Source organism: Rhizobium leguminosarum (genome assembly GCF_019798305.1).
In the GTDB taxonomy this organism is placed as follows: domain Bacteria; phylum Pseudomonadota; class Alphaproteobacteria; order Rhizobiales; family Rhizobiaceae; genus Rhizobium; species Rhizobium leguminosarum_U.
The window spans coordinates 286,241-343,623 of sequence record NZ_JAAXDD010000005.1 but is presented as its reverse complement, the minus strand read 5'-3'; the positions used below and the strand labels follow the sequence as shown (position 1 = coordinate 343,623).

General features: G+C 59.6%; 52 protein-coding genes (2 of these 52 running past the window's edge). 21 read left to right on the top strand and 31 right to left on the bottom strand.

Annotated elements, in window-relative coordinates; genetic code table 11:
• Together HFO99_RS11700 and HFO99_RS11695 are read right to left on the bottom strand one after the other, a co-directional pair.
• On the bottom strand, positions 1–1,354 hold the 5' portion of the coding sequence (locus tag HFO99_RS11700) for an AAA family ATPase (RefSeq protein WP_222361310.1). Its footprint begins 4,187 nt before the window's first position; 1,354 of the gene's 5,541 nt are visible here — the first part of the coding sequence; it begins with the start codon at positions 1,352–1,354; its stop codon lies off the left edge, out of view.
• Positions 1,355–2,189: 835 nt separating this feature from the next.
• Positions 2,190–2,828: a response regulator transcription factor gene (locus HFO99_RS11695; protein WP_222331099.1), complete on the bottom strand. Its 639-nt coding sequence runs from the start codon at positions 2,826–2,828 to the stop codon at positions 2,190–2,192.
• A gap of 416 nt (positions 2,829–3,244) precedes the next feature.
• Between HFO99_RS11695 and HFO99_RS11690 the strand changes: the two genes are divergently transcribed.
• The 4 genes from HFO99_RS11690 to HFO99_RS11675 all read left to right on the top strand — a co-directional run bounded on the left by HFO99_RS11690 (position 3,245) and on the right by HFO99_RS11675 (position 6,579).
• Positions 3,245–3,640 carry a response regulator transcription factor gene (locus HFO99_RS11690; protein WP_222331100.1) on the top strand — a complete coding sequence of 132 codons (396 nt, stop codon included), beginning with the start codon at positions 3,245–3,247 and terminating at the stop codon, positions 3,638–3,640.
• An 875-nt stretch (positions 3,641–4,515) separates the two neighbouring features.
• A complete protein-coding gene (gene nuoH / locus HFO99_RS11685; protein WP_222331101.1) occupies positions 4,516–5,517 on the top strand; it encodes an NADH-quinone oxidoreductase subunit NuoH in 1,002 nt (333 codons plus the stop codon).
• A 10-nt stretch (positions 5,518–5,527) separates the two neighbouring features.
• Positions 5,528–6,094, top strand: coding sequence for an NADH-quinone oxidoreductase subunit I (locus HFO99_RS11680; protein ID WP_017961924.1), 567 nt, complete (start codon positions 5,528–5,530; stop codon positions 6,092–6,094).
• 44 nt (positions 6,095–6,138) lie between these two features.
• Entirely contained in the window at positions 6,139–6,579 is a 441-nt protein-coding gene (locus tag HFO99_RS11675; RefSeq protein WP_018243737.1) for a CBS domain-containing protein, read from the top strand.
• A 70-nt stretch (positions 6,580–6,649) separates the two neighbouring features.
• Here the strand turns inward: HFO99_RS11675 and nuoG are convergent, their stop codons facing one another.
• The 14 genes from nuoG to HFO99_RS11605 form a co-directional block, all read right to left on the bottom strand.
• Entirely contained in the window at positions 6,650–9,229 is a 2,580-nt protein-coding gene (nuoG, locus tag HFO99_RS11670) for an NADH-quinone oxidoreductase subunit NuoG (RefSeq protein WP_222361355.1), read from the bottom strand.
• A gap of 33 nt (positions 9,230–9,262) precedes the next feature.
• On the bottom strand, positions 9,263–10,528 hold the full coding sequence (nuoF, locus tag HFO99_RS11665; protein WP_222361308.1) for an NADH-quinone oxidoreductase subunit NuoF: 1,266 nt from the start codon (positions 10,526–10,528) through the stop codon (positions 9,263–9,265).
• A 4-nt stretch (positions 10,529–10,532) separates the two neighbouring features.
• On the bottom strand, positions 10,533–11,042 hold the full coding sequence (gene nuoE, locus HFO99_RS11660; protein ID WP_222308911.1) for an NADH-quinone oxidoreductase subunit NuoE: 510 nt from the start codon (positions 11,040–11,042) through the stop codon (positions 10,533–10,535).
• Positions 11,043–11,058: 16 nt separating this feature from the next.
• Positions 11,059–12,273, bottom strand: coding sequence for an NADH dehydrogenase (quinone) subunit D (gene nuoD, locus HFO99_RS11655; protein ID WP_222361306.1), 1,215 nt, complete (start codon positions 12,271–12,273; stop codon positions 11,059–11,061).
• Between the two features lie 29 nt (positions 12,274–12,302).
• Positions 12,303–12,839, bottom strand: a complete 537-nt coding sequence (locus HFO99_RS11650) for an NADH-quinone oxidoreductase subunit C (protein ID WP_222331104.1) — start codon at positions 12,837–12,839, stop codon at positions 12,303–12,305.
• Positions 12,836–13,339: a NuoB/complex I 20 kDa subunit family protein gene (locus HFO99_RS11645; RefSeq protein WP_168273329.1), complete on the bottom strand. Its 504-nt coding sequence runs from the start codon at positions 13,337–13,339 to the stop codon at positions 12,836–12,838. Before HFO99_RS11645 ends, HFO99_RS11650 begins: the two co-directional genes overlap by 4 nt.
• Complete coding sequence (locus HFO99_RS11640; protein WP_017965944.1) at positions 13,327–13,692, bottom strand: NADH-quinone oxidoreductase subunit A; 366 nt, start codon at positions 13,690–13,692, stop codon at positions 13,327–13,329. Before HFO99_RS11640 ends, HFO99_RS11645 begins: the two co-directional genes overlap by 13 nt.
• A gap of 153 nt (positions 13,693–13,845) precedes the next feature.
• Positions 13,846–15,288, bottom strand: coding sequence for an NADH-quinone oxidoreductase subunit N (locus HFO99_RS11635; RefSeq protein WP_222361304.1), 1,443 nt, complete (start codon positions 15,286–15,288; stop codon positions 13,846–13,848).
• Positions 15,285–16,760: an NADH-quinone oxidoreductase subunit M gene (locus HFO99_RS11630; protein WP_222361302.1), complete on the bottom strand. Its 1,476-nt coding sequence runs from the start codon at positions 16,758–16,760 to the stop codon at positions 15,285–15,287. The genes HFO99_RS11635 and HFO99_RS11630 overlap by 4 nt, the downstream gene beginning before the upstream one ends.
• An 8-nt stretch (positions 16,761–16,768) precedes the next feature.
• Positions 16,769–18,529 carry a Na(+)/H(+) antiporter subunit D gene (locus tag HFO99_RS11625; protein WP_222361300.1) on the bottom strand — a complete coding sequence of 587 codons (1,761 nt, stop codon included), beginning with the start codon at positions 18,527–18,529 and terminating at the stop codon, positions 16,769–16,771.
• Complete coding sequence (locus HFO99_RS11620; protein WP_222361298.1) at positions 18,522–18,776, bottom strand: hypothetical protein; 255 nt, start codon at positions 18,774–18,776, stop codon at positions 18,522–18,524. Before HFO99_RS11620 ends, HFO99_RS11625 begins: the two co-directional genes overlap by 8 nt.
• Positions 18,773–20,236, bottom strand: a complete 1,464-nt coding sequence (locus tag HFO99_RS11615; RefSeq protein ID WP_222361296.1) for a monovalent cation/H+ antiporter subunit D family protein — start codon at positions 20,234–20,236, stop codon at positions 18,773–18,775. Before HFO99_RS11615 ends, HFO99_RS11620 begins: the two co-directional genes overlap by 4 nt.
• Before the next feature lie 5 nt (positions 20,237–20,241).
• Complete coding sequence (nuoK, locus tag HFO99_RS11610) at positions 20,242–20,544, bottom strand: NADH-quinone oxidoreductase subunit NuoK (protein ID WP_222361353.1); 303 nt, start codon at positions 20,542–20,544, stop codon at positions 20,242–20,244.
• Positions 20,544–21,044: an NADH-quinone oxidoreductase subunit J gene (locus HFO99_RS11605; protein WP_222361294.1), complete on the bottom strand. Its 501-nt coding sequence runs from the start codon at positions 21,042–21,044 to the stop codon at positions 20,544–20,546. Before HFO99_RS11605 ends, nuoK begins: the two co-directional genes overlap by 1 nt.
• 797 nt (positions 21,045–21,841) lie before the next feature.
• Between HFO99_RS11605 and HFO99_RS11600 the strand changes: the two genes are divergently transcribed.
• Together HFO99_RS11600 and HFO99_RS11595 are read left to right on the top strand one after the other, a co-directional pair.
• Entirely contained in the window at positions 21,842–22,645 is an 804-nt protein-coding gene (locus tag HFO99_RS11600; RefSeq protein WP_222361292.1) for an SDR family NAD(P)-dependent oxidoreductase, read from the top strand.
• A gap of 19 nt (positions 22,646–22,664) precedes the next feature.
• Positions 22,665–24,059, top strand: a complete 1,395-nt coding sequence (locus tag HFO99_RS11595) for an FAD-dependent oxidoreductase (RefSeq protein ID WP_222361290.1) — start codon at positions 22,665–22,667, stop codon at positions 24,057–24,059.
• Between the two features lie 41 nt (positions 24,060–24,100).
• Here HFO99_RS11595 and HFO99_RS11590 read toward each other — a convergent pair whose 3' ends face one another.
• From HFO99_RS11590 to HFO99_RS11580, 3 genes are read right to left on the bottom strand one after another with little or no spacing between them, the layout of a single operon-like run.
• Positions 24,101–24,436 carry a hypothetical protein gene (locus tag HFO99_RS11590; RefSeq protein ID WP_222361288.1) on the bottom strand — a complete coding sequence of 112 codons (336 nt, stop codon included), beginning with the start codon at positions 24,434–24,436 and terminating at the stop codon, positions 24,101–24,103.
• Positions 24,436–25,302 carry a DUF6772 family protein gene (locus HFO99_RS11585; RefSeq protein WP_026265415.1) on the bottom strand — a complete coding sequence of 289 codons (867 nt, stop codon included), beginning with the start codon at positions 25,300–25,302 and terminating at the stop codon, positions 24,436–24,438. Before HFO99_RS11585 ends, HFO99_RS11590 begins: the two co-directional genes overlap by 1 nt.
• A gap of 58 nt (positions 25,303–25,360) precedes the next feature.
• Positions 25,361–26,506 (bottom strand): mandelate racemase/muconate lactonizing enzyme family protein, encoded by a 1,146-nt coding sequence (locus tag HFO99_RS11580; RefSeq protein ID WP_222361286.1) that lies wholly within the window; start codon positions 26,504–26,506, stop codon positions 25,361–25,363.
• A gap of 160 nt (positions 26,507–26,666) precedes the next feature.
• Here HFO99_RS11580 and HFO99_RS11575 point away from each other — a divergent pair, with 160 nt between their 5' ends.
• The 6 genes from HFO99_RS11575 to HFO99_RS11550 all read left to right on the top strand — a co-directional run bounded on the left by HFO99_RS11575 (position 26,667) and on the right by HFO99_RS11550 (position 32,412).
• Positions 26,667–27,425, top strand: a complete 759-nt coding sequence (locus tag HFO99_RS11575; protein ID WP_077979277.1) for a FadR/GntR family transcriptional regulator — start codon at positions 26,667–26,669, stop codon at positions 27,423–27,425.
• Positions 27,422–28,213, top strand: a complete 792-nt coding sequence (locus HFO99_RS11570) for an SDR family NAD(P)-dependent oxidoreductase (RefSeq protein WP_131642820.1) — start codon at positions 27,422–27,424, stop codon at positions 28,211–28,213. The genes HFO99_RS11575 and HFO99_RS11570 overlap by 4 nt, the downstream gene beginning before the upstream one ends.
• Positions 28,214–28,345: 132 nt before the next feature.
• Entirely contained in the window at positions 28,346–29,593 is a 1,248-nt protein-coding gene (locus tag HFO99_RS11565) for an ABC transporter substrate-binding protein (protein WP_222361284.1), read from the top strand.
• Positions 29,594–29,604: 11 nt separating this feature from the next.
• The gene (locus tag HFO99_RS11560) at positions 29,605–30,528 is read left to right on the top strand and encodes a carbohydrate ABC transporter permease (RefSeq protein WP_017961845.1); all 924 of its coding nucleotides are present in this window, start codon (positions 29,605–29,607) and stop codon (positions 30,526–30,528) included.
• A complete protein-coding gene (locus HFO99_RS11555) occupies positions 30,525–31,367 on the top strand; it encodes a carbohydrate ABC transporter permease (protein WP_222361282.1) in 843 nt (280 codons plus the stop codon). The genes HFO99_RS11560 and HFO99_RS11555 overlap by 4 nt, the downstream gene beginning before the upstream one ends.
• Positions 31,368–31,380: 13 nt before the next feature.
• Positions 31,381–32,412, top strand: coding sequence for an ABC transporter ATP-binding protein (locus tag HFO99_RS11550; RefSeq protein WP_222361280.1), 1,032 nt, complete (start codon positions 31,381–31,383; stop codon positions 32,410–32,412).
• Positions 32,413–32,491: 79 nt separating this feature from the next.
• On the opposite strand, the gene HFO99_RS11545 is transcribed toward HFO99_RS11550, so the two are convergent.
• Both HFO99_RS11545 and HFO99_RS11540 read right to left on the bottom strand, forming a co-directional pair.
• Complete coding sequence (locus HFO99_RS11545) at positions 32,492–33,490, bottom strand: ABC transporter permease (RefSeq protein WP_003542537.1); 999 nt, start codon at positions 33,488–33,490, stop codon at positions 32,492–32,494.
• A gap of 40 nt (positions 33,491–33,530) precedes the next feature.
• Positions 33,531–34,271, bottom strand: coding sequence for an ATP-binding cassette domain-containing protein (locus HFO99_RS11540; RefSeq protein WP_222361278.1), 741 nt, complete (start codon positions 34,269–34,271; stop codon positions 33,531–33,533).
• Positions 34,272–34,531: 260 nt separating this feature from the next.
• Between HFO99_RS11540 and HFO99_RS11535 the strand changes: the two genes are divergently transcribed.
• The 5 genes from HFO99_RS11535 to HFO99_RS11515 all read left to right on the top strand — a co-directional run bounded on the left by HFO99_RS11535 (position 34,532) and on the right by HFO99_RS11515 (position 38,771).
• The gene (locus HFO99_RS11535) at positions 34,532–35,512 is read left to right on the top strand and encodes an NAD-dependent epimerase/dehydratase family protein (RefSeq protein WP_222361276.1); all 981 of its coding nucleotides are present in this window, start codon (positions 34,532–34,534) and stop codon (positions 35,510–35,512) included.
• A 48-nt stretch (positions 35,513–35,560) separates the two neighbouring features.
• Positions 35,561–36,547 carry a substrate-binding domain-containing protein gene (locus tag HFO99_RS11530; RefSeq protein ID WP_064250706.1) on the top strand — a complete coding sequence of 329 codons (987 nt, stop codon included), beginning with the start codon at positions 35,561–35,563 and terminating at the stop codon, positions 36,545–36,547.
• Positions 36,548–36,741: 194 nt separating this feature from the next.
• On the top strand, positions 36,742–37,524 hold the full coding sequence (locus HFO99_RS11525; RefSeq protein WP_222361274.1) for a FadR/GntR family transcriptional regulator: 783 nt from the start codon (positions 36,742–36,744) through the stop codon (positions 37,522–37,524).
• 133 nt (positions 37,525–37,657) lie between these two features.
• Entirely contained in the window at positions 37,658–38,251 is a 594-nt protein-coding gene (locus tag HFO99_RS11520) for an ankyrin repeat domain-containing protein (protein WP_222361272.1), read from the top strand.
• A 13-nt stretch (positions 38,252–38,264) separates the two neighbouring features.
• The gene (locus HFO99_RS11515) at positions 38,265–38,771 is read left to right on the top strand and encodes a YHS domain-containing (seleno)protein (RefSeq protein WP_222361270.1); all 507 of its coding nucleotides are present in this window, start codon (positions 38,265–38,267) and stop codon (positions 38,769–38,771) included.
• A gap of 6 nt (positions 38,772–38,777) precedes the next feature.
• Here the strand turns inward: HFO99_RS11515 and HFO99_RS11510 are convergent, their stop codons facing one another.
• Together HFO99_RS11510 and HFO99_RS11505 are read right to left on the bottom strand one after the other, a co-directional pair.
• A complete protein-coding gene (locus HFO99_RS11510) occupies positions 38,778–40,949 on the bottom strand; it encodes an adenylate/guanylate cyclase domain-containing protein (protein WP_222361351.1) in 2,172 nt (723 codons plus the stop codon).
• A gap of 398 nt (positions 40,950–41,347) precedes the next feature.
• Entirely contained in the window at positions 41,348–43,666 is a 2,319-nt protein-coding gene (locus tag HFO99_RS11505; RefSeq protein ID WP_222361268.1) for a membrane-bound PQQ-dependent dehydrogenase, glucose/quinate/shikimate family, read from the bottom strand.
• Between the two features lie 253 nt (positions 43,667–43,919).
• Here HFO99_RS11505 and HFO99_RS11500 point away from each other — a divergent pair, with 253 nt between their 5' ends.
• Both HFO99_RS11500 and HFO99_RS11495 read left to right on the top strand, forming a co-directional pair.
• Positions 43,920–45,029, top strand: coding sequence for an acyltransferase family protein (locus HFO99_RS11500; RefSeq protein ID WP_261323100.1), 1,110 nt, complete (start codon positions 43,920–43,922; stop codon positions 45,027–45,029).
• Between the two features lie 590 nt (positions 45,030–45,619).
• Entirely contained in the window at positions 45,620–45,916 is a 297-nt protein-coding gene (locus HFO99_RS11495) for a hypothetical protein (protein WP_222361266.1), read from the top strand.
• Positions 45,917–45,983: 67 nt separating this feature from the next.
• Here HFO99_RS11495 and HFO99_RS11490 read toward each other — a convergent pair whose 3' ends face one another.
• Positions 45,984–46,640, bottom strand: a complete 657-nt coding sequence (locus HFO99_RS11490; RefSeq protein ID WP_222361264.1) for a sugar transferase — start codon at positions 46,638–46,640, stop codon at positions 45,984–45,986.
• Between the two features lie 453 nt (positions 46,641–47,093).
• Here HFO99_RS11490 and HFO99_RS11485 point away from each other — a divergent pair, with 453 nt between their 5' ends.
• Positions 47,094–47,846 carry a Crp/Fnr family transcriptional regulator gene (locus tag HFO99_RS11485; protein WP_222361262.1) on the top strand — a complete coding sequence of 251 codons (753 nt, stop codon included), beginning with the start codon at positions 47,094–47,096 and terminating at the stop codon, positions 47,844–47,846.
• 181 nt (positions 47,847–48,027) lie between these two features.
• Here the strand turns inward: HFO99_RS11485 and HFO99_RS11480 are convergent, their stop codons facing one another.
• Together HFO99_RS11480 and HFO99_RS11475 are read right to left on the bottom strand one after the other, a co-directional pair.
• Positions 48,028–49,050, bottom strand: a complete 1,023-nt coding sequence (locus HFO99_RS11480; protein WP_222361260.1) for a glycosyltransferase family 2 protein — start codon at positions 49,048–49,050, stop codon at positions 48,028–48,030.
• A gap of 132 nt (positions 49,051–49,182) precedes the next feature.
• The gene (locus HFO99_RS11475; RefSeq protein ID WP_222361258.1) at positions 49,183–50,094 is read right to left on the bottom strand and encodes a glycosyltransferase family 8 protein; all 912 of its coding nucleotides are present in this window, start codon (positions 50,092–50,094) and stop codon (positions 49,183–49,185) included.
• A gap of 307 nt (positions 50,095–50,401) precedes the next feature.
• Here HFO99_RS11475 and HFO99_RS11470 point away from each other — a divergent pair, with 307 nt between their 5' ends.
• The gene (locus HFO99_RS11470; protein ID WP_064247357.1) at positions 50,402–50,701 is read left to right on the top strand and encodes a hypothetical protein; all 300 of its coding nucleotides are present in this window, start codon (positions 50,402–50,404) and stop codon (positions 50,699–50,701) included.
• 188 nt (positions 50,702–50,889) lie between these two features.
• Here the strand turns inward: HFO99_RS11470 and HFO99_RS11465 are convergent, their stop codons facing one another.
• The 5 genes from HFO99_RS11465 to HFO99_RS11445 form a co-directional block, all read right to left on the bottom strand.
• Positions 50,890–52,359: a hypothetical protein gene (locus HFO99_RS11465; RefSeq protein ID WP_222331128.1), complete on the bottom strand. Its 1,470-nt coding sequence runs from the start codon at positions 52,357–52,359 to the stop codon at positions 50,890–50,892.
• Positions 52,360–52,484: 125 nt separating this feature from the next.
• Positions 52,485–53,867: a polysaccharide biosynthesis/export family protein gene (locus tag HFO99_RS11460; protein ID WP_222361256.1), complete on the bottom strand. Its 1,383-nt coding sequence runs from the start codon at positions 53,865–53,867 to the stop codon at positions 52,485–52,487.
• A 5-nt stretch (positions 53,868–53,872) separates the two neighbouring features.
• Complete coding sequence (locus tag HFO99_RS11455; protein ID WP_222361254.1) at positions 53,873–54,895, bottom strand: glycosyltransferase family 2 protein; 1,023 nt, start codon at positions 54,893–54,895, stop codon at positions 53,873–53,875.
• Positions 54,892–56,658, bottom strand: a complete 1,767-nt coding sequence (locus HFO99_RS11450; protein WP_222361252.1) for a GumC family protein — start codon at positions 56,656–56,658, stop codon at positions 54,892–54,894. The genes HFO99_RS11455 and HFO99_RS11450 overlap by 4 nt, the downstream gene beginning before the upstream one ends.
• Positions 56,659–56,774: 116 nt before the next feature.
• Positions 56,775–57,383 carry the 3' portion of a sugar transferase gene (locus HFO99_RS11445; protein WP_222331132.1) on the bottom strand. The gene runs 93 nt beyond the window's last position, so 609 of the gene's 702 nt are visible here — the last part of the coding sequence; its start codon lies off the right edge, out of view; the stop codon is at positions 56,775–56,777.

Genomic DNA, 57,383 nt, shown 5'->3' with positions numbered 1-57,383 from the left:
CGAGGAACAGCGCCAGCGGATGCCCCGGCTGGGCGAAGACACCGATGAACCGCCGGAATACCAGCTCGAATCGCCGTTCCGCATCCTGTGGCGGAAGTTCAGCGACCGGCGGCTGGTCGCCGATGATGAGTTTCAGTTCGGGGACGAGGTCGACCATCAGTCGTCCGTTCGGTCCCAGCGCCTCTATCAGCGTCTCGCGCCAGAGTGCCAAATCGGCGTCGCTCTTCGCGAGAAGCTCCCGGACCAGGCTCTGAAACGCCTGCGCCAGGGTCGCATATGGAATGTCGCGCTTGTACTGATCGAACTTACCGGACGCAAAAAGGCCGCGCGGCGGCACCAAAGCTTTGTGGAGTTCATTGACCACCGTCGACTTGCCGATTCCGGAATAGCCAGAGACCAACACCAACTCCGGCGCCCCGCTCGACACCACGCGGTCGAAGGCAGTGAGCAACGTCTCTACCTCGTGCTCCCGCCCGTATAGCTTCTCGGGAATCAGCAGGCGGTCCGGGATGTCGCGTTCGCCGAGCGGGAATGCGTCAATCCGGCACTGCCTTTCCCACTGGCTGAGACAGCGGCCCAGATCGTGCTCGACGCCGCCTGCCGTCTGGTATCGTTCCTCGGCCGTCTTGGAGAGCAGCTTCATGACGATGGCCGAGACTGCCGGTGAAACATCCGCCACCCGCTCGTCGGGCGGCGTCGGCCGTCTTGCAATGTGGCAATGCACCCATTCCATCGGCTCGGAGGCGGAGAACGGCAGGCTGCCGGTCAGCATTTCGTAGAGCGTCACGCCGAGCGCATAAAGGTCGCTGCGGGAATCGACGGAGCGGTTCATGCGCCCGGTCTGCTCGGGGGCCATATAGGCCAGCGTTCCGGCGACCACTTCGGGCGGCTCGTGCGTCTGCCGCTCGCGGGAGAGACGCGAGGCGATCCCGAAGCCTGTTAGCCGCACCTCGGCGCCCGTGCCCGTTACCAGGATATTGGCCGGTTTGATGTCCTTGTGAACGAAACCGCGCTGGTGGGCTCCACCGAGGGCGGCGGCGATGCCGATCCCGATGCGCAGGAAAAGCTCCGTTTCCATTGCCGCTCCGAGCCGCCCGGCGAGTGGCTCGCTGCCCGGATCTTCAAGCACCAGCATGGTACGGCCGCCTTCGCGCACTAACTCAAGCGGTCGCACCGCCCATGCGCTATCGAGCTCATCCTTCAATCCATATTCATGGTCGAGGCGGCCGAGGCTCGAAGGTGTCGGGTATTCGAGCGCCGAAAGTACGACCAGTACCGGGTTCCACTTGCCGTCGGCACTCCGGCGCCGTTCACGGTGGAACACGCGATCACCGTCCTCCCAAAGAACCTCCAAACTCCTATCTCCACCAACGCCGAAGAAAGAGGATGTGCTTCCGGCACTGCCACTTTCGTTTCGGAGATCCGTCCAGTCAAATTGGACAAAGCGAGCAGATATGACGAACCGCGACCACTTCCCCACCTTTTTACCACATCTCGCCTGTTCGTCCCAACAACGAGCGGCCATCACCCACCCGTTCGATGCGTGGTCCACCTCTACGAAAGACCGCCCAACGGCTGCTGGGCGGTCAGGCGGGTCATGGACCCGCAGAGCTTCGGATGGAGGAGCGCCGAAGCTTGGTGGTAGCAACGGGGGGATTCGCTACCTGCCCGAGGCAACGAGTAGACACTAGCGATGGAAGGGACGACGGGAAATTATACTGTAGTTTGGTCTTGCGATACGTTGGAATACCGACACCGATACCCATCAGCGATCGTCTGCTCAGATCGACATGTCGGCGACGTCGTCCGGGGTCCGACGACGACTGGGGTGACGGTCTCTCCCTTGTCTAATCCAGCAGGCCGGCAGGTGGTACGGCCGCGGTGTCGCCTACGATGAAAGGCCAGCACATGGTCAACATCGGCGTGCTTCGTGCGTGTCGTGCCGTCAGTTGCGATTCGTTGTCGCTGTTGAAGTCGAAAGTGTCTTGCCGGCTCTGAGGCTAAAAAGGAGCCTCCCGCCGGGTGGGGAGGCTCAAGGCGGGCCGATCGGGAGCGATACGGCCTGGGAGGAGGTGGTGGAGGACGCAGGAAACCGCAGCATAGAGGAGGGCTCCCGCCGGGGCTATCGGCCACCAGGAAGGATCGATTACCAATGGGGAGGGGGTGAGCTATACGCGGAGCCAAGACCTTTACGAGTGCGTTTGCGGCTTTCCCGGCGCGAGCATCAGCTTGTCAGCCATACGCGCGAGTTCGGGCAGGGATCTGGTCCCCATCTTCTGCATGACCTGGCTGCGGTGAACCTTCACGGTAATCTCGCTCACGCCCAGATCACTTGCAATTTGCTTGTTGAGTCGTCCGGTCACCACCAAAGCCATCACCTCGCGTTCCCGCGGCGTCAGCCTATCGAAACGCGCGCGGACCGTCGCCAGTGACTTTTCATTTTCAAGCCACGCGCGGTCGCGCGCCAGGCCCACGTGAACGGCGTCGAGTAAATCCTGGTCTCGGAACGGTTTCGTTAGGAACTCGACCGCGCCCCCTTTCATCGCCTTGACTGACATGGGAATGTCGCCGTGCCCAGTGATGAAGACGATCGGTAACTGAATATTTTCTCGCGACAGTTCAAGCTGAAAATCAAGGCCGCTTTGCCCCGGAAGCCGGACATCGAGCACGAGACAGGTCGGTCCGTTGGGTCGCCCAGATCTGAGGAAGTCGCCGACCGAAGCAAGGAGATTGACGGCAAAGCCGACGGAACGCAGCAGACTGCCAAGCGCCTCGCGGATCTCCGGGTCATCATCGATGACAATGATGGTTGCTGGCGCCTCGGTCAATCGTCAGAACTCCCAAGGTGAATCGACGTTTTGGGAATATATACTATCTACCCCATTGCAGCAGCAGCGGGCGAAGCCCAACCAGCATAGCGCCGGTCACGCCATGAGAACCTACTCCTCTCTCCTTCGCTAGTGCCGAAACTGGTCTTCTTTCGCAACAAGAATGCGGGATAATTACCTTGGCCACAATGCTGGATGCGGGCCGCCCCAAAAACGCTTGCGCGTCCAGCAGTCTGCCGTGTCGTGCTGATGCGCTACATTGCCCACGATGCCGCACTGGTCGCGCAAGTCTTAGATCTCTATACGATTGTATAGCTTGCGAAGCCTTTGTCGCCGTTCAATATTATATCCATCAAGTCAAGCGCGCCACAACGCTAATTCGGCCCGATGCCGGTCGGCGAAGTTGGGAGGCGGCAGTGCCAACCAAGAGACCTCTGATTGCGATCATCGACGACGACGAGTCGATGCGGGACGCTATAAAGGGGCTCATTAGGTCGATGGGATTTGACGCCGAGTCCTTTTCATCCGCTGATGATTTCTTGACGTCGCCTCATATCCGCCGCACGGCCTGCCTCGTGACGGACATCAATATGCCTGGAATGAGCGGACTCGATCTGCACCGCCGGCTCGTCGCACTGGGCAAGAGCATTCCGACTATTCTGATCACCGCCTTCCCGGAAAAGAATATGGGCGCGTCAGCATTGGGCGCGGATGTCGTCGGCTGCCTGACAAAACCGTTCAACGGACAGATTTTGCTTGATTGCATCCGTTCTGCGCTGGCTCCCAACGGCAAGGGCGAAAGCGGTTCTTGAGGTCGCAAAGACCTGTTGTCCCATAAATAGGCGTTACGCCTCAGAGATATCCACGAATCTCGACCAATTTTACAAGTCTCTGTGCGATCAGGCCCCCGCAACCAAACCTTATCTTAGATACTCCCAAGCCCATCTCATGCAGAGGCTTTTTGCGTTCCAGAAAAGAGTAATATCGCGGGCGCGAAGACTTCAGCTTCGCTGGCGATGGTAGCTCGTCGTCCTGCGGACCATAACCTGAAGGGTGAGCGGTCGATCGGGCAGCGCCCCATAAAACAGTCCAGTGGACTGTTTGAAGACCCGAACGGGGAAAATCCTGCCCCCGCAACCAAATCCCTCTCTAAAGATCAGCACCCACCTTCTTATCGCTGGCGGAAAAGCTTCGCTTTCCCTGGCGATGGTAGCTCCTCGTTCGCAGAGCTCACCATAACCTGAAGGCCGCAGGTTCAAATCCTGCCCGGCCCCCGGACCAACGATACTTGCAAATTTACCCATGCAAGTCGCTGAAAGAAAGCTCCTCGACATAACCCTTGAGGAGCCTTTTGCGTTCCTGCTGGGTGTCCAGCTCTCCGGACGCCAGCTGGCTTGCCACGGAACTTTCATCCGGCAGCGATGAGAGCCTCGGCGGTTTTTGATACGCAAGATGGCGCGTGCAACCGGCGGAAACGCGAAGCTTTCATCTTGCACAGCGAACCACTCGTCTCAAAACGTCCTGAGCCCGGACACATCATAGCCAGCGATGACATAACTGCGACGGCATTGTATGAGGTGCGTCCCCGTTGTACCATGTAACCTGACAAGTGCACGCAGTGCTCATTGCATAGCCGGAGCCAAAGTCCGGTCATGCGCTTCAACCCGATGAATAAGTAGCCGGGATCATGGAACTTATCGTCGCCCTTGGCCTGATCGTCTTGAAGGTCGCGTTGCTGATTGCGATCCTGCTGTTGCTACCCTTGCCGCTAACCTGGCTGGAACGCAAGATCGCCGGGCACATGCAGCAGCGGATGGGGCCGATGCGCGTGGGATGGCACGGGCTGTTGCAGCCGGTGGCGGACGGAATCAAGCTTCTGACCAAAGAGGATCACATCCCGGCCGAGGCCGACCGGTTCCTGTTCAAATTGGCGCCAATCCTGGCGCTCGCCCCGCCCTTTGTGGTGTTCGTCGCGATCCCCTTCGGCGAAACTGTCTCGGTCCTCGGCCACGAGATCACGCTCTACGTCTCCAACATGAATGTGGCGCTCCTCTTTGTTTTCTCGGTGATCGGGATCGAGGTTTATGGCGTCATCTTCGGCGGCTGGGCCTCCAACAGCAAATACGCTGTTCTGGGCAGCCTCAGGACCTGCGCGCAGATGATCAGCTACGAGATCCCGATGGGGTTCGCGGTCATCGGCGTGGTCATGCTGGCGCAATCCATGAGCCTGCTCGAGATCGTGCGGGCGCAGGCCGATGTCTGGAACATCGTCTACCAGCCGGTCGGATTCTTCGTGTTCTTCGTCGCCGGGCTCGCCGAAGCACAGCGCATTCCCTTCGACCTGGCGGAGGCGGAGGGTGATCTGGGGGCCGGGTTCCATACCGAATACAGCGGTATCCGCTTTGCCTTCTTCATGGTCAGCGAATATGCCATCGTACTGCTTGTGTCGGTCCTGGTGGTGATCCTGTTCTTCGGCGGTTGGAACGGAGTTCTGATTCCCTTGCCACCGCTCCTGTGGTTTGTGCTCAAGATCGCGTTCTTCGTCTATGTGTTTATCTGGTTCCGCTTCACTTTCCCCCGCTACCGCTACGACCAACTGATGGCGATCGGATGGAAAGTCTTGCTTCCTCTTTCAATGGCGAACATAATTATAACCGGTGTACTTTTAGGGGCCGTAGCGGCTCCGTAGCGAGGCGGCGATGTCGCGCGCGCAGGACAGAGTTGGAACATGGATTGGTTGGGCGTTCTTTGCCGATCTGGCGAGCGCCTTGGCTCTGACCTTCGGCTACATGTTCTCCAGATCCGTGACCATGCAGTATCCGGACAAGGAAAAGTGGCTGCCCTACTCCCGCTATCGCGGGCATCACTTCCTGACGCGTGATGAAGAGGGCGAGATCAAGTGCGTGGCCTGCGAGCTCTGCGCGCGGATCTGTCCCTGCGACTGTATTGAAGTCGTCCCCTACGAGGACGAGAAGGGCAAGCGGCACCCGGCCAAATTCGAGATCGACACGGCCCGCTGCCTGTTCTGCGGGCTGTGCGAGGACGCCTGCCCGGCAGACGCGATCGCGCTTGGCCAACAATACGAATTCTCGAGTTTTTCCTCGGCTGACCTGGTGATCGGGCGCGATGATCTGCTCGCCAAGCCGGGTAAGGCGGCAACAGGCGGCGGCGTGGTTGCCGCGCGCCTGAATACGAAGAAGGACGTACTTGTCGAGACGAAAGAGACGCAGGGCTACAACTGGTGGCGGAATATCCGGCGAACATGAACGCGCGCCAGCTGTCAAACGGAAGCGCTCGGAAGGAGGCTCAGATGTTTGTCGGTGAAATCATGAAAAACAAGGGTGTCGGTGTCATCGCAGTTGCTCCCGATCAGACGATGGTGGAGGTACTGCGGCTGTTTCGAGACAACAATATCGGCTTCGTCGTCGTCAGGCGATCGAACGGCAAATACCTCGGTACGCTGTCGGAGCGGGACTGCTGCAATGCGGTGGCGGAATACGGGGCCGAGGCGGCGGCAAAGCGGGTCGCGGACATCATGAACCGCAATGTGGCGACGTGTTCGACACAGGATTTGCTGCCCGTCGCGATGGGGATCATGACCCAGCGGCGTACGCGCCATGTGCTGGTCACGGATGGAGGCGACGTTGTCGGCGTGGTCAGCATCGGCGACGTGGTTAAACACAGGCTCGACGAAGCGCAGCGTACAGAGCAGGATCTGCAGGATTACATATGCGGGACCAGGTATCACTGACGTCGCCAACTCGATGTGAGACGCCGGGGGCGGGCAGCTTGCCGCGGAGCATTGCAGTGCCCCGACCCCTTCAGACCCCACGCCAGATCCGGCCTGGGCGGTCGACCTCAAGAGTGGCATGCGCCTTCTGGACTTCCACCGCGCATGGATATTCGCCCCGCCGCATCAGGCTGTTGAGACGCAAGGCTCTATAGTTTTCCGGAACGAAGACGAGGCCCTTGGGAAACCGCCTGTCGACCTTGAGCTGCGCCGTCAGTTCGCCCTGGCCGGAACGCACGATTACCTGATCGCCATCCGAAAGGCCAAGCTCCGCGGTATCCTGCGCGCTCATCGCGACATAGGGCTCGTTGGCGACCGTGTTCAGGATGTCCGACCGTTCGGAAAGATATCCGTTGTGGAACAGGCAGTCGCCGGTGATCAGCATGAGCCGGTCGGCTGCTGTTGGAACGGGCGGCGGCGCAAGGAACACGCCAGCCGGTAATGTTGGCACCGCCTTGGTGAATGCGCCGTCGGCGCCAAGCCCGTCCTGCGTCAAACCCTGATAGGCCGGAACCAGCCGGGCAATCTCGTCGAAAATTTCGGCTTGCGTCGATGGCCGCAGCGCCTGGTTGCGTAGCGCCGCGACGAAGTCGATAATCGCCAGATTGCCTCGCGCCTCGAAAACGGGCTCACTGAATTTGCGAACAATCTGGATCCGGCCCTCGTTGTTGGTGAACGTTCCGGATTCCTCGCCGTAGCCCGCCGCGGGCAAGACGACCTCGGCCATGCCCGCCGTATCCGTGAGGAACGCGTCCTGCACGATCAGGAGATCGGCGGCGCCAAGCGCCCGCGTCACAAAGTCCCGGTCGGGATAGGCGACCAGGGGGTCGGTTCCGATGATGTAGAGCGCGCCCATCCGCCCACCGACGCAGAGCTCCAGCAAGGCGTCGAGATCCGCGCCGGGTTCAGACGGGATTTCGGCGCCCCAGTTTCGTGCAAGAGTTGCGCGCGCCGCGTCATCAGCGACCGCCCGCAGCCCCGGCAGAGCCGCCGGCAGGAGCCCCATGTCCCAGGCGCCCATCTGGTTGGCACGGTCGAAGAGAAACTGCATCGCCGGACCCTTGCCTAGCAGGCGGAGAACGTGCAGCAGGTTGTTGAGCTGCTGCAGCGTCGCACGCGCTTCGGGTGATCTCAGGAGGTCGACGCTGACAAGCACGGTGACGCTGCGGCCTTCCTTGAGCGCGGCGGCCAGGCGATCCGGCCCGTCACTGCCGGCGCCCGCCGCCGGCCTGCCGATTGCCGCGTCGATCTCCGCAAAAGCGCCGCCCGGCAAGGCCTGAGCAGCTGGCGCCACGAGACCGGCCACGACCGCCGCAAGGCTCGCCGCTTCTCCGCCCGGAGGCACACGAACCACCACCCTGGCATCGGCGTCCAGACGCGATGGCCGCGCCGATAGCATGAGCAATCCGGTCTGCCGCCGCCGCGCGCCGTCCCGCAGCAGGTATTCGGTGACCGGGTTCTCCTCGGTTATATTGCCTCCGACGACGAGCACGCAGTCGTTGCCGATTACGTCGTCCAGCGGCGTGCGGCTGTAGAAAGTTCCCAATAGCGGGCCGAGCGTATCGAAGGGCGCGGCCCAGCGTGACGAACAATCGATGTTGTTGGTCCGGAATACTGTTCGCATCAGCTTCTGGAACTGATAAAGCACCTCGTTGGGCAGGCGAGGCGAGGCCAGCCCGCCGGCATCCTTGCTCTCGACGGCCAACAGTCGCCGGCGCAGATAGTCCCCCGCTTCGTCCCAGGAAACTGGAACCAGGGCGCCATCGTGACGGATCATTGGCTGCTTGATCCGGTCCCGGCTTGCAACGAAATCGAGGCCGAAGCGTCCTCGCACGCAGAGAGTTTCGTGGTTGACACCTTCGTCCCACTTCGAGCGCACCCGCATGAACTCGCCCTTGCGCGTGCCCACCGTCAGCTGACAACCGGTGCCACAATGCGGGCAGACCGTGTCGGTCTCTACGAGATCCCAGGGGCGCGCCTTGTAGCGGTAGGGGAAGCTCATCAGCGCGCCGACCGGGCAGACCTCGACGCAATTGCCGCACTGGTCGCAACTTGCCAGACTGCCCTCGAAGCCGGTGACGGCGGTATCCATGCCTTTTTCGACGGTGCCCAGCGCCACCGCGCCGACGACCTCCTCACACATCCGGACGCAGCGCTGGCACTGGATGCAGCGGTTGACGTTCATGATGATGACCGGACTCAGACGAATGTCCTCGGAGTGGAACACACGTTTGTCATCGCGGAATTGGCTTTCGCGGGGCCCGTAGGCCATTACCATGTCCTGAAGCTCGCATTCGCCGCCCTTGTCGCAGATCGGGCAGTCGAGGGGGTGGTTGGCGAGCAGCATGTCGAGCATGGAAGAGCGCGTTTCCTCGATCAGAGGCGTGTTCGTCCGCACGACCATGCCATCGGTGGCCGCAGTGGCGCAGGACGGCTGCAGCCGGCGCAGGCCCTCAATCTCCACCAGACACATGCGGCAGGAGGCGAGCGGCGGCAGGCGCTTCATATAGCAGAAGGTCGGGATGTCGATGCCCAAACGCAGGGCGGACTGCAACACCGTCGAGCCAGCCTCAACTTCCAGCGTTTGTCCATCGATCGTGACTTTAAGCATGGTTTCCTCACAACCCTGATCCAGCACACTCCTTCAGTGAAACGGGCACCTCCGCTCCTCGACATGGGCGACGAATTCATCTCGGAAATGCGCGAGTGCTGCCCGCAATCCCATCGCTGCACCGTCACCCAAGGCACAAAACGTATTGCCGAAAATGCCCTTGCAGAGCATCTCCAGTTGCTCCAGATCGCCGGGTGCGCCATCCCCGCCTTCAATCCGGCGCAGGACCTTCACGACCCAGTTCAATCCTTCCCGGCAGGGCGTGCACTTGCCGCAGGACTCATGGTGGAAGAACTCGATGATCCTGGTGGCGACCTTGACCATGCAGGTGCTATCGTCGATCACGATAAGGCCAGCCGAACCGAGCATCGAGCCGGCGGCAGCCAGCGAGTCAAAATCCATCCTTACGTCCAGCCCGTGCTCAGGGATGACCGGCGCTGAGACCCCGCCCGGGATCACCGCCTTGATCTTGCGTCCCGGCAAGGCCCCGCCGGCATGGTCCTCGACCAGCTCGCGCAGGGGTATGCCCATCGGCAACTCGTAGAGGCCGGGTTTGCGCACCTGCCCACTGAGGCAGTAGAGCTTGGGGCCGGGGCTCTTGTCCGGGCCGATGCCGCGGAACCAGTCCGCGCCCCGCGCCACGATATGCGGCACGCAGACCAGCGTCTCGACATTGTTGATCACAGTCGGGCTGGCGTAGAGCCCGGCCACGGCCGGAAACGGTGGCTTCAATCGCGGCTGCGCCCGCTTGCCCTCGAGCGACTCGAGCATCGCAGTCTCCTCGCCGCAGATATAGGCGCCGGCGCCGCAGTGGATGTGTGCGGCGAAATTGAAATCCGAGCCCAGAATGCGCTTTCCGAGATAGCCCTTTGCATGGGCTTCGGCGATCGCCTGCTCCAGACGACGGGTCGCCGTCACATATTCTCCGCGAATGTAGACATAGGCTGTTTCGGCCCCGATCGCGTATGCACTGACCGCCAGCCCCTCGATCAGTTGATGCGGGTCGCGTTCCATGATGATCCGGTCCTTGAACGTCCCCGGTTCGCCCTCATCGGCGTTGCAGCACAGATATGTCGGCTTGCCGGTGCGCTTCGGCACGAAACCCCATTTCATGCCCGTTGGGAATCCGGCACCGCCGCGGCCGCGCAGGTTGGACCGTTTGACGAGGTCGACAACCTCGTCAGGCGTGTACGCGTGCAGCGCCTTTTCCAGCGCCTGGTAGCCGCCGCCAGCCTCGTAGGTCGACACCAAATGACTGTCGGCCACATCGACATTTTTGAGAAGAACCGGCTCGAACATGGCGCTACTCCCCCGGCAGCCGCGCAGAGGCGTGCTCGACGCTCGGCGCTCCCACTGTCGCCCGCAGGCTATCCAACAGTGCGTCTATCCGCGCCACATCAAGGTTGGCATGGTAATCGTCGCCGACTTGCATCACCGGAGCCATCTCGCAGGCGCCGAGGCATTCGACGGTCGATAGCGTGAACAGCCCGTCCGGGGTGGTGTCGCCTTTCCTGATCCCCAGCACCGTTTCCAGGTGGTTTAGCAACTCCTCTGATCCGCACAGCATGCAGGAAACATTGTCACAGAGCTGCAGGTGGAACATCCCCACCGGCTCGGTGTGGAAGAGTGTGTAGAAAGTCGCCAACTCGTAGACCCAGATCCGCTCGACTTTGAGAATGTCGGCGACCTCTTCCAACACGGGTCCAGGCAGATGGCCATGTTCTTCCTGCGCGATCAGCAGCGCGGGCATGATCGCAGAGCGCTGGTCGGGATACCGCGCCGCTGCCTCTTTTATCTTTTCGCGCATGGTCATTGCATTCAAATCCCTGCTACTTGTCCACTTCCGCCATCACCGGGTCGAGACTGCCGAGCACGGCGATCATGTCCGCCAGATAGCGGGCGTTGGTCACCCCGAACAGTCCCTGAAGGTTGACGAACGAGGGTGCCCGCACCTTCATGCGGAATGGTTTTGGCGACCCGTCGCTGATGATATAGAAGCCAAGCTCGCCCTTTGGCGCCTCGATCGCCGTATAGACCTCGCCCTTCGGCACCTTGAAGCCATAGGCTGACAGGTCGAAATGTTGGATTAGTGCTTCCATCGAGCAATGCACCTTGTCCTTTTCCACCGGGAAGGCGATTGTTGGCATGTCGATCTGGAACGGCCCCTCGGGCATCTGGTCGAGGCATTGCTCGATGATCCGGACGCTCTCGCGCATTTCCTCGACCCGACATTGCCAGCGCGCATAGCAGTCGCCCTCGTCGCGCGTGATGACGTTGAAGTCGAGCCGGTCATAGATCTCATAGGGCTCGTCGCGACGGATGTCCCAGTCGACGCCCGAAGCGCGCAAGTTCGGGCCGCTCAGGCCAAGATCGATGGCGTCCTCGGCGGAGATCACGCCGATCCCCTGCGTGCGCTTCAGGAATACCCGGCTGTTTTCGAGCAACCGCTCATAGTCGCGGATCCGGTTCGGGAAGATGTCGCAGAACTCCCTGATTTTGGGAAGGAAACTCTCAGGCAGGTCCTCGCGCACTCCGCCGACCCTGCAGAAAGACGTGTGCATGCGCGCACCGCTGATCATTTCCAGGAGGTCCATGATCATTTCACGTTCCCGCATGGCGTAAAGCAAGGCGGTCATGGCACCGAGGTCCATCGGCAGCGCGCCGGTGATCAAGACATGGCCGGAGATCCGCGCCAGCTCGGCCATCATCACGCGGATATATTGTGCGCGAATCGGTGCTTCTATGCCGAGGAGTTTCTCCACCGCCAGCGCGAAGGCGAGGTTGTTCGACGGCGGACAGAGGTAGTCGAGCCGGTCGGTGAGCGGAAAAATCTGGGTGTAGGTGAAGCTCTCCGCCAGTTTTTCGGTGCCGCGATGGAGGTAGCCGATATGTGGATCCACGCGCTTGACGTACTCGCCGTCCAATTCCAGGACGAGCCGAAGAACCCCATGCGTGCTCGGGTGCTGGGGGCCGAGATTGAGAAGCACCTCCTTGGTGTCGAACGCTTCGCCTTGCGGGCTGATCAGTTCGGTGACTTCGGTCATTTTAAGTTCCCGGCGTGGAGCGGCCTCCCTTATGGAATGTTCTTGGTGGCGAGGTCGGGCTGCGTCGGCGGCGTGCCTTCGGCGCCAAACGGGTTCAGCTTGTCCTTGTAGCCACGGAGCGGAAAATCTTTGCGCTGCGGGAAGCCCTCGAACCCTTCCCACATGTAGATCCGGCGCAAATCGGGGTGGCCCTCGAACCTGATCCCGTACATGTCCCAGGCTTCGCGCTCATGCCAATTGGCGGTTCGCCAGACCCCCGTCACCGACGGGATCCGCGGCGGATCGGCGAGGCGGCATTTGATGCGAACACGCCATTTGTTCGGTAGCGAATAGAGGTGGTACACCGTCTCGTAGCGTGGCATCTCAGGATAATGATCGACCCCGCAGATGTCCGAAAGGAAGTTGAACCGCAACGCCGGGTGTTCCTTCAGAAACCGGCAAAGCTCGACGATCGTGTCAGGCGGAGCGGCGAAGGCATGTACACCATGCGCGAAGCCAAGAGCGTCGATTGCCTCGCCGAAACGCTTCGTGATCGTAGTGCGGATGAGGGGCGTCTCCACACTCATGACGCTGCAACCCGATCCAGCGGAGTCCCGGCCAGTGCTCGGGATTTTTTGATCTTCTCCTGAAGTAGCAGGAATCCATGCATCAGAGCCTCGGGCCGCGGAGGGCAGCCGGGCACATGCACGTCCACCGGCACGAAGGTCTCCGCTCCCTGCACCACGGCATAGGTGTTGTAGACCCCGCCCGAGATAGCGCAGGTGCCCATTGCGATAACCCAGCGCGGCTCCGGCATCTGGTCATAAAGCCTGCGCACGACAGGAGCGAATTTCCGCGTCACGGTGCCGGCGATAATCATCACGTCGGACTGGCGCGGCGAAGGCCGGAACACCACGCCGAACCGGTCGAGATCATAGCGGGCGCAACCCGCCGAGATCATCTCGATGGCGCAGCAGGCAATTCCGAAGGTCTCGGGCCACAGCGCCGATTGTCGGCTCCAGTTGATAACGCTCTCGGCCGTGGTGAACAGCACGCTGTCGCGGATCGAATTGTTTACGCTTCCCATTCCAGCGCTCCCTTCAGCCAGGCGTAGGCGAAGCCCACAAGAAGCAGCACTATGAAGACGAACATCTCGACATAACCGACGAGGCCGATGTCTTTCAGGACAACGGCCCAGGGAAAGAGGAACATCGTCTCGACATCGAAAACGACCAACAGTATCGCGAGAATAAAGAACTGCACCCTAAAGCGGCCCCCGGCGGCCTCGCCTGCCGGGTCCATGCCGCATTCATAGGGCATGTTCTTTTCGGGATAGGGATTGGACGGGCGCAGCAGTGAGGAGACAAAAAGCGTCGCCCCTGTCACCAGAACAACTCCGGCGACCATGAAAAGAACCGGCAAGAATTCCATTGCAGCCATGCCGCACTGCACCGGTTACCCACTGAAAGCTTTCCTAAGGCCGCGACCGCCCTGTTCAGGATGGTAATGCGGTCGCCCCGGGAAAGGGCTTGGGTAATCCTTTCTTGAGCTACGAGTTTATTCCGTCGGGCAGATCATTGCAAATTCAATCGGTCAGCCGCCGCCAAACACCGAGTTTTGAGCAAGCCTCAGAAACCACGCGGGAAACAGGCCGATGCCAATGGTGCCCAAGGCGGTGAAGGCGAGCGTGGTGCGTACCGAGGGAGTCAGCGCCGGTTCGAACGTCCTCTCCGGCTCGCGCATGTAGATCACCATGACTATGCGGATGTAAAAATAGGCGGCGACGGCGCTCAGCAGCACCGCGATCACCGCCAGCATGACGAAACCTCCCTCGACCAGCGCGACCAGCACGTAGAATTTGGCGAAGAACCCGGCCGTCGGCGGAATGCCGGCCAGCGAGAACAGATAGAGCAGCATCAGAAGCGCCAGACCGGGATGCGACTTGGCGAAACCCGCGTAATCTTCAATGACCTCGCCTGAGAAATCGCCGTTCCGCATCATGATGACGGCGCCGAAAATACCGAGATTCATGAGGGAGTAGATTAGCAGGTAGAGCATCACGCTGGCGATCCCGTCCGCACCACCGGCCACCACGCCGAAAAGCGCGAACCCGGCATGGGTAATGCTGGAATAGGCCAGAAGGCGCTTGAAATTATCCTGCACCAGCGCGACGAAACTTCCGAGCGCCATCGTCACCACCGCAATGACCGCGACGATGATCCAGACGTCCGAGGCCGCGACCAGCGGGTTGAGGAACACCCGCAGGATCGCCGCAAACCCTGCCGCCTTAGGGCCTACCGACATGAATGCGGTGATCGTCGTCGGCGCGCCTTCGTAGACGTCCGGCACCCACATATGAAACGGCACCGCGCCGATCTTGAAGACCAGCCCCGCGACGATGAAGACCTCTGCCAGGAGCAATCCCGGATCGAGCGGGTCGCCCGTCACCGCCGCAGCCATCCCGTCCAGTTGCGTCGTGCCGGTGAGCCCGTACATCAACGAAACGCCGTAGAGGAAAATCCCGGTCGAGACCGCGCCAAGGATCACGTATTTCAACGCCGCTTCGTTCGACCGCCGCTCTCGCCGCAGGAAGCCGGTCAACACATAGGTGCAGAGCACCATCAGTTCGAGGCCCACATAGATCGAGAGGAGATCGGTCGCCGAGGCCATGATCATCATTCCCGACAGCGAAAAGAGCAGCAGGACATAGTATTCGCTGCTCCCGATCCCCTCGATGTCCGCATATTTTCGCGAAAGGAGGAATGTCAGGATGGTGGCCAGGTAGAACACGAACTTGAAGAAGACCGCGAAGCGATCGGCGATGAACATGCCCGTGTAGGCCGGCCGCACCTCGCTCGAAAGCATGAGTGTCGCCAAGGCGGCAATCAGCACGACCGCGACGGAGGCCCAGACAAGCAAGTGTTCCTGGCCCTTGCGCACAAGCTGTCCCAGGATCAAAAGGATGCAGGCTCCAGTGATCACCACGATCTCGGGCAGGCTTGCGAGAGCCGACTGGAAAAGTGCTGCGGCAGTCATTGGACGCTCCCTTTATCATGCACCTGAGCCAGCAGATGCTTCACCGAGACGTCGATAATGTTGAGAAAGGGTTTCGGATATAGCCCGACCCAAAGCACGAAGACGGCCAGCGGCAGGATCGCGACCATCTCGCGGGCGTTTGCGTCGCGTATCTTGAATCGGACACCGACGCTGGCCGGACCTAGCGCGACCTTCCTGTACATGCCAAGCAGATAGGCCGCGCCCAATAACGCGCCAAAAACGGCGGACGCGCCGACGGCCAGGTTGGCCGCAAAACCGCCCGACAACACCAGCAGCTCGCCCACGAAGGAATTCGTCCCCGGCAGCGCCATTGACGACAGAGTGAACAGCGCCAAAAACGCCGTATAGACCGGCGCCGCCTTCATCAGCCCGCCATAATCTGCAATGCTGCGCGTGTGTGTCCGCTCGTAGATCAGGCCGACGAACAGGAACAACGCGCCGGTCGTTACGCCATGATTGAACATTTGCAGGATGGCGCCCTCGAGCCCGCGGAGGTTCAGCGCAAAAATCCCCAGCGTCACGAAGCCCATGTGGCTGATGCTGGAATAGGCCACCAGCTTCTTCAGGTCGTCCTGCGCCAGCGCAAGCAACCCGCCATAGACGATCGCAAGCGCCGAAAGCGAAAGCATCAGCGTCGAATAATACTCAGACGCCTCCGGCAGCATCGGCAGCGAGAACCGCAGGAACCCGTAGGCGCCCATTTTCAGGAGCACCCCCGCAAGGATAATGCTGCCTGCCGTCGGCGCCTGTACATGGGCGTCCGGCAGCCAGGTATGGACCGGCACCATCGGCACTTTGACGGCGAAGGCGATCAGGAAGGCGAAGAACAGCCAGGACTGGACCGGGAACGGCAAATCCTGCGCGGTCAGCGCGACGATGTCGAAGGTCTCGCCGCCGTTGAAATAGAGCACGATGACACCGATGAGGAACAGGAGGCTGCCGGCCAGCGTGTAGAGGAAGAACTTGAACGCCGCATAGACCCGGCCTTCCCCGCCCCAGACGCCGATGATGAGGTACATCGGGATCAGCATCGCCTCCCAGCAGACGTAGAACAGGAACAGGTCGATCGCGCAGAACACCCCCAGCATCAGCGCCTGCATGGAGAGCAGACTGACCATGAACGCCTTCACCTTGCGGTCGATCGCGACCCACGAGGCGAGCACGCATATCGAGCCCAGCAGAGCGGTCAGGAAAACGAAGAGCGCGCTTATCCCGTCGATGCCAAGCGCACAAGCGATCCCGAGCGCGGGCACCCATAGGCGCCTCTCGGTGAACTGCAACGCGTGGGTCGTGGTGTCAAAGCTCGCCAGCATAGCGATGCAGAGAGCGAGGTCGAGGATGGTGACGGCCAGCGCGGTCCACCGCACCGCATCGTCGCTGCGCAGAAACATCAGAACCGCTGCCCCGGCGACGGGCGTGAATACGATGAGACTGAGTAGCGGCAATCCCATCACGCCCCCTACCGCCACACCACGGCGAAGACGACGGTGGCTGCGATCACACCGGCGATCATCGCCAGCGCGTAATGGGTCACGACGCCGGTCTGGAGGCGCCGCAGCGTCCCGCCACCATTCAGGATCGCCCGGGCGACGCCATTCACGATGGCATCCACACCGGCGAGATCAATCCACAGTCCCGCCCGCGCCGCCCCATGCAGGAAAGGCAGAGCCGCGGTCTCCGACACGTCACTCACCGTCTTCTCGTAGCGCGTCAGCGGTTTTCCGGCGATCCACATGAAGACCCGCGCGCCCTTGCGGTAGAACCAGTCGGTGTCGATGCTGATCGTGTTCTCGGGGTCGAGCGCCCTGAGGAAAATGACAAAACCCAAGGCGGTGAACATCAGCACGCCAAGGCTCTCGGTGACATGGACGCCGGTGTAGGGCTCGAAGTCGACCGGATAGGGTAGAAGTGCGTAAAGCGGCTGCGGGACGACGCCGATCGCGATGCAGAGCACCGCCGCCATGCCCATCGCAACCAGCATGTTGCGGGGCGGCTCCCGCGCCTCCAGCTTCCGGTCCGTGCCGAAGAACATGTAATAGGGGAGCTTGAGACCGGTGTGGAGGAATGTCCCCGCCGACGCCATCGTCAGTGCCAACACCACCAGCGCGCGGTGATCCTGTCCGGCGGCGGCCACCACCATCGACTTGGTGACGAAGCCCGAGAAGAATGGAAATGCCGAAATCGCGAAAGCGCCAACCATGTAGAGCGCCACGGTCACCGGCATGGTCTTGTAGAGCCCACCAAGCTCGGTGAGCTTGCGCCGGCCGGTGACGTAAATCACCGCCCCAGCACCCATGAACAAGAGCGCCTTGTAGAGGATATGTGCGAAGGCATGACTGGTGGCCCCGTTCACCGCCATCTCGGTGCCGATGCCGACGCCCGCCACCATGTAGCCCACCTGGCTAACGATGTGATAGGCCAGTAGCCGACGGCAGTCGTTCTCCAGCACCGCGTAGACGACGCCGTAGAGCGCCATCGCGGTGCCGAGCCAAACGAGAAGTTCAGTTCCCGGAAACGCCCGCGCCAGCACATAGACGGCGGTCTTGGTGGTGAAGGCGCTCATGAACACCGCGCCAGTGACAGTCGCCTCCGGGTAAGCGTCGGTCAGCCAGGCGTTGAGCGGCGGCACAGCGGCGTTGAGCATGAACCCGGCAAGGATCAGGTATGCGCCGACGCCCATCTCGCCTGCGATCGGGCCGAAGAGCAGCGAGCCAGTCGAGAGGCCGTAGAGAATGACGCCGCCAAGTAGGACGACGCCGCCAGTGATATGGACCATGAGATACCGGAACCCGGCGGCGATCGCCTGTCGGCCGCCTTGGGCGAAGACCAGGCAGGCAGAGGCAAACGCCATGCCTTCCCAGAACAGGTAGAGCGTCAGATAGTCGCCGGCGAACACGACGCCAAGAGCGCTGCCGACGTAGACAAATGCAGCGACATGCTGGCCGGGGCGAGGCAGGTGCAGCGCATAGACCGTTCCGATCAACGCCATGATGGTGAAAACGGTGGCGAAGACGATGCTCAGCTTGTCGACCTTGGCGATGAGGATTTCCTGCCCGATGAACTGCGTCGCGCCGTAGCTTCCCGGTTGTATGGTCAGCACGGCGAAGATCGCCAGCGCCGGGATCAGCAGCAGATAGGCCTTACGGATCGATCCGTTCAGGAAAGGGATCGGCAGGGCGCCGAGAATGAACAGCAGGGCGGGATGGACGAAGTCAGTCATAATAGTCCTCGCGCCGCATGAGCCCAGCCCGATGGCCGAGGAGCTTGGAAACGAAAATCAGCAGCACGCAGGATAAGAAGCCGTAGACGGCCGACCAGCCCGGCAGGCGGTCCCAGAGGTATTCGGTGTGTTCGCGGTGGACCAGAAAGTCGGCGATGACGATCAGAATGAGGACCAGATAGAACAGCCGGCGGCGCTGGTTCGCATGTTCCTCGTCACCAAAGAAGTCGACGACACGCTTGATCATCTGACAACTCCTTCCGCCAGGGCGAGGAAATAGCCGGGAAAGATGCCCATCGACACCGACAAGATGGCAGTCGCAACCAGCGGGATCGTCATCATCGGAATTTCACGGACCGTCGCCGGGCTCTCCGGCGCTTCCGTCCCGAAAAAGGCGACATAGCTGACAGGCAGGAAATAAGCTGCGTTCAGGACTGAGCTCGCAAGGAGCACGACCAGGAACGCAATTTCGCCCGCCTCCACCGAGCCCCGCGCCAGATACCACTTGCTGACGAAGCCTGCGGTTGGCGGCACCCCGATCATGCTCAGCGAGGCGACAAAAAAAGCACCCATCGTCCAAGGCAGCCTGCGGCCGATGCCGGCCATGTCGCTGATATTCCGCTTTCCCGACGCGCAAAAGATCGAGCCGGCGCAGAAGAAGAGGGTGATCTTCGAGAACGCATGAGCCGCAATATGGATGATGCCGCCGACCATCGCGACCGGCGACAACAGAACCGCGCCAAGAACGACGTAGGAGAGCTGGCTGACCGTCGAATAGGCGAGCCTCGCCTTCAGGTCGTCCCGCGTCAGGGCATAGACTGACGCCATCAGGATCGTGAAGGAGACCAGATAGGCCGTGGCGATGCCCAGCCCCAGCCCGCCCACCAGTCCCGTGCCGAAAACGTGGAATACCACCCGCAACACGCAGAACACACCCATCTTGACCACGGCCACTGCATGCAGGAGCGCGCTGACCGGTGTCGGCGCCACCATCGCGGCAGGCAGCCAGGCGTGCATCGGCATTACCGCAGCCTTGGCGAAACCGAAGAGGTAGCAGAAATAGACGACCGTCAGCATCGCGGCAGAAGCATTGCTCCCTGCCAGCAGTCCCCCCGACACAAAATCGAACGACCCCGCAATGTGGTAGGTCAGCGCCAGCGCGGCGAGAAGCAGGCTTTTCGACGCGCCCATCAAATAGACGAGGTACTTGCGGCTGCCTGCCCATCCTTGTTCATCCTCGTGGTGGTAAACAAGCGGATAGGTCACGAGGCTAAGCATCTCGTAGAAGATCACCAGCGTGAACAGATTGGCGGAAAAGGCGCCCCCGACGGCCGCCGCGAGGCTGGTGGCGAAGCAGGCGAAGAACCTAGTCTGCGCATGCTCGTTCAAGTGGCGCATGTAGCCGATGGAATAGATCGCCGCCACGATCCACAGGAGCGACGAGACGGTGGCGAATACCATGCCGAGTGCATCCACCCGGAAAGCGAAGTCTATCCCCGGCAAAATCTCGAACAGGCGCAAATCGACCGTCCCGCCCGCCAGCACTGTGGGCGCCATCGAGGCGACAATCGCGAACATGGCGATTGCCGCGAGCGGCGAGACGATATCGCGGAGCTTCTCGCGGTTGTGCAGAAGGAGAACGGCAAGGGCCGCCAGGCCTGCTATGGCGACGGCAAGCAGCGGCCGGATCGATATCACCGGGTCCAAAGCCGCTATCCTTTCATCATGGTCACTTCGTCGACCTTGAGGGTGGATTTGTTCCTCACGAGGGCGACCAGGATACCGAGGGCGACGGCAACTTCCGCCGCGGTGATTGCGATGACGAAGATCGCGAAGATCTGCCCGCGGGAATCGCCGTAGTAACGCCCGAAAGCGATGAAATTGATGTTGACCGAATTGAGCAGCAGCTCCAGCGACATCAGCACGACCAGGATATTGCGCCTGATCAGCACGCCCGCTGCTCCAATCACGAACAGGACCACTCCGAGAACAATGTACCACGAGAGCGGAACCATCATCCCTGCTCCTTCCGCGCCAGCACGATGGCGCCGACCAGGGCGGCCAGAAGGATGACGGACGCAACTTCAAACGGCAGGAGATAGTCGGCGAAAAGTGTCGTGCTGAGTTGCCTGATCTGATCGCCGCCGCCCATGGCAGCGGGCTCCGTGATCGAAAAGCGGTCGCTCCAGAGCACCAGCACAAGCATCTCGATCCCAAGCAGGATGAGCAGCCCCATGGCCGGCAGGTTGCTGCCCGGCAAGAACCGCTGCAACACCGCTTCGCGTACATCGATCATCATGATCACGAACAGGAACAGGACCATGATCGCGCCGACATAGACGAAGATCTGGATGACCGCGAGCAATGGCGCCTCGAGCATAACGAAGATTGCCGAGATGTTGAGGAAACACGCCATCAGCGCCAATGCGCTGTGCACCGGATTCCGGGCCAAGACCACCGTCAGGGCCGTGATCACGGACACCGTAGCGAACAGAAGAAAGAACCCCGGATCCATCGACGCCGACCCTCCGGCGCGAACTGCTATCCGGCGCGAGACCGCCGGATTTAAGATTGCGCCGCAAATTCCGATGCGTTCAAAAATTGTGCCCTAATATCGGATTTTTCACAAGATTATTGTCATTGGCGGAGCAAATCAGGCCGGCCCGGATGTGGCGAAGGTCGCTTGCGAAGCGCGCGCTTTAGCGCCGTACCGATTTTATTGTTCCATAGGCAAATGGCTTGAGCCGATCGGTACCGGTTTGTTACGGCATAGTGGGAAATTTCTTCCAAATCACACCGGCTGTTCCGCTGAAAGTCTCTGTGGCTTCAGGTCCCGCAACCAAAATTCCATAAAAACAATATTCAAAAGCCCGCCTCGTGCGGGCCTTTGAATATCTGGCAACGGGTCGACGAGCTAACGCCTCCTCGGGGGAAGGCTTAGCCGACCCAGCGGGACAGGAAAGTACAAATCCTTAAACCGCAGCCAAACTTCGGCAAAAATAACACACAATTGCCCCAGACCGTGAAGCGGCCGGGCTTTCCTGTTTTGCCAAGTGGCATGTTACGACAAGAGAGATTTGACGTTAGAAATCTCTGCAGCGAGCGCATTGGTTTCGCCATGACGGCATTGATCGCACCGATCAATGCAGCGCGATCAACGAGTTATTCCTCCGTCCTGCGTGTGACCATGCGAAACTCTGTTTCCAGGCAGCGCATCGCGTCCACATTGCGCTTTACAACTATATAACATAGTTGCTACGTTGCTAGCGATGGGAAGGCGAGCCTGGTGACTGGTTGTTTGCGCTGCCCTTAATGAAGGAGGCTGCGACGATGCCTGGGACCTATGCTACTTTTTCCAACGATAGTTTTGCGGGCCGAAGCGTGCTTATCACGGGCGCAGCGAGCGGAATGGGTCTAGAAACTGCAAGGGCCTTTGCCAGCAAGGGCGCGGAAGTGGTCATGGCCGATCGTGATGAGGCGGGGCTGAAGCGCTACGGTGCGGAACTGCGCAATGGCGGCGCGGCTGTTCACACCGTGACGGTGGATGTCAGCGATCAGGAAAGCATCGACAAGGCCTTCGATTATTGTGACGCCAATCTGGCGCGTCTCGATAACGTCGTGACATGTGCAGCGATCATCACAGCCAAACGTATATTCGAGCAGGATCGGGCGCATTGGCATCGCGTGCTCGATGTCAATCTGCTCGGCAGCTTCTTCGTCGTGCAGGCGGCGGTCAAACGCATGCTCGACAACACCGACGGCGGCAACATCGTCTGTATCGCCTCGGATGCCGGCGTGCATGGCGGCGGCGGGCTGATCGCCGATACCGCCTATGCGGCATCGAAAGCCGGGACCTTGTCGATGGTCAAATCGGTGGCGCGGGAACTTGCGGGCAAGAAGATCCGCATCAACGCGCTGAACCCCGGGCCGACGGATTCCCCGATGCACTCCCATATCGACCAGTCGCTGAAGGACCGCATCGCCGGCAATCTGCCGATGCGGCGCATGGGGCGGCCGGAGGACATGGCGGCGGCAATCATGTTCCTCTGCTCGGATGCAGCCAGCTTTACCTACGGCGCCGCGCTCGATGTCGATGGCGGATCGATGTTCCGCTAGACGGGGAGGGGATAGAAGTATGCAGCAGACAGCCCGCCGGTACGCCTATTCGGCTGATATTCCCGAACTCGATAGTGTCGATGTGCTCGTCATCGGGGGCGGGCCATCGGGATTATCGGCCGCGGTCGCGGCGGCACGTCTTGGCGTGCGGGTACGCCTTGTGGAGCGCTACGGCTTCCTCGGCGGTAACCTCACGGCGGGCCTCGTCGGCCCCTGCATGACCTCCTATTCGCTCGACGGCAGCCAGCAACTGATCCGGGGCATCTACGAAGAATTCGTTCAGCGGATGATGGCGCTCGGCGGCGCGCTGCATCCGAGTACCATCCCGGCAGGTTCGGCCTATTGCGGCTTCATCGTCTACGGCCACGACAAGGTGACACCTTTCCAGCCCGAGGCGGCGAAGGTCGCGGCGCAGCGCATGTGCGTCGAGGCGGGAGTGGAATTGTTGCTGCACACCATGGTCGTCGATGCCATTGTCGATGACCATGACGCGGACAATCCCCGGGTGCTCGGGGTCGTTTGCGCCGGCAAAGGCGGGTTGAGGAGCGTTCGTGCCAAGGTCGTCGTCGATTGCTCGGCCGACGGCGATGTCGCCCATTATGCCGGTGTCCATACCCGTCAGGGGCGGGAAAGCGACGGCCTTTCCCAGCCGCAAACATTGTTCTTCCGCGTGCAGAACGTCGATGACCAGGCTGTGGAGGATTACATCCGCGCGCATCCGCAGGATTTTCGGCCTTTCGCCTCGATCGTCGCCAAGGCGACGGCCGAGGGCCGCTTTCCCGCGCCTCGCCGCGGCATCGGCCTTTACAAAACCATGGAACCGGGCGTCTGGCGCATCAATACCGGCCGCGTGTTGCGCCGCAATGGGGCTGACGCCCTTGAGCTCTCGCTTGCCGAGGTCGAAGGCCGGGAGCAGACCGTGGCGCTGCTCGATTTCTTCCGCAACAATCTGCCCGGCTTCGAACAGGTGGAACTGCGGGACACGGCAACCCAGATCGGCGTACGGGAAACCCGACGGATCGATGGAGCCTACGAACTGACGCTGCAAGATTTGCATTCCGGCCGCGCCTTCGACGATGTCGTGGCGTTGTGCGGCTATCCGCTCGATATTCACGACCCCACAGGCTCGGGCGGTGGGACCGGTGGCGAGGGGCTTGATGCGGCGAATATCTACCAGATACCTTACCGGGTCATGCTGCCGCGCGTTCATGAGGGCCTGCTGGTGTCCGGCCGCGCGGTCTCGGCGACGCATGAGGCGCTCAGCGCCATTCGCGTCATGCCGCCCTGTTTTGCGCTCGGCCAGGCGGCCGGTGTTGCCGCGGCACTTTCGGTCGGCAACAGGGCCAGTCCCCGGCATGTCGACTACGCGGACTTGCGCAGGGAACTTCTGGCCCAGGGCGCCTATCTTGGCTGATGGAAGGAGAAAGCGGGGAGCGATACCCGCGTTTTCTCAAGTCAGGCCTTCAGATGAAGGGTCACCAGCACGGTGCATTCAGCGCCATCGGCAAATCGGGTTGCAACGCGCAGCCAATTGCCGAAGGTGTTGAGCCGGGCCACGGCAACGCCGTCCTGTTCGGCCGGCATGGCGAATTCCGTTCCTTCCCGAACCCAGTGCATGCCGTCAGGCGAGATTTCCACCCAGCCCTTGGGTACAATGCCGACGGGAGGCTTCAATGCCCGAATGAAGAACACGGCTTCATGCGCCCAACCGGCCTCATAGGGTTCGCTCGCGGCGTCACCGCTCCAGCGCTCATTGCGGGTTATCACCGCCGTGATGTTTTCGGGAAGCATCAAAAATCCCCTGAAATGCAGATGGAATCGACGTAGAGAAAGGCGCGCTTGGCGACATCCGTCTCGGCGAACAGGCAGAAGTTCAGCATGCACCAGAGGTTTTTCATCGCCGGAATCCGGATCGACTCGAAGCCGGATACATCGAAATTCCTGTCGTTGCATTGCAGGCCGGTCGCCTTCATGGAGGCGAGGTCGAAATCGAAGCGCATATAGCTCCAGTTCACCTTCGTCGGGATCTCGTTGTAGCAGAGCCGTTGTTCACCATCCGGCAAGTCCAGCCAGCCTTCGGGCGCCAGGTGATAGTGGCTTACGGTCTTGTCTTCCCGGCCGATGGCGGTGAAGGGCGTGGTTTCGCGTTTGTACTGCCATTTCTGCAAGTGCTTGCCGTCGAGTGCATTGAGAAAGCGCAGATGCGGCATCACCCGCTCGCCATCTCCGTCCCGATCGCCGCATTGCAGGTCGAACAGGAAGCCGATCGATCGCACGTCGGTTTCCGATAGTTTCAGTTCCGTCGCCTCCGGCTTGAACGTGAAGAAAATCTCGAAGCGGATCGGGCCGCGCTTGCGGAAGGTATGACGCTTGATTGCAACGTTCTGGGCACCCGGTTTTGCCTTTGTGGCGATCTTTAGCGCATAGGACGAATCCATGCCGCCGTGGGACCCCGCATCCCAATGCCCGAGAGTTGAGAGCATGGCGCTCGAGTGCTGGGCAAAGCCCGGCAGCATGACGTCGAGGCTGTCCTCGTAATTGCCGACCAACTGCGACCAGCCGCAATGCCCGCGCGAAAAATCGTCAAACGACAGGATGCGCGGCAGAGGATCGAAACGGCTGAGCGCCGGATCTGCGCGAAGCATGGCGAGCCTCATGGCTTCCATCATGTCGACTGTGGAAGAGGGGGCTGATGTCGTCATTATGGTGTTGACCTCACTGTACGCGGAGCCGTTTGACGGCGTCCCAATCGATTTCGATGCCGAGACCCGGCCGTGTCGGCACGTCGAGCCGGCCATTCTTCTGGCGCAGGCAGCCGGGCGCCAGATCGGCCAGGTCGCGCTTGAAGGGGCTAAGATCGCATTCGCATTCCATCACCCGGAAATTCGGAAGGGCGGCTGCCAGATGCGTGCTGGCCGTCTCGCAGATAATGCCGGACATGCCGATATGCGGGGCGTAGCCTACATCGTGCAGGGCGGCATAGTCTGCCATGCGCCGTGTTTCGGATATGCCGCCGGCACGGGCGACATCCGGCTGCAGGATTGAAAGGGTGCGGTTGGCGACGAGACGCTGCGCCTGATCGGCGGTAAAGTTGCTCTCTCCGGCTGCGAGCGGCACGTCGCAGCGTTTGCGAAGTTCTTCATAGCCTTGCTCGTTTTCCGGCGCCAGCGGCTCCTCGAACCAGAAGTAGCCGTTGGCCGAAAGTGCCCTGCCGACCTCGATCGCCTGGTCCAGATCATAGGCCCAGTTGGCGTCGACACAGAGTTCGATATCGTCGCCGGCGCGCTTGCGCAGCCGTTCGATGCGCCGGCAGGCTTCTCTGACCGGATTGGCCATCTTGACTTTGATGCGCGGGAATCGCTCGCCGATATAGCGCTCCAGTTCCTGATCCGCCTCAGCATCGTCGACCCAGTTTACGGCGGCGGCATAGACCTCGATCGTTTCCCGGCCGATGCCGCCAAGCAGCTTGGCGATCGGCATGCCCGCGGCCTTGCCCATGATGTCCCACAGCGCAATGTCGACGCCTGCGATCGCCTCGATCAGCATGCCTCCGGCGCGGCCTGACAGCGAGCGCCGCATGGATTGCCAGAGCGCGCCGATGTTGCGCGCGTCCTGTCCGATCAGCCGTGGCTTTAACGAGGTTTCGATCAGTTCCGCATAGGCCTTAGGCGAAAACCGGGCCAGAACCTCACCGACGCCGACGATGCCGGCATCTGTGCGCAACTCGACAAGAACCATCGAGACCTTGTGATAGGTGCCCCAGGACGTGACGGTCGGTTTGGGCAGCGTCTGGCTGAGCGGATGGGCGATGACATCTGAAATAATGATCGCCGGTCCGGTCGAAGGTTGCACAGAATCCATCGGCTCTTTCGTTCCCAATGTTTTGCTCGTTGCTCTTGGTTTTGCTCGCTGCTTTGGGGCGTGTCTGTTATTCCTAGCTAGATGTTGGTGACTTGGCAACTGATAAACCTAGTTGCTAAGTTGGAAACTGCGTGTTAGCTTTGTGAATATGAGGATCGAGATGAGTGAAATTCCCGAAAGGAAACCCGTTTTCACCGCCAAGCCGCCCAACCCTTCGCGGTTGGCGGATGGGGTTTCCGATGCGATTGCCGCCGCGCTCTTTGATGGGCGCATCTCGCCTGGCGAGCCGTTGCCGCCCGAAGGGGAGATCGCCAGGGAGTTCGGCGTCTCGAAGCCTATCGCCCGCGAGGCGCTTCGCCAGCTGACGGCAGCCGGGCTGATCTTCACCCAACAAGGCAAGGTTGCCCGGGCCAAGGCGCTGAGCGGCGAATCGATGGACAAAATCTACGGCTACGCGGTCCGCTCCAGTCTCAAGCGGCTGCGCGAAGCCAATGAAATGCGCCGCGTCGTCGAGACGGGAATTGCCCGGCTCGCCGCCGAGCGTCGCGATCCGGAAGGTCTGGATATCATGCGGCAGGGCCTGGCGGGCATGCTGGCTTCCGTCCAGGAGCCCTCCGGCTTTACCGCCGCCGACATCCTGTTTCACCTCGGCCTCGCCGTGACGACGGGTAATTACATGATCCGCGTGCACATGGAGAGCATGCGTTCCGTGCAGCGCGAGGTGTCGGAATTGTTTTCACGTCGCGCCAATCGCAGCGACGCTGACTGGCGGGCAACGATTGGCCGGCATCAGGCGATCTACGACGCAATTGCAGTTGGTGATGCCGACCTCGCCGAGCAAAAAATCCGGGAACATTTCGAAGCTGCCGACATTGCCTCGCTCGAGGTGGCCGACAAGTTGAAAGATGCCGAGCGATGAGCGCCGCGCGCTTCTCACTGAAAGGCCGACGCGTGCTGGTAACCGGTGCCAGTTCCGGCATCGGTCGGGCTGTTGCGCTTGGCCTTGCGGAGCATGGAGCGGAACTGATCCTGCATCATTTCGGCAATGAAACGGGCGCGCGTGAGGTGGCCCGGGCGACCGGAGGGACGGCGCCGGTACTGGAAGCAGACTTCACCGACGGGCGTGCGACGCAGGCTTTTGCCGATGAAGTGCTCAAAACACACGGCCCGATCGATATCCTCATTGCCAATGCCGCCATCGAACGTCGGCGGCCCTGGCAGGAATTGGATGAGGCGCATGTCAACGCCCATGTGGCATCGAATTTCTCGGCGCTGCTGACGCTGACGGCAAAGCTGGTTCCACCGATGGCCGAGCGGGGCTGGGGCAGGGTCGTTGCCACAGGTAGTATCATGGCGGTGCGACCGCGGGCGGAAACGGTTGTTTATGCGTCGCTCAAGGCGGCGCAGTTGACTGCGATCAGGTCGATTGCGCGCGAAATCGGCCATCGCGGCGTCACGCTGAATGTGGTTTCGCCGGGTGCGATCGAGATCGAGGCCAATGCCGCGCGCTACGGCGACCCGGCGTTCCGCAAAGCGGTAGCCGCCAAGATCCCTGTGGGCAGGCCGGGCCAGCCGCAGGACCTGGTTGGGGCGTTTGTTTTTTTGTGCAGCGATGCTGCCAGCTACATTACGGGTGCAAATATCCCGGTCGACGGAGGATGGTCGATCGGAGACGCGCCCGGGAGCCTTCCGCACGCTGCCGGGTGAGCGGCTAGCGGCAAGGTTTTCGAGATCATGCGGCGGAACCATCCGCCGCAGCTTGCAGCCAAATTCCAGGCGAATGCCGTTTGCATTCAATCGGTGAAGGCTGATTGCCGACGACCAAAAAGGGAGGAAACCATGAAGGCCGCATTAGCAGGTATCGCAGCATCCGCGTTGACATTGTGCATATCGACGTCTGCCGTCTTCGCGACGGATCTCCGCATGACGGTCTGGACCGGGAGCGAGGCTCATCTGAAGATGCTGAATGGCATTGCGGAGAGCTTCAAAGCCACACATCCCGACGTCAACGTGAAGTTCGAGACCGTGCCGGTCAACGACTACACCCAGAAACTGACCTTCCAGATCGCCGGCGGCAATGCTCCCGATGTAGCCTGGATGATGGAGGATGCCGCTCCGGCTTTCGAAAACGCCAATCTTCTGATGGATCTCGGCCCGACGCTCAAGGCGGCGGAAGGCTATGATTTCGATGATTTCTCAAAGCCGGCCATGGGCCTCTGGCAGAAGGACGAAACGGTCTACGGCATTCCGTTCTCCACCTCGCCTTTCATGATCTACTACAACAAGGACATGTTCGACAAAGCCGGGCTCGAAGATCCGCTGACGCTCGCCGCCAAGGGCGAATGGAACATGGACATGTTCCAGGAAGTCTCCAAGAAGCTCGCGGCAGCCAATCCCGGCAAATGGGGCTTCGAGTTCAAGGATGGCGAAGGCTATGCCTCTCGCATGACCCATGCCCTTCTGCCGCCAATCCGCGCCTATGGCGGCGACATCTGGTCGAACAAGGAATGCGGCTTCGACAAGCCAGAAGCCGTCAAGGCGGTCAAGCAGCTGCATGACATGGTCTTCAAGGACAAGTCCATCGTTCCGCCGGGCGAACAGGGTGATTACTTCTCCGGCAATTCGGCGATGACGGTCAACCAGATTTCCCGTGCTTCGAAGATGGCGGAAGCCGGCTTCAAGTGGGGCATCGCACCGTTGCCCGCCGGCCCAGGTGGTGAGTCACCCGTTATTGGCCAGGCCGGTCTTGTTGTGTTCGCCCAAGGCAAGAATACGGAAATCGCCGCGGAATTCGTAGCGCATATGACCAACAAGGAAAATGTCGCCACAATGGCGCAGTTCTTCCCGCCGGCCCGCAAGAGCGTTCTGCAGGCCGATGCATTCATCAACGGCAACAAGCTCGTGCCGCCCGAGATGATGAAGAATGTGGCTGCCGCGATAGAAAAGGGCCGGGTGGTCTCGGCTAACGAAAAAGCGCCCCAGATCCTTGCCGCCATGGCGCCTCGCGTCGATGCCCTGTGGAAGCCGGATGCCGATGTCGATGCCGCCATCAAGGGCATCTGCGCGGCAATCCAGCCCCTGCTTTGATCAGAACGAAGATGGCCGATACCGTTCATAACTCCATTCGAACCGGCCAAAAGACCTGGCTGACGTTGAAGATGAGAGAGATGATGGAGGCGTGGCTGTTTGTCAGCCCCACCTTCATCGGCTTCCTCATCTTCTTCCTCGGTCCGCTCTGCGCAGTGGTCTATTATTCAATGACCGAATGGAACCTGCTCAGCCAGCAGGCCACCTTCGTAGGCCTTGCCAATTTTCAGAATGCGCTCCTCGAAAACCCTGACTTTTGGCTTGTGGTACGCAATTCGGTTGTTTTCGCGATCGGTCTCGTGCCGCTCAATATGGCGCTCGCGCTCGCCTTGGCACTCGCCCTTTCCCGGCCGTTCTTCGGGGTCGTGTTCTTTCGCACGGTGTTTTTCGCTCCCGTCATCACCTCGGCCATCGCCTGGGCGATCGTCTGGAAGTTTCTGCTGCAGGGAGAAGGCGGTTTCATCAACCAGGTACTGGCGCTGGTCGGGATCACCGGTCCAAACTGGCTGCGTGAACCGAACTGGGCCATGGCGGCGGTCATCGTCACCCGCGTCATCAAGATGGTCGGCCTCAACATGATCCTCTACATTGCGGCGCTGCAGGCGATCCCGCGGGACTATGAAGAGGCGGCGCGCCTGGAGGGCGCCTCACGCCGGCAGATCTTCAGCATGATTACTTGGCCGTTGCTGGCGCCGACCACGCTCGTCATCATGGTCATCACGACGATCGGCTCTTTCAAGGTCTTCGATCACATATACCAGATGACCGGTGGCGGCCCGGAAAACGGCACACTGGTGCTTGCCTTCTACATCTACCAGCAGGGCTTCAAGTTCTTCAACGTCGGCTATGCCTCGGCGCTCGCGATGATCATGTTCGTGATGATCATGGCGCTGACACTGGTGCAGGTGATGCTGCGGAGAAAGGGATCGGAGTGACCCAGCGCCAAATCCAGATCCTCTACCGCACCTGCTGGACGATCGCACTGCTGATCGCCGCCATTCCTTTTGTTTTCCCATTCGTTTGGATGGTGTCTGCCGGCTTCAAGAGCGTGACCGAGATATTCGGCGCGCCGACGCTTATTCCTCGCGTCTGGCGCTGGCAGAATTTCATCGAAGTGTTCACATACCAGCCGTTCGCGCGGCAGTATTTCAACTCGCTTTACATCGCGATCGTGGTGACGGCGCTCACCCTCGCCATCTCGTCCCTGGCCGGCTATGCGCTGGCGCGTATGCGGTTTGCCGGTGCCGGGCTGCTGATGCTTTTTCTGATCTCGGCGCTCATGGTGCCGGAGGAAGTGACGATCATTCCGAACTTCTTCCTGATGCGTTGGTTTGGTTTGGTGGATACTCACTGGCCGCTGATCCTGCTGCCCACCTTCGGCCCTCATGGGGTGATGGCAACGTTCCTGATGCGCCAGTACTTCCTGGCCCTGCCCAAGGAACTGGAAGAGGCCGGCAAGATGGACGGCCTCTCACGCTTCGGCGTTTGGTGGAAGATAGCGTTGCCGATGGCGCGTCCGGCCCTGGCTGCGGTTTCCATCATCACCTTTCTGTTCTCGTGGAACCTGTTCCTGGAGCCGCTGATCTTTCTGAGCTCGCTCAACATGTTCACGCTGCCTTTGGCCTTGTCGAACTTCAACGACAGCTACGGCTTACCGCTGTGGAACCTGCAGCTTGCCGCTACTAGCCTTGCCGTGGTGCCGATCCTGATCGTCTATCTGATCGCCCAGCGGCAGATCATCGAAAGTTTTGCGCTATCAGGCGTGAAGGGATGAGGAATTTTCGTTCATGAGCAGTGTATCGCTTAAAGGCATCGAAAAACGCTTCGGCGCCGTCGAGGTCATCCGCGGCGTCGATCTCAGGATCGATCCGGGCGAGTTCGTCGTATTTGTCGGTCCATCAGGCTGCGGCAAGTCCACCTTGCTGCGGCTGATTTCGGGGCTGGAATATCTCAGCGGCGGTGAACTTGCGATTGGCGGCCGGGTGGTCAACGAAGTGCCGGCTTCGAAACGCGGCGTCGCCATGGTCTTCCAATCCTATGCCCTCTATCCGCATCTGACCGTCCGGGACAATATGGGTTTCGGGCTCAAGGTCCGCAAAGTTCCGGCGCAGGAGCGTCAGAAGCGCGTCGACGAGGCGAGCGCCACGCTGAAGATCGAAGCATTGCTCGATCGCTACCCCCGCGAGCTTTCCGGCGGTCAGCGGCAGCGCGTCGCGATCGGCCGCGCCATCGTCGGAAATCCTGATGTCTTCCTGTTCGACGAACCGCTGTCGAACCTCGATGCAGAGTTGCGCGTGCACATGCGCTCTGAAATCGCCGCTCTACACAAGCGGCTCTCCACGACGATGATCTATGTAACGCACGACCAGATCGAAGCGATGACGCTCGCCGACAAGATCGTGGTTCTGCGCGACGGCCGCGTCGAGCAGGTCGGCTCCCCTCGGGACCTATACGAGCGGCCGGCAAATACCTTCGTGGCGCAGTTCATCGGAAGCCCAAAAATGAATCTTCTCCCGGCAGATATCGCGCCTTTGCTGACAGGCGCAGCGGCAGCGGATGCTACCGCCGAGACCATCGGGATAAGGCCGGAGCATCTGACGGTCGTGGAGCCTCGAGACGGGACGCTGCGCGGAACCGTCGGGCTTTGTGAATATACCGGGGCGGTAACGCTGCTCCACGTCAAGTTGCCGGACGGGCACGATTGCCTCGTCCTGCACGACGGTCATGACATGAAGGCGGGAATCCAAATAGGACTCGCCGCCGATGTCTCGAAGGTGCACTTTTTCAAGGGCAACGGGCAGACAACAAAGCGGGGCTGAACAAGGTCAGACTGCTTGAACGTACGGCCGCTCTTGGGGCGGGCGCGAACCGTAGAAGTCTCTCAAGGACCGGATTCGCCTACTCGCCCTGTCGTAAGTTGCGAAGTCGGTCGAAAAGGACGGCGAGCACGATTGCCCCGCCGATAAAGCAACCCTGCCAGAATGCGTTGATGCCGAGCAGGCCAAGACTGTTACGAATGACCTCGATGAGTGCGGCGCCGACCAACGCTCCAAAGGCAGTGCCGACGCCGCCGGCCAGATTGGCGCCGCCGATAACCGCGGCGGCAATGACCTGAAGTTCCATCCCGGCGCCGATGTTTGTGGTGACGGCGCCGAGCCAGCCGGTTTGAATGATGCCGGCAACCCCCGCCGACAGGGCGGAAATCATATAGACGATGACCTTGATCCTCGGCACCGGAACACCCGTCAGCGTCGCGGCGTGTTCATTGCCGCCGATGGCAAAGACATAGCGGCCGAACTTGGTCCAGCGCAGCACGAAACCGGTAATGAGTGCCAGCACGACCATATAAAGCACTGGATTGGCAATGCCGAAAACCCAGGCGCCGCCACCCAGGGCCAGGAGCTTGTCGTGATCAGGTCCAAACTCAAAAACCACAGTATTGTTGGATGCAACCATCGCAAGGCTGCGCGCAATCGACAACATGCCGAGCGTGACGACGAAAGGGGGGAAGCCGAGATAGGCAATCAAGACGCCGTTGAACGCTCCGACCAACAGAGCCGTACCGATTGAGGCGGCGATGCCGACTTCAATGCTGTATCCCGCATGCATGACGACCGCCAGCACCATGCTGCACAGACAAAGCACGGAGCCGACGGACAAATCGATGCCGCCGGTGATGATGACCAGCGTCATGCCCAGCGCGATAATGGCGACGAAGGTGACATTGCGGGTGATGTTGTAGATGTTCTTCGCCGTCGCAAAGGAGTCCGTTGCCATCGACAGAAAAATGCAGGCGAGAATGACTGCAATCAGCACCCAGAATGTCTGGCCGCTCATGATCGTCGCAAGCCAGCTCCGTTGCTTCTGTCCGATCGTTTGGTCAAGTGTAATCGCCATCGTCGACCTTCTTCCTTCCTGTTGCAACGGATAGCATCGATCACACCTGTTCGATGGCGCCGGTAATCAGTCCCGTCACTTCTTCCGGCGAACTTGCCGCAATCTGCTTGTCGGCTACTTTTCTGCCTCGCCGCATCACGATCACGCGGTCGGCGACCGAAAAGACGTCGGGCATGCGGTGGCTGATCAGGACAACGACAATGCCCCGGTCCCGCAATTGGCGGATCAGATTCAGAACCTCAGCCACCTGGCGCACGGAAATGGCTGCTGTCGGCTCGTCCATCAATACGATTTTCGCTTCAGACAGCATCGTGCGGCCGATCGCTACCGCTTGCCGCTGGCCACCTGACATTTGCTTGACGAGGTCGCGCGCCCGCGTCTCGGATTTGAGCTCGCGAAATATCTCGCCGGCGCGCTTGTACATGCTCTTGTGGTCGAGGATGCGAAGAGGCCATACGCCGCGCCGCAGTTCTCGTCCAAGAAACACGTTCGCTGCCGCCGTCAGATTGTTGCAGAGCGCCAAATCCTGGTGAACGATCTCAATGCCATGCTGGCGCGCTTCCTTCGGCCGATGAAGCACGAGATCAGCGCCGTCGAGCTGCATGGTTCCATGGCTCGGTCGAAAGTTGCCGGCAATCATCTTCACCAGTGTGGACTTGCCAGCCCCGTTGTCGCCCATGAGGCCGACAACCTGCCCCGCTTCGAGCGAAAACGAAACATCGTTGACTGCCTGGATGGCGCCGAAATGTTTGGAAATATTGCTGAGTTCAAGAACCGCCACCAAGCCTCCTCGCCTCCCAAAACCTGCGGGCTATCCATCGCACCGGAGCCAGCTTGTCTTCGAGGCAAGGCTCCGGCGAGTTCGCTTTTCCAGTATCCTCCCAGGAAAAGCGATTGGGAGCATTTACGCAAAACCCCGCGACAGCGTCAACTCATTGTCCCGGCCGTTGACCTTATTGTCGCAAAAATCTGTTTTGTCAGACAAATATCATTTGACGAGAGTGGTGCCCGGATATTAGCTGCTAATGGGGGAGAATGAGCATGCTGATCCTTGTTACCGGTGCGACGGGCAAGGTCGGGCGGCGCTTCATTGCTGGGCTGCTTGACGATCCGAGATTTTCCAAAGCCCGTATTCGTGCGCTTTGTCATAACCGTTTGTACGAGGCGACCGACCGTGTCGATGTCTTCCAAGGCTCGATCGCCGATCGCGATGTCGTGGCAAAGGCGCTGGATGACGTTAGCCATGTCGTGCATCTCGCCACATGCAAGGAAACGCCTGAAGACATCATGGATGTCACGGTCAAAGGCCTCTTTTGGCTGCTCGAGGAGTTCCGTACGAGCGTCACGGCGCGCCAGTTCATCCTGATCGGTGGTGATGCGGGTGTGGGACATTTCCACTATCGCCACGACGGCCCGATCACCGAGAACACCCGCCATTGTGCTTATCCGGGAAGCTATGCACTCTCCAAAGTCCTGGAAGAAATCATGCTGGAGCAGTTTGGCATTCAGTACGGCCTTAATGGCTGTTGTCTGCGCGCACCCTGGATCATGGAAAAGGACGATTTCAAGTATTCGCTGTCTTTTGGAGACGATGTCTTTGGCGGTCCGGACTGGAAGACGCTCGTTCCGGAAGACGCGGCGCGGCGTTATGCGGCGATGGGTACGGTGCCGCTGCTGCTCGATGCTGACGGTCGTCCGCTGAAACGCAACTTCGTCCATGTCGACGACCTGGTGTCGGCAATACTGGCAGCGATCGATAACCCCCGGGCGGAGCGGCAGCTCTTCAACATCTGCATGGATCGCCCCGTCGACTATGCTGAAGTCGCCGCCTATCTCTTGCGCACGCGCAATCTCGGCGCTGTCGACATACCGAGCCGCTACCATTCCAATTGGATGGACAACAGCAAGGCGAAATACCTGCTGGATTGGCAGCCAAACTACGATCTCGAAATGCTTATCGACTCGGCATGGCAATACGAGCGCTCAAAGGAGGAGCCTCGCATCGTCTGGTATCCGGGTTGATTTCGTGTGGCGGGCACGCCGTGCTCGTCTGTTTCAAGGGAGGAAACTATGAGGAAGGCATTACTACTTACAGCCGCAGTTTTAGCACTGACCGCCGGGCAAGCCTTGGCCAAGAAGCAACTCGTCATCGTCGTCAAGGGCCTCGACAATCCGTTCTTCGAAGCGATCAATCAAGGTTGCCAGAAATGGAACAAGGAGAACCCTACGGCGGAATACGAATGCTTCTACACCGGTCCGGCATCGACATCCGATGAAGCCGGCGAAGCGCAGATCGTTCAGGATATGTTGGGCAAGGCAGACACGGCTGCAATCGCAATTTCGCCGTCAAATGCAAAGCTGATCGCCCAGACCCTGAAGACGGCCAATCCAACGGTTCCGGTGATGACGCTCGATGCCGATCTTGCCGCCGAGGATGCAGCCTTGCGCAAGACCTATCTTGGCACGGACAATTATCTGATGGGCGCCCGCATCGGGGAGTACATCAAGAAGGCCAAGCCGAAGGGCGGCAAGATCTGCACGATCGAAGGCAATCCGGGAGCAGACAATATTCTACGCCGCGCACAAGGGATGCGCGACACGCTCACTGGCCAGAAAGGCTTGACCGCGCTGAAAGGCGAGGGTGGTTGGACTGAGGTTGCCGGCTGCCCGGTGTTCACCAATGACGATGGTGCCAAGGGTGTTCAGGCAATGACCGATATTCTCGCGGCCAATCCCGACATGGACGCATTCGGCATTATGGGTGGCTGGCCGTTGTTCGGCGCACCGCAACCCTATCGCGACCTGTTCAAGCCAATGGCCGAGAAGATCGCCAGCAATGATTTCGTCATTGGTGCGGCCGACACAATCGGCGACGAGGTTGCCATTGCAAGGGAAGGTCTGGTAACTGCGCTCGTCGGCCAGCGGCCATTCGAGATGGGCTACAAGGCACCTTCGGTGATGATGGATCTGATTGCCGGCAAGCCGGTTGAAGATCCGGTCTTCACCGGACTCGATGAGTGCACAAAGGATACAGTCGACACCTGCATTCAAAAGTAGGTTCACGGTTTGGCGCACCCGGTTCAAGGGTGCGCTGACTGTCCTCACGAGACGGATCGAGAGATCCGCTGGGCTTGACGCGCCCTGAATTCCGCGCTTTGTGCCGGCGTCAATCGCAGGCGACTTCCTCGTTATTACGATTGTTTTCATCATACGTGCAGACAGTCGAAAGAATGCTGAGGCAGTAGAAATAAATGCCTGACAAAAAATTGGGAAAGCCAACGGCTGCGGTCGAGCTGGTGACGGTCGACCGCTCGGCCACCACAAGGCGCCCAAATTCTCCCCGGATGACTGGAGCGAGTGTTCATGTGTCTTTGGCCGGCGAGATCGGTCTGCGAATCGTGCGCGGCGACTATCCGCCGGGCACGATCCTGCCAAATGAGGCAAAATGGTCGGAAGTCTTTGACGTCAGCCGCTCGGCGGTGCGCGAAGCGATCAAGATGTTGATGGCCAAGGGCCTGCTTTCTTCCCGCCCGAAAATCGGCAGCTGGGTCGAATCCAAGGAACGTTGGAACCTGCTGGATCGAGATGTCTTGGGCTGGTATGCCGCATCTCCGGATCGCGAATCCTTTCTGAGAGCCGTGCAAGAACTCAGGCATATGATCGAGCCGGAAGCCACGGCGCTTGCTGCGGAGCGACGAACTGAGGAGCAAATGAACGCGATCAGTCAGGCCCTGCATGAGATGGATCAGGCGACATCGCTCCAGCAGCGAACAGAATCCGACGCGCGATTTCACATCGCGATCTTGCGCGCCTCCGGAAACGATCTGTTGGTGCCGCTCGGCGTATTGATCGAATCGGCGCTGAACCACCTCTTCGCCCATGTCACGCGGGAGGAAGACAACTTGCGATATGCGCTGAAACTTCACGAGAATATTGAGAAAAGCATTCGACTGCGGCGGCCGAACATGGCGCGGAACGCAGTCCGCAAGGCGCTGGCAAATACCGACGAAATTTTAGCCCGGTGGTCGCGATAGACGTTTGCATCCTGTACGGCTGGCGCGTTGCCGACAGCTTGATGCAGGGGAATTCAAGCTGCTACGGTCCTTGATGCCTACCCAAAACCCGCGGCTTGTGCTATTTTCCTTGGCAACCTTCGGGGGCTGAGCCATGCGTGGGCTGCTTGCATCGGTGACTTTGATTTTCACAGCGACGGTGGCCGCTGCGGGGAGCCCCTTGTTCGATGCCGTTGCCACTGGAAACACCGCCGTCGTCGAGCAGGTTCTGGCTACCGGTGCCGACGTCGACAGCCGGACACGCGATCAGGCAACACCTCTCATCAACGCCGCGCTCGGAGCCCAGCTTCCCATCGCCGAACTGCTGATCGGCAAAGGCGCCGACGTCATGGCTCGGAATTCAGGCGGCTTTACGCCGCTTCATGCCGCGGCCTTTTCCGGCAGCTTGCCGATCAGCAAACTGCTTCTCGACCACGGCGCGACGCTCGACGACGCGGCCAATAAGGCGGGTGTGACGCCGCTGATGGTCGCCGGTGAGGAGAACCACGTCGCTCTCGCCACGTTTCTTCTCGCTGAGGGCGCTGACGTCGGTCATGCGGAGGTTCACGGCTACACGCCGATCACGCGAGCGATCTGGAAGGGCAACACGGATATCGTGCGGCTGTTCAAGCGGCATGGCGCACCTTGCCCTCCGGTCCGCCGCATCGGCGAAAAAGAATATACCAAGTGCATGGAAATCCACGATTGAATAGGAGGCACAGATGTATGCAGGGACCGGAAGCGGTGCGCGAGGAATTGGTCGCTCTGTGGCGGTATTCGTTCTGGCTTTGGCAGCTGTCGGCGGATCGGGGGCTTTCGCAGACGACTCGGTAAACACGGGGTACTTCGGCGGCGTGGCAATCATGGGATACGATCCCGTGGCCTATTTCACCGAAGGCAAAGCGGTGAAAGGCTCCGAGGAATTCTCGCACGAATGGCTGGGGACGCCGTGGCTTTTCGCCAATGCCAAACACCGCGAAATGTTCATCAGCGAGCCGATCAAATATGCGCCTCAGTATGGCGGCTACTGCGCGGGTGAGGTGGCTCTGGGTTCGGTCACGGTCAACGTCGATCCGGAAGCATTCAAGATCATCGACGGCAAGCTTTACCTGATCTACGACAAGGGATCGGCGGAGGGGTTTGCCGCTCATGTGGCCGAAGCAGTGCCGAAAGCAGACGGCAACTGGCCGAAGGTCGCAGCCGATCTCGAACGGGATCAGTATCACTGACCGCGGCTATTTGACGGGCGAAAAATAGAAGACCTTGGTGGAGTTCACGTAAGCATAGCTGGTTTCTGCGGGCGAGTTTGCAGGTCTGTAGACCGGGCCGCAATCGGCTCGTCCAAATGCGTTTTCACTCTGCTCGCAAAGCATGTCGCCATTGACGAAAACCGTTCCGGTGATCATCTGCGTCGCCGAACGGAATGCCGCCTTGCCGTCGCGTTCGACTTGCATGAGTGCAGGGCTTCCTGAGGGCTCCGTCTTGCCGCGCAGGAGTTTGCCGATGACGGCGCTTGCGATTTCGTCACCGTACAGCCGATCCTGCTCATTGCCCTTGAAACCGAAGGGCCATTCCGGCAGGCCGGCCTCGCGCAGGGCATCGAGGATAAACACCAAATCCTGCCCGTTGCGGAAATGGGCATTGCTGAGACGCCAGCCCGCCAGGGAATCGCGCCCAGCCACAAGGCGAAATCCTTCGGCGACAGTTGCACGAGCGTCATCGAGGCGACCGGCACGGGCATAGGCCATAGCGAGCGGGGTAACGAAATCGCCGTTTCCCGAAGAACCATCGCGCGCGCGCTCGAAGCTGTCGATGGCCTTTGCGTAGTCGCGCTGCAAATAAAACACCAGGCCGGCCGTGTATCGATTGATGGCGGAGAGGTTCGGATCGTGCCTGAGCGCCGTATCGACGGCCGCGCCGGCTTCAGCATGATTACCGGAGAATAATTGAACGTATGCCAACGCCATATGAGCTTCGGCATCGGCAGCCCCAAGCGACACTGCCTGCTGCGCCGAGGCGACCGCCTGCTCGTAGCGGCGATCCACGACTTGCATGACGGCAAGAACGGCGTATGGCGATGAAAGAACCGGGTCGAGCGCCAGCGCGCGGCTTGCCTTCTCGTAGGCTCTTTTTCGCGCCAACGCGCTCTGCAGAACGTCGTCGTACGCGCTTCGCCAGACATAGGCGGTCGCGTGCGCGTCGGCCGCGAAGGCCTCTGCAAAACCGGGGTCAAGCGCCTCCGCCTTGTCAAAGAGCGCCAGTGCCTCGAGCAGCCGGGAACGGCGGCCGGTGCGCGTCGCCTGCTCGGCACGAAGGTAGTAGTCGTATGCCTCGAGATTGGCGGTCGGCGGACGGGTAATCCGTTCCGCCTCGGATTGAGTGAGTTTCAGGCCGAGCGCTTCGGCAATCTGGCGACTGAGCTCATCTTGCACAGCCATGACATCTGCCGCGGCGCGGTTAAATCGGTTAGCCCACAAGTGGTCACCGCTTGCGGCATCGCTTAGCTGCGCATTGACGCGGATTTGATCGCCTATCCGTTGCACGCTGCCCTCAACGACAAAACGCACGCCGAGATCGCGTGCGATGTCGGCCAAAATGAGAGGCTTGCCTTTGTATGCAAACACCGAATTATGACCGATGACATCAAGGTCCGAGAGCATGGTCAGATCGGCAATCAGGCTGTCTGTAATGCCATCGGTGAAATAATCCTGGCCGGTGTCGCTACTCAAATTGGCGAAAGGAAGCACCGCGACAGAGGGACGTTGCGGCACAAACGGCCATTGCCAGGCAAAGACAATCGCAGTGGCCGCGATCGACAGCGCTGCAAGCGTGGCAAGGATGATCGCCGGGCGGCGCGGCCGACGGGAGGCGACGACCTTGCCTGCCTCAGAGGGATCTAACAGAACACGATAGACGCGAACGGGATCGGCTATGTTCTTCAATCGCTGCTCACCAAGAGCCGAGAAGCCGACATCAGCCTTGTGTACCGTGTGATCGAATGCGGTGCCAGATATGCAAATCCCGCCGGGCTGGGCAAGGCTCTCCAGGCGCGCCGCTATGTTGACGCCGTCTCCATGAATGTCCTCTCCTTCGACGATGACATCGCCGAGATTGACGCCGATGCGGAAAAGCATCCGCTGCTCGGGCCGCAGGGCCGCATTGCGTTCCGCCTTCTGTTGCTGGATTTTGACTGCGCAGCGCAAGGCATCCACCACGCTATGGAACTCAACCAGAATCCCGTCGCCCATCGTCTTGATCAGGCGGCCGTGATGCGTGGCGATCTTCGGTTCGAAGAGTTCGTGAAGGTCGGTGTGGAAGCGGATACGCGTTCCCTCTTCGTCGATCTCGCTCAGGCGGCTGTAACCGACCACATCCGCAATCAGGACTGCTGCAAGGCGGCGCTCCATAACAGTTCTTTCCGGGTGTCCGATCCTCTGCCGATATCTTACAGCAGGTGTCGTGCCGTTGCCATCAAAGTTGCCCAAAGTGGCATCATGTTCGCCACCCACATGTTCCCGTGGAGAGGGCGTGATCTGAGAGGCTTGTCGGGCGTCCGCCGCTGTCGGCCGTATCGGCTTGACGGCAGTTTCCTTCAGCATGTACCAAGATCCGTTATGGTAAGCACTGCCTTACGGAGTCCTTCCACCCTGTGGTTTCCTCGGGGTTTGGAAAGGGCAGGACGCGTCGGCGTCGTTCTATGGAGAAATCAGGATTGATCCGCAGTACCTTTTCCCTTGGCCAATCGATCCTGCTTGCCAGGCGTGAGGTTCGGCCTGAGCGCGGCCGGTTCACTGGACTCGAGGGGTTAATCTCCGTTCTTTAGAGAAAACGCCAGCACATAGTCGCCAACATCTTTCGAGTATGGTGCTCCGCCAACCGATATCAGGACATATTGCTTGCCTGTTTTCGGTGAGACATAGGTCATGGGCGTCGCGCTCGAACCGACCGGCAGAGGATATTTCCAGAGTTCGGTACCGTTCTCGGCATCATAGCCGCGGATATAATAGTCCTGGAAGCCAGCGAAGAAGACGATTCCGCCGGCGGTCGCCGAAGTGCCGGCGTAGCTCGGCAGGCCCATCTGCATGGGCAGCTTGGTTTTTATCTTGAACGGCCCGAGTTCTTCGGCTGTGCCGGCCGGAACCTGCCATGCGATCTTGCGCGTCTTCAGATCCACTGCGGTGACGGTGCCGAAGGGCGGTTGCGTGCAGGGAACGCGAAGCCTCGATGTCCACATCTCGGTGGCCATGGCGTAAGGCGTACCACGCTGGGGGGCGGAGGGGCCGTGCGCGGTTGTGGTCAGGGCAAAGTCGACGTATTCGGCGCGCGGAATGAGTGAGAAGAGACTGGGGACGCGAATATCGTTCATGAAGACCCTGTTGTTCGGCAGGTCGACCGATACGCTTCCCCAGTTGAGACCACCCAGATTTCCCGGCTGCTGGATCGCATACTGCGTGCCGATCGGGGTGAAATCGCCGTCGTAGCGCATCTTGCGGAATGCGATGCGGCATGCCAGCTGATCGAACATCGTCAGGCCCCAGGCCGTCTGCTCGGTCACGCGCTCCGCACCGATTGTCGGCATGCCGACGGAGTAGGGCTGCGTCGGGGACAGTTTCTCTTCCGGCGCGCCGCCTTGCTGCGGCACCGGTTTCTCCTGAACTTCGGCAAGCGGTGTGCCGGTTTGACGGTCGAGGAGAAAAAGCTGCCCGCGTTTGGTGGTCTGCAGCAGAGCGGGCACGGTGGCGCCATTGCCGTCGGGCAGGTCGATCAGGACGGGTTGGGCCGGCAGATCGTAGTCCCAGATATCGTGATGCACGGTCTGGAATTTCCATTTCTCCCGACCCGTCGTCACATCGAGCGCCACCAATGTCGCGTTGTATTGATCGGCGAAACCAGGGCGATTGACGCCGTAATAATCCGGCGTGGTATTGCCGAGCGGTGCATAGATGAGGCCAAGCTTGTCGTCGAAGGCGGCCATCGTCCACATGTTGGGAGTGGCCCGCGTATAGGTCTGGCCGTCCGGCGGGAGTTTGGTGATCTCGGGGTTGCCGAGATCCCATGCCCATTCGAGCTCGCCGGTGACGACGTTGAACGCGCGGATAACGCCGGAGGGTTCATCGACCTCCTGGTTGTCCGTGACCCAACCTCCGACGACGATCAGATTGCGGGCAATCAGCGGCGCCGATGTCTGGAAATAATAACCTGTCTTGACTTCGCCCATGCCTTGGGAAAGCTGGACGGTGCCGTTGTCTCCAAAGTTCTTGCAGAGGGTGCCGGTCTTGCTATCGATTTCCAGAAGACGGGCATCGATCGTCGTCTGCACCAAACGCTCGTTACAGAGACCATCGGCTGACTGGGTCTCCTTTGGCATCTTGTAGTAGCCGAGGCCGCGGCAGCGTTGCCAGTAAGGCGCCGTCGCCTTGGGGTCAAAGGTCCAGCGGGGTTTGCCGGTATCTGCATCGAGTGCTGCGATTACATCTGTCGGTGTGCAGGTGTAGACCGTATCGCCGATCTGCAGAGGCGTGTTCTGATCGGCGCCGTCGCTTTTTCCGGTGCGATATGTCCAGGCAAGATCGAGCTTGGACACATTGCCGCGGTTGATCTGATCGAATGGCGAATAACGATCTCCTGCGGTTGTGCGGCCATAGGATGTCCAGTTGGAGGGAGCGTTGTCGCCCTTGGCGGTCTTGTAGGCGGTGATGTCGGCGGAGGGGCGGATAATGCCGTGCGGCACGAAGCTCAGGCCGAAACCCGCGACGAACAGGATCGCCGTGACCAAGGCGCCGCCATAAAAGAGCTTCCGGCTGGCGGTCGGGGAAAGCGACGGAGCAAAGAAAAGCGCAAAGCTCGCCAGCGCGATGGGGGACATCAAGCGGGTAAAAAGCGCCCAAAAATTAAGACCCGATTCCCACAACGCCCAGGGAAGGGTGAAAACGGCGACAAGCAGGACGATGAAGCTGCCTGATATCTTCCGGCGCCACAGTAGAAATGCGCCAACCACATAAGCAAGCCCAACGATCGCGTAATAGGGCGAGCCGCCGAGGCGCAACAGCCAGGCGCCGCCTCCGATCAGCCCCAATCCGATAAAAGCGAGAACAAGACAAAACAGGGTGGCCAGAAATTTCATAGTCTCCTCATCCAATCCGCTGCCCGATCACCTGGATACCAATTCCGACCATCGCAGGGCACCTCGGGAGCACGGGGCCATGGGTTGATGGTCAGAAACGCGTCTTCGGGAGAGGGCTGCTCTCTCGTTCAATTTTTAACTGATGTACCTGTGGTCACTGACACGCGGCCCCGACCCGGCAATGATGCCGGCGCCGCTCTGCGGCAACGGCTTGCCATTCCAAATCGAGTCAATACTTCTGAAAGGGGCACAGATGTTTCTCGGCGAAAAGCTTGATCTAGCGAACGGGCGACCGACAGGATTCGATTATATGCGATTACTGTTAGCCTTTTCAGTGCTTTGGATACATACAGCCCGCGTCACGTACGGCGATGACCTCTTTCTCTGGGAGTCACCCTTCCGCCCTGTTATCAAGTCTGTGCTGCCCATGTTCTTTGTCCTGAGCGGGTTCCTGGTGGCTGGCAGTCTTGAACGATCGAAGACATTGGTCTCCTTTCTCGGCAACCGATTTATCCGGATCTACCCTGCTCTTGCGGTAGAGGTATTGTTGGCTGCCTTTATACTCGGTGCGATCTATACAGAGTATGACCTGCGTGACTATTTCACCGATCCACAGTTCTTTACATATCTGATGAATGTCACAGGGCACATTCACTTCAATCTTCCCGGGGTATTCCTGGATAATCCTGATGCCGCGATGGTGAACGGGCAGCTCTGGACGGTGCCGTTCGAGCTTGAGTGCTATGCGGTGATTGCCGCCCTCTTCTTGCTCGGCGTCGTCAGGCGGCGGGTGATTGCCCTTATCGCAACGCCGGCCTTGATCATAAGCTTCGGTATCGCAAGATATTGGAAACATGAAAGTGATTGGGCGAATATGCCGACGACTGCGTCGGGCAATCTGCTCATTTGTGCTTTTCTTGTGGGGGTGACCTTCTATCTCTACAAGGACAAGGTTCTTTGGGATATCCGAATTTTCCTCGCCTCGGTGGCATTCATACTGTGGGCCTATTGGTTCACCTCCTTTGGGGACTTTGTTGCCATTCCGGCCATGGGATATGTCACGGTCTTCCTTGGCCTCACCTCGCCCCGCAAGCTCGGCGTCCTGCGCGGAGCCGACTACTCCTACGGCGTCTTCCTCTATGGCTATCCGATCCAACAGGCGTTCGTTGCGCTCGGGCCTTGGGCGCATAACTGGTGGCTGAACGGCATTGTCTGCAGCATCATTGCCACTTGCTTTGCCGCCTTCTCGTGGAGATTCATCGAAAAGCCGGCGTTGAAATTGAGGAAACAAGTCACCTGGCTGGAAAACCTCAGTCTCCAACGCGTCGCAAAACGGCAATTGGCCGGCGCGGTCTCGAAATAGGCTTGTCGACGCCGGCCTCGATGCCGGCAATTCCATCGCCGGTGTTCAACCGGCAAGGACATCAGCAGGGCTCGTCACAGCGGCGGGCCCTGTTTCGTTGGTGCGCGCCCGATCACCTCAGATGAACAATCCGGGTCCATCGTAGGAGCCGAGTTTTGCGTAGGCTGTTGCGCAAACATTGATGCCGTCGCGCTTGCCGGACGAGCGTAAGCCCGATCGTTGCCAGCGCACATGCGCTCGAGCGTAAGCCTATGGCCCAAATTCATCTTTTCAGGAACAACAAGTGAACGTTCAGTTCCGCGAGAGAAGGCCGGAACTGCATTGCTGTCTCCTGTATAAGCCTCCGATGTCTAAATCTTTCTGACTGCAAGATCCAAGGATTTCTTGGGTTTAATCGGTAGAACCGCTCTACTGAATGAATAGTCGAATATTATCCGATGGGGTTCAATCGAATTGCTGGGCGGATGTTAGCAATATCTTAACCGTAATAGATAAAATACTTTGATCGGACTTCGTTTCGACTTTGGGTTTTGTCATGTCGTTGAGGGCTGACGGTGGCTTGAAGGAGGTGTGAAGAGAGGATCAGAATAATGCTGAAGAGCACGCTCGTCGTGGTTGCCGTCTCCATCGCTGCCGGAGCGACCATTCGCGCCTCGGCCTTTGCAATGTTTGCATTTCTGGTGGTCGCGGCCTTGGGCGGCGTGGTCCTGCTGAAAGGTACCTCCTTGACGGAGGCGGTCGTTTCGTGTCTCGAAGTGCTTGTATTGATGGAGATATGCTATCTGGTGGGTCTATTTGCCTTCTCCTTGTGGCATATTCAAAAGCGCCGGAAAAAGAACTCCATCACTGAGCGCTCCCATGTCACGGGCAAACGCCCTCATGGGTAATGACATGACCGAGGCCGGCCGGATGCTCGGCTAAGCTGGGCGCGAAGCTGAAAGATTGCGACGCGCTTTAGGAATCCACCCTGGGCAGTAAGGCGTGCCGGGAAAGCAGGGCGGAGAGCGTCTTTGCCACGATCACGAAATCCAACGCCAGCGTCCATTTGGACAAATACTCGACGTCGAGGGAAACTCTATTCTGGTAGCTGACGTCGTTGCGCCCGCTGGTCTGCCAATGGCCAGTCAGGCCGGGACGGACGGCCATATAGGCGTAAGCATGTTCACCGTAATTTGACAGTTCTTCTTTGGTAATGGCGCGGGGCCCGACGAGGCTCATTTGACCCAGCAACACGTTGATTAATTGCGGAAGCTTGTCGAGGCTCGATCGTTTCAAAATATCGCCGACGACTGTGACGGGCGCGTTGGCCGTTGCGTCGACTGTTATCGTGCGAAACTCAAGGCAACCAAACTCTTTTCCCTTATAACCGATCCGGCGATGGGAATTGAAAATTGGCCCCCGATCACTTAGCGTTGTGATGGCTGCTACCGATACAAGGAGCGGCGATAGAAGGACTAAGAGCCCTGCTGCAATGATGAGGTCCAATGCGCGCTTCAGAATTCTGCTGATCGTATAGGATTGTGACGAATTGAATGGACGCCTTTCCCGTCGCGCCCTGGCGAAATCCCGCCAAGGTTCGATCGGGTTTATGCCCTGATTTTTTTCCGCCATCCGGGTCTCCGTTAGATTAAACCCCAGAAATCACAGCCAGATCTTGTTTTAATGCAAGTTCTATGTCTGTGACCGAGGTCATAATCGTGACCAAATTCTTTATACTCTGAAGAAGTTCCCGTGAATATATTAAATATTACCTTTCGTTTTTGGTGATGCAGCCAAAATATTATTTATCTTTATTTGATGTAGTGATATTATTCTTATAGTTGTTATTTTATTCTTCGGATGGGCAATTGTCATAAATCGTATAAAAATCGTCGTACAGCTTCAAAGGATTGCCTATGACAGAATTCAATATGAAGTTCATGATATATAAATGTGAGGGGTCGTCATTATTATGTATAGATTCAACACGATATTTTTATTTTATTACTGTTTGACTTTCTAATTCAACTTATTACGAATGTCTCTCGAGATAGTAAGTTAATTAGTCTGCGTGGAGTTGCACTTATGGATGGGGCGATTAGCATCAGAGACGAGAGGACTAGAGGAAGCGCGGCGCGAATAGGCGAAGCGATTACTTTCGGGACTGTAGGTATTGTTTACGGTGATCGGGGGGATTTGGATCACGAGTTCCCGTTTTGCCGCTCGAGTGTTCGAAAGTTTCGTCGCGGTGAGCTTATTGCCAGCGCCGGTGTCCTCATCGACATGTTCGCCCGCGTGCAGCGCGGAATGGTGAGTGCAAGCACCCCGCTTGCCGATGGACGAGAGTTCATCGTCGAAATCATTCCTAAAGGTGGCTTGATCGGCGAATGGCAGGTGCTGCGCAAGCAGTCTCTCAGCTTGGAATATCGGGCCTCCTCGGACTGCGAACTCCATTACTTCGACGGTCGGTTACTGCGGGACTTGTGTGCGAACGATCCGCAATTTCAGGTGAAGATCCTGTCAAAGGCGCTGGCGCGTGTTTCCGAACTCGAACTGCGGATCATTGCCAATGCCGGATCGAATCTAAGGCAGAGAGTGGCCCGGACGCTGCTGCGTCTTTCTGCCCTGTACAGAATGGATGCGGAGAATAGCGGCGATGAGTTGATCATCTCCCAACATGACCTGGCCGCAACGCTGCCGGCGTCGCGTGAGAAGGTCAACCAGTGCCTGCGGCGTTTGCGCGAGAGCAAAGTGGTCGACGGGACACAGGGCAAAATCCGCATTCTCAACCGGAAGGCGCTAGAAGCTTACGCCGAGGGTGTGACGTCTCTCGTTTGAGGCGGCGCCTCGATGAAATAAAACGGAACGGCAGAAGCCTCAATAGAACCCGCCGCCGGCGGATTTTGTGTTTGATGGGGAGTTGATAGTCAGACGATGCAGGCTGAAAGCTCGGGTTGACGTGTTGGCTCTTGTCTTCATGCGCGTCGTCCCAAAACCGCTGCGCATTTTTGGACATGCATTAGACTTCGGTCTCGGAAGCATTCCTCCAGTATTTCCAGCCCTCACCCTGTATGAGCCCGTGATCGGACAGGTCTTTCCAGCTTCTGTAGGTCCCCGTATCGTCATGGACGAAGTCATCCATGTCCTTGCCTGAGGAGTATACGGTGTATTCTTCCGTATGCTGGGACCGGTGTGCCGCATCGGCAACCTTGTGCACGAAGGTCGACAGAAACTTAAAATGCAGAAGGGCGCCGGATACGCCGAGCGCTCCGCGCATGTCGCCCAAATTCAGCGAGAGCGGCCAGACCTGGTGCGATGATTTGAGAAACAGACGTTCACCCGCCACATAGACGAGAGGTATCTTGTTGAGCGCGGGGCCGTCCCACAGCCGGTCGTGGAAGTAGACCCGCCCGCGAACGCCACCCTTGATCCATATTGTCCAGTTGCGTTTGTCGAAATGCGCGACATAGCCGGATCGGTCGAAAAGATTACAGACCTCGAGCGGGTTGCGACCGGGTTCGCAGATGTTCTCGAGAACGGGATGCGGGCTATACATGTCGATCATGACCGAGCGGAGCGAGTGGCCGCCCATGGATTCGATATAGGCGGTCAATTGATCGATCGGCCGGGTGTCGCAATGGGGATAGACCAGAAATTCATCTGCATCGACGTACAGGACCCACTTCTCCTGGCAGTGCCGGTTGATGACTTCGTTGATCCAGTCGTTTCCGAATCTCGCCGCCTTGTAGGACCCATGAGCTGAAAGAAGGGAGACGTCGTCGAAGCTGGACAGCAACTCGGCCGTGCCGTCGGTCGAGCCGTTGTCGATGCAGATGAAGTGCTCGAAGCCGAGATCACGATAATACTGCAGGAAGAAGGCCAGCCGGTGCCCTTCGTCGCGGATGACGCAGATGACGACGTGGCGCGCCTGCTTGAGCCCGCTGCGCAGCAGGTCATAGCGAACCTGCCGAGCCTTGAGCGACCGGCGCAGGCGGGCTTTCACATAATGCGAGATACTGGCGGCGGAAGCCCTATAACTCATATTCTGTCCCGAACATTATCCACTCCTGGAATGAATGGATGAATACTTGCGCTGCCGTCTGCAAATCCACGGCTCGACCGGCGACGCTGAGTTCAGTTTCGCGAACATTCAGGTCGGACCAACAATACATCATCATACGGCATAATCGCCAACCAGCAGGCTCTGAACCCGAGGATTGAATTCGTCTTTCTCAATCGCGTGTTCGATGCGCGCCCGTATCGATCGATATTTATACAGCATCTTACGGTCGAAGCTTATTCCGCGATACAGCGAGTTGTAAATCGGATGTGCTTTGCGCAGGTCGACGTACACTTGGCTTTCTTTATCGGTCCATGGAAAGAACGTTCCGTGCCATGGCTTTGGATGCGCCATATAATGGACGATCGACAAGGAGGACATGGTCACCAGATGAAGGAACTGTTTGGGAAAGTTCCACCGGTTCGATACGAGGATGAGCGATGAACCGCAGACATAATTCAATGCGCCCTGATCATGTTTGCCCTCGCAGGCCTCGGGATTTCTAGCAAAAAGCTCAAGCGCCTCCTGTCCGATCCAGCCGTTGCGATGGAATTTCAGGACCCCCGCATTGAAATAGTGGCTGTCCTTTCCGGTGTCGAGGAAGTCATGGATCGCCGTGTAATCGCGCGCCGCGAAAAACCTGCCTTCGGGCACAACTGCACTTTCGAAAGCACCCAGATTGCTGACGATCTGGGTATCCCCATCGAGGTAGATGATCTGAGTATAATGGGCAGGCAGGATCTCGCAAAGGACCAGCTTGGCCATCGTGCTGACGCTGATGCGTCCCTGGAAATGCGAACTGTCGAGCTTGCCGAGCGAGTCCTGCAGCGCCTCAGTCGCATCGATCAATATGACCCCGTTCGTTGCGAGCAGGGCTTTCAGCTCTTCGAAATTGTCGAGATGTTCCGACATGAGGACGCAGACATCGGTCGCGGGGCTTGCGAATTTGCGAGCCTGAAGAGCCGAGAGAATGGTCGGAAATGAATATTCGACATCCGTGACGTAGACGACGCACTGATTGTTCATGTCATCACCCTTCCGATTGTGCGCAATACGATTGAATCGGCATTGTCTTTGCGAGGCCAGCGAACAGTTGTGAATTGAGCCGACAGCTCTGTCATATGAAGGCCCTGTTCAGTATATATTGACGACATCCGGTCCAATGGTGCTGAATCGGTGTCTGGCTGACGGCGGCTTTTGTGCGTTTCATTGTTGAGGTATTCATTATGAAGAATGCCTTGTCTGTCATAAGGCTGTGTTTCGACATATCGTTTCGCGGTACGACGATTGGTGCCGGGACGTTTGGTGGAATGCGGAGGGGAGGGGGATTGTCATGTTGATCACCATACTTGTGGCAGCCGTCATTTCGATCGCTGCCGGGGCTTCTATCCGCGCCTGGGCTTTCGCAATTTTTGCATTTCTCGTGGCAATCGGCTTCGGCAGTGTGGCTTTCGCCGACGGGTCTTCGGTGATTGCGGCAATCCTCTTCGGTGTCGCCATTCTCTCGTTCATGGAAATCGGCTATCTGGCGGGCGTGTTCCTCTCGGGGTTTTTGCGACGCAGTGCCAGGCTGCGGGAAAACAATTCTGCTGCAGATAGCGTCGCGACCACCCGTGAGCGCCCGCAAGGCTAATATCGACATAGTATTCGCCGCACAGCCCTCTGCGGATGGCCTTGCAGGGCGGCGTTCGTTCGCCAGTTTGTTTTTACAGGCGATTCTTGAAAGATGCGGCGTGACCGGCCAGCTTCGGCCCCGTGCCGGCACGCCAACGGCTTGATGAGATTGCCATGCTACGCCATGGCGGAGCTCCACAGCGGGCGTCATCGTGTTGAAAACATCGGCGCTCTCATCAGAGATGTCGATGTCCCCAATGGAATCTGGTTGGCAAGCGATCGGGTCGCGCGGCGTGGCGAGGTATTGGTTGCCGCCAGGCAGCCGGCCGCCAGGCCGGCCGTGGTGCTAAACAGCAAACCGAGATCGGTGCCGCTTCCCGATATCGCCGCCGAGGCGACCTGAGCGATGGATGCCATCACCGCCGCGTTTCCGATTGCGTGCATCTCCCGATCGCCTGACCTATGCCGGCCGGAGGCTCTCACGAGGCTGTACAGGAAGGCGGCGAAGAGAAGAGTGCCGGTCAATCCGACATTGGAAAGCAATGCAGCGATGAAGCTCGAAGCTCGAACCGTGCCGAGCCCGGCGCCGAAGGTGGCCGTATCGACGAATGCGATCAATGCAAGCGTGTTCCAGGCAGTGCGCTCTTCGCCGGATTGCGATTGTAGCTTGTCCGACAAGGTGGTGTTCACCAGGCCGGCGATGGAATCCCACGCATCGGGGACAAGGCTGAGCGCGACGATGGCGCAGGGAATCAAGAACAGCGTGATCACCAGGAGTGTCACGTGCGGGGTCGTGGCCGGGCCGCCGATCAGTCGTTTCAAGCAATACAGCACGAACATGCAGACAATGAAGATGCCGGCGATATAGGCGGTTGTCGATGTGCAAAGGACGATCGTCGGGCCGATGAAAAGTGTTGCAAGTCCCGCCATGCGGCTCTGGACGCGCTCCAGCCAAAGCATGAGCGCGAAGGAAAAATAGGCCAATGCGACCGCGCCATAAGTGCTTGCTTCGGGGAACGAACCGACGATGCGTTTAAAGCCGCTGATCGTCTCGGCCGTATGCATCGTATAATTCGCATTTCTGATGACATCGAGCAGGTAGGACTGGTCGGTTAGGAAGGTTCCGATATCGACCAACGCCAGGACAAAACATGCGATCGAGGCCACGATCAACTGCAGTGCGATGAAACGGGCATATCCGAGCCTGGTAAGCCCCGAGATGGCGGCAAAGCAGGCGAGATCGCCGAGCAGATAGACGGACTGGCTGAGATTGGACGAACCCGGCGACAGGGGAGCGGCCACCGTCGACATCATGCCCGTGGCGTCTCGTGCAGAGGAGTAGACCAGGGTCGCGCCCGCAAAGATGCGGGGCAAGAAGAAAGACGATGCCACGGAAAACAGGATGTAGCAGGCAAACCAGAAACCGGGACCCGGATAGGCGAGGCTGGCCAGCATGGCCTGTGTTTGAGCCGGGCGCAGCAGGGCGGCGGCCACGAGAAAAAGTACCAGTAGATGGCTTGGCTGGATGCTGCTGCCGCCGAGCGCCGGCAATTGGAGAGCCGCTGCGGCCCCCAGCAGCGTCGACAGGCAAAGGGTCGCGACCGCAAAACGCGCGCCGTTGACCATGCCAAGCAGGCCGAGCAGCAGAACGATGAAACCGATCGGTTCTATCGACACGCTTCAGATCCCGATCCGGATGGCGAGCGGCTGAGGCATCGGTTTTGCCGAAGACCGGCATCCGCCTTTCGGCGCCATGCTTGAGGCGGAAGCCGCCATCTGTCGTCGATGCTCACAACAGCCCCCTAATTTGATCCCGTCTGGGATATCCAGCCGGCAGCCGCTTGATTATCGCCTGCCACATTCGACAGCGGGACGGTCGAGCTTTGCTGCGGTGCGGACTGCAGCTGCAGTGGAGGCGACGGCGTCTGAAGGTCGGTGTCGATGCCGATTTCGATGACATCATGCGGCCGCAAGGTGGTCGTCTCGTCCGCCTCGATGTTGCGGTAAGTCCCGTCTTCGTTGCGACGCACGATCCTGTAGTTCTTCTGCGCTCTGCCGAGACCCGGCGTTTCCGTATTCATCTGGGCGAGCTGCGCGCTGTAGCCAGCCTGCTCGCCCAGAAGCTGGGCCACCTGGATATCGATCGCCGCCCTGCCGATCGCCAGATTGACCTGGTTCAGCAGTTCCTGGTTTTCGCTGTTCTGCCGGTTGACGATATTGATCTTCGAGCGGTCGGCTTCGCTGAGCCCCTGGCGAGCCGTGGTCAGGGCGACTTCGAGATCGATCAGGGTGCCTTGCGCATCCGCGACCCCGCGGTCGACCGAGACCTGACGGGAATTGCTGACCAAGCCCTTGCTCACCAGGCTGTTGACATTGTCCAGTTCCTTCTGCGCCAGGTCGATCTGCCGTTTTTGCGAATTGATCTTGGCCTCGAGAGACTGGACCTGCTGGCCGTAAAGACGGCTGAGGTCGCTTGCTGCTTCGATATGGCTTTCGATATCGACGCGTCGCAGCCGCATCAGGTTCAATTCCTGCGCCTTCAGCTTGTCCACATCCGGCGTTCCGGCGAGTTCGGCAGGGATCTCGAAACTCTGTTCGCCGGCAATCTCGGCGCGCAACCGCGCCTGGCGCATCAGAAGATCGCGCCGGTTGAGAATGGCGGTTCGATAGGCGCCGGCGGCCTGGATCCGGTCGCGCTCGAAGACGGTATTTTCCTCGCGCTCCCGAAGGAAGCCGCCAGCGATGCTGACAGCCTTCATGACCGTCATATCGGCCTCAAAAGCATAGCGCCCAGGAGTTTGCACGGTTCCGGTTACGAAGATCGGTGCATGTTGAGCGATCTCCACCGCGATGAACGGTTTTCCCGGCAGTTCGGCCTTTTCGGAGAGCGCAGTGGCGATCGCATCCGAAACCTGTTCCGTCGTCTTACCGATCGCCTGCACCTGGCCGGCGATCGGAATCGCCAGATTGCCGGCGTCATCGACTGTATATGTCCCGCCGAGCGCCTCCCAGCTGGCATACCGGGCATCCGAAGATCGCCATTCGACGACACGCAGTCGCACCTGATCTTCCGGCACGAGCGTATAGTTTTCCGCATGGGCGACGCTCCAGCCGGTCACGCAGGAGGATACCAGCAAGGCAAGGGCGGCGGAGATGAGGCGATCGGACAAGGATGTGCGCTGCATGTCTGCTATCTCCGTTTCGTTGCGATCGGCGGCGAAGGCATCTCGCGCGGCGAGGGATTGCCGAATTCGAGAATGCGCGACGGGGAGGCGCGGCCGATAAGAAGATCGGACAGGGCCAGCAAATTGCCGTTCAAACGTCCCCAACGGTCGATCAAGCGATCATTGAACAATAGGCCTCGCGTATTCGCCAGGATGTTACGGCCGATCTGTGCAACGGCACGGCCCTTCGACATCGTGCCCTTCCGGGTCAGGTAGACAGGATTGGCAACCTGCGAATAGCCGAGTCTTCGGCCGGACTGGCGCCCGGATCTGACGCCGAGGTGCACCCCGCGGGCACCTTCGACACGGACGGACCTGCCATAGCGGGCGATGGACCGGCTGAAATCGACATCCTCGAGCCAGCCGTAGAGCGGCAATTGTTCATCAAAGGCCAGCGCGTGCTCGATAATGGGTGAGAGGCGAACCGCCATATTGCATCCGTAGGCGTTATAGACATCCGTCACCTGCACGGCTCCTTCGGCCGCAGTTTCAAGAACCTGCAGGGCGTTTGACATGCTGAGGCCGCCGTCGAGGATGCCATCGGCCAGAACTTCGCCGGTGGCGATCGCCACGTCGGGGTTTGCCGCAAAGACAGCCGCCATCCGCGACAGGAAGGTCACGGCGGGAATGAAGTCGTCATCCAGGAAGATCAGAACATCCGTATCGGCAGCGGCCGCCTGGATGATCCTGTTGCGCTGAGAGGTCAGGCCGCGGCTGCCGACAATGACTTCCACGTCGCGGCGGTCGGCGAGCCCGGCTGCGTCGTCGATCAAGGGCACGCAGACGATCAGCCGCTGGGCCTGATACTGCAGGGCCATGAGATAATCCACCGTCTCCCGCAGTATCGAGGGCCGGCCGGCCGAAGCGATCCCCACGGCCATTCGCAATGGGCGGCTCGCGTGCCCCGTCATGGCTTCCGCGCCGCAAGGAACAGGCGCCGGTCCGATCGGGCTGTCCTGCCTGGTTGCTTCTGCCGAAGATGAGGTCATGACTCTATTCTTTTCGGTGCATGATTGATGATCGCGCCGAGGATCTCCGCGCCGACATTCCGCAGGGTGTCGATGACGCGCATAGTGTCGTCGATCGAGGTGCGCCCGTGCGACGTGACCACGAGGACACCGTCCAGTTCCGGCGCGATCGCATTGGCATCCGGCGACGCGGAGAATGCGGAAATGTCGACGAATATGGCGTCGAACTCCTTTTTCAGGTCGGCGAAACTCAACTGCGTACGGCGGGAACTGAGGCGTATGGCTGGCGTCACCGCTTCGACTTTGCCGAGGGGAAGGAATTTCAGCGTCGGGGTGAGGGGCAATGCCGCCGCCTGGAACAGTTCGCCATTTTCGAGAACATCGACGAGGCCTGTGGAACTATGGGGGGCGATCGATTTGCTGAGCGACGAATTCTGTGCGGCTGCATCGATCAGCAGCGTGTGAGCGCCTGATATGGAGGACAGTACCGCAAGTTCGCATGCTATGGTCGACGCCCCGCCGCCGGGATTGACGGCGACGATTCCAATGACGACCCGGCGTTTGCGCCGAAGACCGACGACCGTCGCGCTCAGTTCCGCCATGCCCGGTATGACAGGATAGGCGGCTGTGCTGCTGCTGCCAGTACCGGCGGCGAGGAAACGTGCAGGATGACCATTGCGGATCCGCCTCGATGTCGCCAGCAAAGTGACAAAGGGCAGTCCACCGGCTTCCGCGATCTGATGGGGGCGGATGATTCGGCGATCGCCAGCGTGCCTGATCATGGCGAGTGCGAAGCCGACGCCAAGACCAACCGCCGCCGCAAAGGCGATGATGAGCGCGCTGCGTGGTCTGGCTTTCGAAAGAGGCAGGGTGGCCCGAGAGACGATCGTGGCATCCGACACCGGGTAGGTGATGCGCTGCCTGGCTTCGGTCAGCTGATTTAAGGTATTTTCATAGAGGGTGCGGCGGGCGTCAGTCGCGCTCTGCAGCTCCGCAAGCTTGAACTGATCGCGCGGATTGCTCGTGAAGCTTGCCAGGGCACTGGCAGCTTCGGCCAGTCCGCGCTGCTGCTCGCTTACGAATCTGGTCAGCCATTCGCTGTATTGCCGGGACGCATTGGCCTTCATTGCGATATTCTTCTGGATATACTGCCTGGCCAGCGTGTCGGCGATGTCGACGGCCTGCTGCGGGGTCGACGCTGCAGCCGATATCTCGATGATCGTCGAACTCCCGATCCGGCGTACTCCCATCATGTTCAGCAGCGTGGCGACCGCCCGATCATGGATCCGCCCGTCCTCGATCTGCAGTTGCGGCTGTCTGTCACGCGGCCCTGTGCCTACTGCTTCCTGCGATTCCGTATCCGATTCAGAAGAAATCCCCATCAACCAGTTCTTTGCCCTATCCTGCAGCGAAGGCGCCTGATCGACAAAGTCGGGATCGGTATCGAGACCAAGCGCCCTTACCGTTTCGCTGATGACATCGCTGGATCTGGCGATCTCCAGCTGTCCCTCTATGAATGCGTCTTCTGCGAAAGACCTTTGTGCTTCGGTGCCGCTCACCTGCGGGAAGATCACAAGTTGCGTGCTGGCAACGAAAGTCGGCTCGGCGCTCAGCACATAGATCCCCGCCATTGCGAGGAAAACGAGCGTCGTCGCCACAATCCACCGCCAGCGCATCCCGAGAAAGAAGAGCATATCTCGCAAGGTCAGCGGCGAATTCCCGCCAGTGGCTGCGGCAGGCAGAGATATCGGAGAAACACCGCTGAAGATCGTGCTTGAGGTCATGTCGTCCTAATCCAAAATGGCGAGATCACGGAGCAACCAGGGAGTGGCGGCTTGGAGGGGACGGGGGCAGCGTGTCTTCCGATTTCAAGCATGGTCGGCAGCTTCCCCTTGAATGCTCAGTACGAGCCGCGCTGCGAAAACAGAGCGGGAATGGTCTTAGCAATGATGACGAAGTCCCGGCCGAGCGACCAGTTGTCGAGATAGTGAACGTCGAGGGAAACCCGGTACTCATAACTGACATCGTTGCGCCCGCTGGTCTGCCAGTGACCGGTCAGGCCCGGGCGGACGGCCATGTAGGCCCAAATATGCTCGCCGTAGCGCGGCAATTCCTCGGCCGTGATCGGCCGGGGGCCGACAAGGCTCATGTCGCCACGCACGATATTGATCAGCTGGGGGAGTTCGTCGATGCTCGACCGCCTCAGGATCTCTCCGACGGCTGTGACCCTCGGATCGTCCTTCAGCTTGCGTGTCTCTTCCCATTCGCTTCGCGCAGCCGGGTTGTTTTGCAGCAATTCGGCAAGTTGAGCACCCGCGTCGGTTTTCATCGTGCGAAACTTGAGGCACCCGAACGGCGCTCCACCGACGCCAATACGCGTATGGGAATAGAAGACCGGGCCGCGGTCGCTTATCTTCACGATTATTGCGACGATCAACAGAAGCGGCGAAAGCAGGATCAGCGCCGTGATTGCGATGAGAAGGTCTATCGCGCGCTTCGACGATCTGCC

Bases quoted from the DNA above. Each gene is read 5' to 3' on its own strand.
- nuoH (WP_222331101.1), top strand. From the start codon at position 4,516: ATGGAACTTATCGTCGCCCTTGGCCTGATCGTCTTGAAGGTCGCGTTG.
- HFO99_RS11680 (WP_017961924.1), top strand. From the start codon at position 5,528: ATGTCGCGCGCGCAGGACAGAGTTGGAACATGGATTGGTTGGGCGTTC.
- HFO99_RS11675 (WP_018243737.1), top strand. From the start codon at position 6,139: ATGTTTGTCGGTGAAATCATGAAAAACAAGGGTGTCGGTGTCATCGCA.
- nuoG (WP_222361355.1), bottom strand. From the start codon at position 9,229: ATGCTTAAAGTCACGATCGATGGACAAACGCTGGAAGTTGAGGCTGGC.
- nuoF (WP_222361308.1), bottom strand. From the start codon at position 10,528: ATGTTCGAGCCGGTTCTTCTCAAAAATGTCGATGTGGCCGACAGTCAT.
- nuoE (WP_222308911.1), bottom strand. From the start codon at position 11,042: ATGACCATGCGCGAAAAGATAAAAGAGGCAGCGGCGCGGTATCCCGAC.
- nuoD (WP_222361306.1), bottom strand. From the start codon at position 12,273: ATGACCGAAGTCACCGAACTGATCAGCCCGCAAGGCGAAGCGTTCGAC.
- HFO99_RS11650 (WP_222331104.1), bottom strand. From the start codon at position 12,839: ATGAGTGTGGAGACGCCCCTCATCCGCACTACGATCACGAAGCGTTTC.
- HFO99_RS11645 (WP_168273329.1), bottom strand. From the start codon at position 13,339: ATGGGAAGCGTAAACAATTCGATCCGCGACAGCGTGCTGTTCACCACG.
- HFO99_RS11640 (WP_017965944.1), bottom strand. From the start codon at position 13,692: ATGGCTGCAATGGAATTCTTGCCGGTTCTTTTCATGGTCGCCGGAGTT.
- HFO99_RS11635 (WP_222361304.1), bottom strand. From the start codon at position 15,288: ATGACTGCCGCAGCACTTTTCCAGTCGGCTCTCGCAAGCCTGCCCGAG.
- HFO99_RS11630 (WP_222361302.1), bottom strand. From the start codon at position 16,760: ATGGGATTGCCGCTACTCAGTCTCATCGTATTCACGCCCGTCGCCGGG.
- HFO99_RS11625 (WP_222361300.1), bottom strand. From the start codon at position 18,529: ATGACTGACTTCGTCCATCCCGCCCTGCTGTTCATTCTCGGCGCCCTG.
- HFO99_RS11620 (WP_222361298.1), bottom strand. From the start codon at position 18,776: ATGATCAAGCGTGTCGTCGACTTCTTTGGTGACGAGGAACATGCGAAC.
- nuoK (WP_222361353.1), bottom strand. From the start codon at position 20,544: ATGGTTCCGCTCTCGTGGTACATTGTTCTCGGAGTGGTCCTGTTCGTG.
- HFO99_RS11605 (WP_222361294.1), bottom strand. From the start codon at position 21,044: ATGGATCCGGGGTTCTTTCTTCTGTTCGCTACGGTGTCCGTGATCACG.
- HFO99_RS11600 (WP_222361292.1), top strand. From the start codon at position 21,842: ATGAAGGAGGCTGCGACGATGCCTGGGACCTATGCTACTTTTTCCAAC.
- HFO99_RS11595 (WP_222361290.1), top strand. From the start codon at position 22,665: ATGCAGCAGACAGCCCGCCGGTACGCCTATTCGGCTGATATTCCCGAA.
- HFO99_RS11590 (WP_222361288.1), bottom strand. From the start codon at position 24,436: ATGCTTCCCGAAAACATCACGGCGGTGATAACCCGCAATGAGCGCTGG.
- HFO99_RS11585 (WP_026265415.1), bottom strand. From the start codon at position 25,302: ATGAGGCTCGCCATGCTTCGCGCAGATCCGGCGCTCAGCCGTTTCGAT.
- HFO99_RS11580 (WP_222361286.1), bottom strand. From the start codon at position 26,506: ATGGATTCTGTGCAACCTTCGACCGGACCGGCGATCATTATTTCAGAT.
- HFO99_RS11575 (WP_077979277.1), top strand. From the start codon at position 26,667: ATGAGTGAAATTCCCGAAAGGAAACCCGTTTTCACCGCCAAGCCGCCC.
- HFO99_RS11570 (WP_131642820.1), top strand. From the start codon at position 27,422: ATGAGCGCCGCGCGCTTCTCACTGAAAGGCCGACGCGTGCTGGTAACC.
- HFO99_RS11565 (WP_222361284.1), top strand. From the start codon at position 28,346: ATGAAGGCCGCATTAGCAGGTATCGCAGCATCCGCGTTGACATTGTGC.
- HFO99_RS11560 (WP_017961845.1), top strand. From the start codon at position 29,605: ATGGCCGATACCGTTCATAACTCCATTCGAACCGGCCAAAAGACCTGG.
- HFO99_RS11550 (WP_222361280.1), top strand. From the start codon at position 31,381: ATGAGCAGTGTATCGCTTAAAGGCATCGAAAAACGCTTCGGCGCCGTC.
- HFO99_RS11545 (WP_003542537.1), bottom strand. From the start codon at position 33,490: ATGGCGATTACACTTGACCAAACGATCGGACAGAAGCAACGGAGCTGG.
- HFO99_RS11535 (WP_222361276.1), top strand. From the start codon at position 34,532: ATGCTGATCCTTGTTACCGGTGCGACGGGCAAGGTCGGGCGGCGCTTC.
- HFO99_RS11530 (WP_064250706.1), top strand. From the start codon at position 35,561: ATGAGGAAGGCATTACTACTTACAGCCGCAGTTTTAGCACTGACCGCC.
- HFO99_RS11525 (WP_222361274.1), top strand. From the start codon at position 36,742: ATGCCTGACAAAAAATTGGGAAAGCCAACGGCTGCGGTCGAGCTGGTG.
- HFO99_RS11520 (WP_222361272.1), top strand. From the start codon at position 37,658: ATGCGTGGGCTGCTTGCATCGGTGACTTTGATTTTCACAGCGACGGTG.
- HFO99_RS11515 (WP_222361270.1), top strand. From the start codon at position 38,265: ATGTATGCAGGGACCGGAAGCGGTGCGCGAGGAATTGGTCGCTCTGTG.
- HFO99_RS11510 (WP_222361351.1), bottom strand. From the start codon at position 40,949: ATGGAGCGCCGCCTTGCAGCAGTCCTGATTGCGGATGTGGTCGGTTAC.
- HFO99_RS11505 (WP_222361268.1), bottom strand. From the start codon at position 43,666: ATGAAATTTCTGGCCACCCTGTTTTGTCTTGTTCTCGCTTTTATCGGA.
- HFO99_RS11500 (WP_261323100.1), top strand. From the start codon at position 43,920: ATGTTTCTCGGCGAAAAGCTTGATCTAGCGAACGGGCGACCGACAGGA.
- HFO99_RS11495 (WP_222361266.1), top strand. From the start codon at position 45,620: ATGCTGAAGAGCACGCTCGTCGTGGTTGCCGTCTCCATCGCTGCCGGA.
- HFO99_RS11490 (WP_222361264.1), bottom strand. From the start codon at position 46,640: ATGGCGGAAAAAAATCAGGGCATAAACCCGATCGAACCTTGGCGGGAT.
- HFO99_RS11485 (WP_222361262.1), top strand. From the start codon at position 47,094: ATGGATGGGGCGATTAGCATCAGAGACGAGAGGACTAGAGGAAGCGCG.
- HFO99_RS11480 (WP_222361260.1), bottom strand. From the start codon at position 49,050: ATGAGTTATAGGGCTTCCGCCGCCAGTATCTCGCATTATGTGAAAGCC.
- HFO99_RS11475 (WP_222361258.1), bottom strand. From the start codon at position 50,094: ATGAACAATCAGTGCGTCGTCTACGTCACGGATGTCGAATATTCATTT.
- HFO99_RS11470 (WP_064247357.1), top strand. From the start codon at position 50,402: ATGTTGATCACCATACTTGTGGCAGCCGTCATTTCGATCGCTGCCGGG.
- HFO99_RS11460 (WP_222361256.1), bottom strand. From the start codon at position 53,867: ATGCAGCGCACATCCTTGTCCGATCGCCTCATCTCCGCCGCCCTTGCC.
- HFO99_RS11455 (WP_222361254.1), bottom strand. From the start codon at position 54,895: ATGACCTCATCTTCGGCAGAAGCAACCAGGCAGGACAGCCCGATCGGA.
- HFO99_RS11450 (WP_222361252.1), bottom strand. From the start codon at position 56,658: ATGACCTCAAGCACGATCTTCAGCGGTGTTTCTCCGATATCTCTGCCT.